This is a genomic window from Streptomyces sp. NPDC006687 (assembly GCF_040636215.1).
GTDB lineage: Bacteria > Actinomycetota > Actinomycetes > Streptomycetales > Streptomycetaceae > Streptomyces.
Genome location: NZ_JBEYJJ010000009.1, coordinates 110156 through 163366 on the forward strand (window position 1 = coordinate 110156; position 53211 = coordinate 163366).

The window sequence follows — 53211 nt, forward strand, 5'->3', positions numbered from 1 at the left end:
TCCTCCAGTTCGGCGTTGGAGCGCTGCAACTCCTCCTGCTGTACCTGGAGTTCGGCGGAGCGGGCCTGGAGTTCGGCGGTCAGGCGCTGGGACTCGCCGAGGAGTTCGTCGGTGCGGGCGTTGGCGACGATCGTGCTGACGTTGACCCCGATGGTCTCCATGAGCTGACCGAGGAAGTCACGGTGCACGGGGGTGAAGGCGGAGAACGAGGCGAGTTCGATCACCCCGAGGACCTGGTCGTCGACGACGATCGGCAGGATCATCAGGCTGCCCGGCGTGGTCCGGCCGAGGCCGGAGGAGATGACGTAGTCGGCGGGGACCTCGTCGGTGGCGATGGTGCGGCGGCTGCGGGCCGCCTGCCCGACGAGGGACTCACCGAGGGCGAAGCGCACGGCCACTCCGTCGGCGGCGGAGCGGCCGTAGGAGCCGACGAGGGTGAGCATCGTGCCCTGCGGGGTGTCCTCCGCCAGGTAGAAGGCCCCGTACTGGGCCGCGACCAGCGGGGTGAGCTCGTCCATGACGAGTTCGGCGACGACGGCGAGGTCGCGGTGGCCCTGCATCAGGCCGGAGATCAGCGCCAGGTTGGTCTTGAGCCAGTCCTGCTCCTGGTTGGCGCGGGTGGTCTCCCGCAGGGAGCCGACCATGGAGTTGATGTTGTCCTTGAGGTCGCCCATCTCGCCGGGGGCCTCGACGGTGATGGAGCGGGTGAGGTCTCCCTCGGCGACGGCGCTGGTGACGGCGGCGATGGCGCGTACCTGACGGGTGAGGTTCCCGGCGAGCTCGTTGACGTTCTCGGTGAGCCGCTTCCAGGTGCCGGAGACCCCTTCGACCTCGGCCTGGCCGCCGAGCCGGCCCTCGCTGCCGACCTCACGGGCCACACGGGTGACCTCGTCGGCGAAGGCGGACAGCTGGTCGACCATGGTGTTGATCGTGGTCTTCAGCTCAAGGATCTCACCGCGCGCGGTGACGGTGATCTTCTGGGAGAGGTCGCCCTTGGCGACGGCCGTGGCGACCTGGGCGATGGACCTCACCTGGACGGTGAGGTTACCGGCCATGAAATTGACCGAATCCGTGAGGTCCCGCCAGGCTCCGCCGACCCCGGGAACGTCCGCCTGGCCTCCCAGCGCCCCCTCCGTGCCGACCTCGCGGGCCACTCTCGTCACCTCGGAGGTGAACAGCGACAGCTGGTTGGCCATCCCGTTGAAGACGGTGGCGATCTCCCCGAGGAGACCGTCCTCCCCGTCGGGCAGCCGCGTACGGAAATCCCCGTCGCGGACGGCCGTCAGCCCCGCCAGCAGCAGGCGCAGGTCCGACTCGGTGATGCCGCCCTCGCGCGGTACCGCCGGCGCTCCGCCCGCCGCCACCGCGCCAGTCCGCTCAGCCATTGCCCACCCTCACTCTCGCCGTCCTGACGGGGGGAAGGCTAACCCCCGTCGGAGGAACCGGCGGCCATCACCCGCCAAGCGCCTCCTGGACGCCCGGGTGCAGCGAGAGGATCGTGTCCGCACCCGTCAGGGCGAACAGACGGCGCAGTTGCTGGCCCGGGGCCGCGATCCGCAACGCGGTCGTGCGGTGCACGCGCAGCAGCAGATTGAGGAACGAGGAGTCGCCGAAGGTGATGCCACCGGCGTCCAGGACCACCACGCGATACCGGTCGGCGGCGGTGGTCAGCGCCTGCTCCAGCGGCCCCAGGGTGTCCTGGTCCAGCTCTCCGCGGGCCGTCACGACCCAGCCGCCGCCGGCCTGATACCCGTCCTCGACCACTCCGTCGCCGTGCACGTCCTCTGCTCCCGCCATGTCCGCCTCCCCGGATGTCGCCGTACGGGTTCCGCAATGGAGTATGCACGGTCGCTCCTCCGGGCAGGGCGCACCGCCCGGGCCTTCCGCCGCCCGGCACCCCGCAAACGGAATCCGCTGAAAGTCGGAGGTGTACGACCGGAATGCCTGGGCATGAGCGGCGGCGGCAGCAATCGACCACAGGGAGGGGACGTCCACCATGCCTCGTCCGGCCGCAGTCGCACACCCCGTTCGCACCACCGACCACCGGGCTCCGGCCTGCCCGCCGGCCGTGGGGAGGGAGCCGTCCGCGGAAGCCCTTCCGCCGGTTCCCCACGCGCGGGAGGTCTCTCCCGCCGACGCGCGGGAGCTGTCACGGCTGTTCCTGGCGCGGCTGCGGGCCCTGGAGGAGGGCACGCGGGAGTACCAGTACGTCCGCAACACCCTGATCGAGATGAATCTCTCCCTCGTGCGGTTCGCGGCGCGCCGCTTCCGGTCCCGGGCGGCCGGGGGCGGGGTGGAGATGGACGACATCGTGCAGGTCGGCACCATCGGCCTGATCAAGGCCATCGACCGCTACGACCCCGACCGCGAGGTGGAGTTCTCCACCCTCGCGCTCCCGTACATCACCGGTGAGATCAAGCGGCACTTCCGCGACACCACCTGGGCCGTCCACGTCCCGCGCCGCCTGCAGGAACTGCGCACGGAGCTCGCCAAGGCCCAGGAGGTCCTCACCGACACGCTCCGCCGCGCCCCGACGGTCAAGGAGCTCGCCGGGCACCTGGGCCTGCCCGAGGACGAGGTGGTGGACGGCATGGTCGCCGCGAACGGCTACACCAGCGGCTCCCTGGACCTGGCCTGCGAGGCGGACGAGACCCAGGGCGCGGGCCGCCCCACGCGCGCCCTGGCGGACCGGCTGGGCGACACGGACCCCGCCATGGAACTGTTCGAGGAGTTCCACACCCTCGCTCCCCTGCTGAAGGAGCTCGATCCCCGGGACCGGCAGATCCTGAGCATGCGCTTCGGCCAGGACAAGACCCAGTCGGAAATCGGCGCCGCGCTCGGCATCTCGCAGATGCAGGTCTCCCGGCTGCTCTCGCGCACCCTGAGCCGGCTGCGTGAGGGCATGCTGGCCTCCTAGGTGGCCGGCGTCACACCTGTCGCCGTGCCCGTGAGGGCATCGGCTCGCCGGCCTGGCCGCGGAGTGACAGCGCGGCCCCGTACACTGTCCGGCACTCGAAGCGCCCCGAAACCGGCCTGCCGGGTGTCCCCGGCCGGACCGGGGGCATGTTCGTACGGTCCGGAGAGAGACGGATGACAGCCGGGACCCTTGCGGTCGCCACGAGACGAGAGCCATGCAACGGTGAGGGTGAGGCCACAGTGATGAGCAGCGGATCGCCGACCGGCCATCCTCCGCAGCCGGCGGCGGCGCGTCAGCGCCGCCAGCTGGGCCTGGCCGGTGCCCGGGGTCAGGTCGCCAAGGGCCGCGATTTCACGCGCCGGGCGCTGGCCGACTGGGGGTGGGACGCGACCGAGACCGCGGACGACGCCCTGCTCGTCGTCTCGGAACTGGTGACCAACGCCAACCTGCACGCGGGCGGCTGCCTCCAGCTCGTCCTGACCAGCGGCGACGTCCTGCGGATCGAGGTGTTCGACGGTTCCACGGCCCTGCCGCGCCGCGACCCCTCGCCTCGGCGGGGCATCCCGGGCGGTCATGGGCTCAACATCATCGACCGGCTGTGCGACCGCTGGGGCTCCGAGGCGGACGGGCACGGCAAGGTGGTGTGGGCGGAGATCGACTCGTCCCGCCTGATCGCGGGCACGGCCACCGGCCACTGAGCCGGCCTCGGGCGGCTCCGACGCCGGGCCGGCCCGGCGTCGTTCAGGAGCGCAGGCAGGGAGCGGTGGTTCAGGGGCGCGGGTCCAGGGAACGGTGGCGGCCGGCGGGCGGGCGGAGCCTGGCCCCTACGGGGACCGGAGCGCCTCGGCGGCGGGCCCGTCGGCGGCCCCGGCCCGGGGACCGGTGCCGGTCGTCCGCCCGCTGCGGCTCCGGGGCCGGCCGGCTCCCGCCCGCGGGGCCCAGCATGTACTCCTCGTAGCGGGCGAGTCCGATGAGGGCGCCCATCAGCAGGGGCGGTACGAGCAGCGCCAGGAAGAACACGGGGCTACCGCCTGTCCCGCGTCAGCGTGGTCACCAGGACGAGCAGGGCGAAGGCGATCACCAGCAGGTGCAGCCAGGCCGGGGCGGACTGAACGGCCCAGGCGGACACGTCGGTCGTATGCGCAGTCATGTGGACGCGCTTGCCCCCGAACGGCAAGCTGACACGCCGTCGGTGGGGACGGGGTCACCACTCGGGATGCACCTCGTGGCTGTCGTAGCGCACGCCAGCCTCCGTCACCCAGGGGCGGAAGCGCCCCGGGCCGCCGGGCTCGGCGGCGTAGCGGACCGCTTCGCCGGTCTCGTCCGTGACGACGACCGCCCCGGCCTTCTGGGCGCTGCGCAGGGCATGGGTCCAGTGCCGGCCGCGGTGGCCGCTGCGGTAGTCGGGGATCTTGCACTGTGACATCGCTCTCGCCGCCCTCCTGGCCGGGCCCCGCGACCACGGGCGCACGGCTCGGTGCCGGGACAGACCGTCCTACCCGGAATACGCCTGTTCGAACGTCCTGACGGGGCCGGTCCGCCAGCCGGATGACCTGGGGATTGACGGAGGGCGGACGGGGCACACGCGCGGTCGCGGCGTCGTGACGGTGGGGTCACGGCGGGCCGTACGAACTGCGGGGAGGTTGCCATGACGGCGCATCCGGTGGGCACGCTACGAGGGACCGGATCCGTCCGGAGCACCGTGCCGCAGCGGCTGGACCGGCTGCCCTGGAGCGGTTTCCACTGGCGGGTGGTGATCGCGCTGGGCATCACCTGGGTGCTGGACGGGATCGAGATCACCATCGCCGGCTCGATCGCCGACCGGCTGCGGGACCAGCACACGCTGGGCCTGACCTCGTCCCAGGTGGGGATGACCGCCAGCATCTACCTGCTCGGCGAAGTGGTCGGCGCCCTGGTCTTCGGCCGGCTGGCCGACCGGCTGGGACGCCGCAAGCTGTTCATCGTCACCCTCGGCGTCTACCTGCTGGGCAACGCGCTCACCGCCGTGGCACCGGGGTTCGCCTTCTTCGCCGTCACCCGCTTCATCGCCGGAACCGGGATCGGCGGTGAGTACGCGGCGCTGAACTCGGCCATCGACGAGCTGATCCCCAGCCGCCACCGCGGCCACGCCGACCTCGCCGTCAACTCCACGTACTGGCTGGGCGCGATGATCGGGGCGGCCTCGAACCTGCTCTTCCTCAACCCGCACCTGTTCGGCCTCGACATCGGCTGGCGCCTCGGCCTGCTCGTCGGGCCCGCGATCGGCGCGGCCATCTGGGGGCTGCGGCGCAACCTTCCGGAGAGCCCCCGCTGGCTGCTCACGCACGGCAGGCCCGAGGAGGCCGAACGGATCGTCACCGAGATCGAGGAGAAGGTGGAACGCGGCGGCGCCCGGCTGGAGCCGGTGCCGGAGAGCCGGGCGATGGAGTACCGGCGGCGTCCGCCCGTCGGCTACCGGGAGCTCGCCCGGATCCTGTTCCGCGACTACCGCAAGCGCTCGGTCCTCGGGTTCATGCTCATGGTGACGCAGTCGTTCCTCTTCAACGCGATCTTCTTCACCTACTCGCTGATCCTCGCCGAGTTCTACGACATCCGCGACGGGGCGGTCGCCTACTTCATCTTCCCCTTCGCCGTGGGCAACCTGGTGGGCCCGCTGGTGCTCGGCCGGTACTTCGACTCCCTGGGCCGGCGCCGGATGATCGGGACGACCTACTGCGTCTCCGGGGTGCTGCTGCTGGTCACCGGCTGGCTGTTCGCCGAAGGGCTGCTGAGCGCCGTCACGCAGACGCTGCTGTGGTGTGTGATCTTCTTCATCGCCTCGGCCGCCGCCTCCTCGGCGTACCTGACGGTGAGCGAGGTCTTCCCGGTGGAGATGCGGGCGCAGGCCATCTCGTTCTTCTTCGCCCTCTCCATGCTCTTCGGCGGTGTCGTCGCCCCCTGGCTGTTCGCCACCCTCATCGGCGGCGGCTCCGACCCCTGGCGGGTGTTCGCCGGGTACGCCGTCGGCGGCGTGCTCATGGTCCTGGGCGGGCTGACCGCCTTCCGCTGGGGGGTCGACGCCGAGCGGCGGTCCCTGGAGGAGGTCGCCGTCCCGCTGTCCGCGAACGGCCTGACGGAGCAGGGTCCCCCGGCGGCCGGCCCGGCCCGAGCCTGAGGACGCCGGGGGGCATGAACGGGCCGGAAGCGGTCAGAGGCAGGGGATGAAGACGCGCGGCATGGTCGTCGTGATCACCGGAGCCTCCAGCGGGATCGGCCGGGCCACCGCCGTGGCCTGCGCCCGGCGCGGGGCTCGCGTGGTACTGGCGGCCCGCAGCGGGCTCCCGCTGGAGGCCGTGGCCGCGCAGTGCCGGCGGCGTGGCGGTCAGGCCCTGGTCCAGCGGGTGGACGTCACCGACGAGCAGGCGGTGCGGGCGCTGGCGCAGGCGGCCGTCGCCCGCTTCGGGCGCATCGACGTCTGGGTCAACGGGGCGGGCGTGGGGATCCTGGGGCGGTTCGACCAGGTACCCGTACGCGACCTCCGGCGGCTGCTCGACGTCAACCTGCTCGGCGCCGTCAACGGGGCCCGGGCCGCCCTCGCGGTCATGCGGCGGCAGGGGCACGGGGTGCTCATCGACATCGGCTCGCTGCTCGGCGGCCGGATCACCGCCCCCTATATGGCCGGCTACGTCATGTCCAAGGCCGCGCTGGCCGCCTTCGACGAGGTGCTGCGGGAGGAGCTCGCCCTGCTGGGCGAGCGGGGGATCAAGGTCTGCACGGTGCTGCCCGCCGGGGTGGACACGCCGTTCTTCCGGAACGCGGCCGACCACAGCGGCCGCGGGCTGCGTTCCCTGCCCCCGGTGGCGACGCCCGAGCGGGTCGCACGGGCCGTCGTACGCACCGCGCGCCGGCCCCGGGAGCGGGTCCTGGTGGGCCCGTACGCCCGGCTGCTCACCGGTGCGCGGATCCTGGCGCCCCGGCCGGTGCGACGGGCGGTGGCGTGGCGGACGGACCGGGCGTACCTCGGCCCCGGCGGCGGGACGCCGGACACCTCCGGGACGCTCTACGCCCCCTCCGGCCAGGGGGCCGCCGTGCACGGGGGGCGGCACGGCGGACCTCGGACGGCGGCCCGCCGGGCGGCGGCGGCCGCGTCGCTCCTGGCCGTGCTGCGCGCCGTCCTCCCCCGGCGCTCCCACACCCCCCGCGGGCCGGCGTGGAGCGCGGGCGGCGGGGGTAGACGCGGGCGGAACCGCTGACGACGAGGGAGGCAGCCATGGCGTTGCAGCACCGGCTGGTCCGGGCGACCCCGGAGCGGGTGTGGGAGGTCCTGGAGGACGGCGACCGGTACGCGAAGTGGGTGGTCGGCGCACATCGGTCGCAGGAGGCCGACGGCCGCTGGCCGGAGGAGGGCTCCAAGCTGAACTACCAGGTCAAGCTGGGCCCGCTCGTGTACCGGGGCGAGACGGTCGTCCGCGTGAACGAGGCGCCGGACCGGCTGGAACTGGAGGCCGTCGCCGGCCGCGCCAGCGCGCGGATCGCCTTCGAGGTACGGCCCTGGGGCGAGGACACCCTGGTCGTCGTGGACGAGCACCCGCTGCGCGGCCGGGGCTGGTCCTTCCACCACGCGGCCGTCGACGCCGTGGCGCAGGTACGCCACCGGCTGCTGCTGGCGCGCCTGGCGCGCCAGTGCGAGGACGGTGACCACGGCCGTGACGGTGACGGCCGTGGCCGGTCCTGACGCGGTCGTCATCGGCGCCGGCCCCAACGGCCTGGTCGCCGCGAACCTGCTGGCCGACGCCGGATGGCAGGTCGTCGTACTGGAGGCCGGGCCGTCCCCCGGCGGGGCCGTACGCAGCGATGAGGGCCTGGCATCGGGCTTCGTCCACGACATGTTCAGCGCGTTCTACCCGCTGGCGGCGGCCTCACCGGTGATCAGGGGCCTGCGGCTGGAGGAGCACGGGCTGCGCTGGAGCCGCGCCCCGGCCGTCCTCGCCCATCCGCTGACGGACGGCCGCTGCGCCGTCCTGGGCTCGGGCCCGCAGGAGACGGCCCAGTCCCTGGAGCGGTTCGCGCCCGGGGACGGGGACGCCTGGCTGCGGCTGTACGGGCTGTGGCGGCGGATCGGCGCGGACCTGACGGACTGTCTGTTCACCCCGTTCCCGCCGGTCCGTGCGGGCGGGAGGCTGGCGCTGCGGCTGGGGTACGCCGAGGCGGTGCGGGTGGCGCGCAGGATGCTCCTGCCGGCGCGGCGGTTCGGCGAGGAGGAGTTCGCGGGCGCCGGCGGCCGGCTGCTGATCGCGGGCAACGCCCTGCACGCCGACCTGACGCCCGAGTCCGCCCTCGGCGGCGGCTTCGGCTGGCTGATGTGCATGCTCGGGCAGGCCCACGGCTTCCCCGTGCCCCGGGGCGGCGCGCAGACGCTGACCGACGCCCTCGTACGGCGGCTCCAGGCCCACGGCGGGGTGGTGCGCTGCGGTCAGGCCGCCGCCGAGGTGCTGGTGCGCCGGGGGCGGGCGGTGGGGGTCCGTACGGCCGACGGTACCGAGGTCGCGGCGCGGCGGGCCGTACTGGCGGCCGTGCCGGCGCCGCTGCTGTACGGGCGGTTGCTGCGCCCCGAGCACCTGCCCGGCCGGCTGCGCGAGGACCTGCGGCGCTTCCAGTGGGACTTCTCCACCGTGAAGGTCGACTGGGCCCTGTCCCGGCCGGTGCCCTGGGCCGCCGAGGGGCCGGCCGGCGCCGGGACGGTGCACCTCGCCGAGGGGGTGGACGAGCTGACGCTCTTCGCCGCCCAGATCGCCATGCGCCAGGTCCCCGCCGTCCCGTTCGTGATCCTCGGGCAGATGACCACAGCGGACGCGAGCCGCTCCCCCACGGGCACCGAATCCGCCTGGGCGTACACGCACGTCCCCCAGCACATCACCGGCGACGCGGGCGGCGCCGGGATCACGGGCCGGTGGGACGAGCGGGAGAAGGAGGCGATCGCCGACCGGATCGAGGCGCAGATCGAGCGGTACGCCCCCGGGTTCGCCGGTACGGTCCGCGCCCGCCGGGTGCTGGCCCCGCCCGACCTCGAACGCCTCAATCCGGCCCTGGTCGGCGGGGCCGTCAACCAGGGCACGACCAGCCTGCACCAGCAGCTGTTCTTCCGGCCCACTCCGGGCACCGGCCGGCCGGCCACGCCGGTGGCCGGCCTCTACCTCGCCTCCGCCACGGCGCATCCGGGCGGCGGGGTCCACGGGGCGCCCGGGGCCAACGCCGCCCGCATCGCCCTGCGTACGTTCCGGCTGCCGGGCCGCCCGCGCCTGCGCCGGACGGACTGACCGGACCCCCGGCGGCGGTGCGTCAGTCCCGGAGGCCGGTGGTCAGGCGGGCGCATTCGGCCACCACCGCGCGCAGGTCGCCGGTGGTGTGCAGGATGCGCCGCTGGATGCGGGCGCCGTTGCCCCGTTCGAGGTGACGGGTGAGGCCCGCGCGGACGAGGTCGAGGTCGCCGTAGTCCTCGAGGGCCTCCCGTACGTGCTCCAGCAGTACGTCCAGGACCTCCGGCGCCGGGGCGGGGCTCATGCTGCGCGGGTCCAGGAGGGGGCCGTCCAGGCCCGACTTGGCCGCCTGCCAGGCGGCCAGGCGCAGCAGGCCGAGACCGATGCGGGCCGGCGGCCGGCCGGCGCGCCAGTCGCGGGCGGCGGTCTCCACCAGGGCGCGGGTGAGGGCGGCGAGCAGGACGGGGGTGTCCGGTTCGAGGCAGACGTCGGCGACGCGGATCTCGACCGTCGGGTAGCTGGCGGAGAGCCGGGCGTCGAAGTAGATCATGCCGTGGTCGCGCAGGACGCCGGTGGCGAGCATGTCGCCCACCTGCTGGTGGTAGCGCTCGGCGCTGCCGAAGACCTCGGTGGGGCCGGCGGAGGGCAGCCGGTTCCACACGCGGCTGCGGTAGCTGGCGTACGCGCTGTCCTGGCCCTGCCAGAACGGCGAGTTGGCGCTGAGGGCGGTCAGGACCGGCAGCCAGGGACGGACCCGGTCCAGGACGGCGACGCCCTCCTCGTCCGAGTCGACGGAGACGTGGACGTGGCAGCCGCAGGTGAGCTGCTCCTGGGCGGTCAGCCCGAACTGGCTGGTCACCCAGTGGTAGCGCTCGCCCGGCATCGTCGACGGCCGGACGGGCAGCGGGGAGGTGGCCAGCGCGGCGATGGCGCCGCCCGCGTCGGCGGCGTGCCGTGCCGCCTCGCCGCGCCAGCGGACGATCTCCTCGGCGAGCTCCCCCATCCGCAGGACGGGACGGGTGGAGAACTCCAACTGCTCGCACTTGAGCTCGGACTCCAGGGCGCCCCCGGCCTCGCCGTTCTCCGTGCTGCCCTCACGGGAGGCGGCCGACATCACCGCGGCCGAGAGTGCGAGCGGCTCCCCCGTGCCGGGATCGACCAGCAGCAGCTCCTCCTCCACGCCTACGCTGCGCATGCCCGTCACGTTCCTTTCTTCGCCGTCCTACCTGCGGTGCGCGCCCGTGGCGGGCGGACCGCGGCCGGGCTGGTGCGCCCCGCGCGTCTCACGTGCCCCGGCAACGACGGTTGTATCCCGCGGGCGCCGGATTCCACGTGCCGGACGCGGCCCGACGCCGGACGGTCACCCCGCCGGCGCGCGGAGGCATTCGATGAGGTAGTCGCCCGTCTCCGGGTCGACGGTGACCCCGTGGGCCTCGCTGCCGAAGCCGGGGAAGGCGCGGTCGAACGCCTCCAGGGCGCCGAGGTAGCGCAGCAGCGGGCCGTCCGGGGCGCCCAGGGACTCGCCGGGCATCAGGACCGGGATGCCGGGCGGGGTGACGGCCACCATGGCGGCCGCGACCCGGTGGGCGGCGTCGGCGAGCCGCAGGCGTTCGGTGCCGCCGCGGATGAGCCGCTGGTAGCAGTGGCGGGGCGGGTGGACGGGTTCGGGAAGGTCCTGGAAGGCTTCGTCGAGGGCCTCGATGAAGGCGCCCTCGGTGAGGTGGGCGTGCATCCGGGCGCACAGGTCGCGCAGGGTGGTGTCGCGGTAGCGGCCGGGGTGCCGCGCGGTGAGGGCCGGCAGGACCCGGTCGAGCGGGGCGTCGGTGTCGTAGAGGGCCTTGAAGTCCATCAGGGCGTCCATGAGGGTGCCCCACTTGCCCTTGGTGATGCCCATGGAGAACAGGATGAGCGTGCTGTAGCTGTCGGTCTTCTCGACCACGATGCCCCGGGTGGCGAGGTACTCGGTGAGGATCCGGGCGGGGATGCCCCACGGCCGGGTCTGACCGGTGGCGGTCACACCGGGGCAGGTGAGGGTGACCTTGACGGGGTCCAGGAGGGCGTAGCCGTCGGTCAGGTCCGGGAACCCGTGCCAGGCGGCGCCGGGTTCGAGCTGCCAGCAGGCGGGCTCGGCGGCCAGCAGGGCGGTGGGTGCGTCGGCGAAGGCGAGGCGGGTGCCGGTGGCGGGGTCGGTGACCTCGTCGGGCTGCCAGACGCCGAAGAACCAGTCGGGCCGGTCGCCGGCGGCGGCGATCCGGCGGCCGGTGCGGACGACGGCCTGCCGGAACCGGACCGCCTCGGTGACGGCCTCGTCGATCAGCCACCGGCCCTGCGGACCGTCCATCATGGCCGTCGCCACGTCGAGGGAGGCGATGGCGGGGTAGAAGGCGGAGGTGGTGCCGTGCATCATGAACGCCTCGTTGAACCGGTCGTGTTCGACGGGCGCGCGGGGCGCGGGCCGGACGTGGACCATGGCGCACTGGGAGAGCGCGGCGAGCAGCTTGTGCGTGGAGTGCGTGGCGAACACCGTCGGCCGGCCGGCGCCCTCGAAGGTCTCCGGGCCCACCGCCATCCCGTACCGGCCCTGGTACAGGGGGTGGAAGCGGGCGTAGGCGAACCACGCCTCGTCGAAGTGCAGCCGGGGTGTGCTCGGCGCGAGGGCCCGGGCGGCGGCGACGGTGTCGTAACACAGGCCGTCGTAGGTGGAGTTGGTGAGGACGGCGTACTGGGCGTCCGCCGAGACGGCCCCGGCGGCGAGGGGGTTGGCGGCGATCCGGGCGGCGACCGCGTCCGGGGCGGTGGCGGTGGGCGGCACCGGTCCGGCCAGGCCGTACCCGTTGCGGGTGGGTACGAGGTAGACCGGGCGGGCACCGGAGACGACCAGGCTGTGCAGCACGGACTTGTGGCAGTTGCGGTCGACGAGTGCGATCTCGTCGGAGGTGACGCTGAAGTGGCCCACCATACGGTTGCAGGTGGAGTCCCCGTGCAGGACGAAGTAGGTGCGCTCGGCGCCGAAGACGCGGGCGGCGTTGCGTTCGGCCTCGCCGATGGGCCCGGTGTGCTCGTAGAGGGATCCGAGTTCGCCCACCGAGATGGACAGGTCGGTGCGGAACAGCCGCTCACCGTAGTAGTCGAAGAAGGCGCGGCCCGCCGGGGACTTCAGGAACGCGACGCCGCCGGAGTGGGCCGGGGTGTGCCAGGAGTACTCGTGGGCGTCGTCGAAGCGGCGCAGGGCGCGGAAGAACGGCGGGAGGAGTTCCTTCGTGTAGGTGCGGGCGGCGGCCGCGACCCGGCCGGCGATGAAGGCGGGGGTGTCCTCCAGCGGCCAGATGTAGCCGACGACGGTCTCCGAGACCCACAGCGGCAGGTGCTCCAGGTCGTGGTCGGAGCTGTCGGTCATCAGGAGGAAGACGGGGAGGTCCTTGAAGCGGTGCCGGATCCGGTCCAGGACCTCGGCCCCTCCGGTGGGCAGCTCCACGGCTCCCGGGGACGTGCCGTCGGTGCGGGCGCGAGGCAGGTCCCAGGCCACCACCGCGGCGGCGATCCCCGCCTCGGTCTGGAGCATCGCCCGGGCGTCCCGGGCGTCGGCCGCCCGGCGCAGCTCCAGTCCGCGCTCCTGGAGTTCCTTGCCGATGCGGCGCAGTTGTTCGGCGCTCACCCCGCCGCCGAGGGGGTCTTCGCGCAGTGCCAGCAGGACCGTGCCGTTCGCCATGGTTGCGTCGCCTTCTCTACCCGGTGGAGCCCCGGCCGGCCGGGGCTCGGCGGGGCCAGTCTGGGGCCGGGGGCGGCGCCGGGGGGCGATCTTGGCGGCGGTTCACCCACGGGTGGGCGCGGCGCGCCCGGCCCTTGACCGGGCGGTACCGGATCAGGCGGGTGCACCGGGCGCCGGTTCACCGGAGGCGACGAGTTCCACCTCGAAGCCGTCCGTGTTCTCCAGGTAGGCGGCGTAGGTCCGCCGGCCGCCCGCGTGCGGGTGGCGGTCGGGGAACATCAGGGTCCAGCCGTGCCGCACCGCTCGGCGGGCCAGGTCGTCCACGGTGGGGCGGTCCGCGACGTGGAAGGCCAGATGGTTCAGCCCGGGCCGGCACCGGTCGTGTTCCCCGGCGGTGAGGGCGGGGGACCGCTCGAAGACCAGGTACGTGTCGCCGAGCCGCCAGCTCCGGCCGTCGCCCCAGCTCTGGAACGGTGTGTAGCCCAGCGCTTCCAGCAGCCAGCCGAAGGATCCGGCGGCCCGCTCCAGGTCGGGCACCCAGATCTCGACGTGGTGCAGCGCCCCGCCCACCGGCCCGCTCACCCGGCCACCGCCGTGTTCTGGCAGGCCGTCAGCAGCCAGCGGCCGTCGGCCTGCTTCGAGAGCACGTACAGGGGAGCGCCCTCGCTCTCCTGCCCCGGGGACAGGTACCGCTGACGGACCTTGACCGCGGCGACGTCGGGGCGGATGAAGAGCACGTGCTCCACCGTGTAGGTGACCTTGCCGTCCCAGCTCGCGGCGGGCAGGACGGCGCGGGTGAACTCCGCGATGGCGTCGAGGCCGATGAGGACGTGGCCGTGGGCCGTGGTCCAGATCGCGTCGGGGTGGAAGAGGGCGAGGAACTCCTCGGGGTCCTTGTTCTGCTGGGAGCGCTCGACGGTGGCGACGAGCCGGCCGATCGCTTCGGTGTCCGCCGCGCGGGAGGGGGATTGCGTGGTCATGGGGAGCAGCCTCACACCTCAAGCGCGGTGGAGGTCAAGGGGGTAACCGACGGGGCGGCCCGCGCGTTGGGCACCGTGTGACACTTGACGATCTCTACACCGACATCGTGGCCGAGGAGTTCGACGCGGACGCCGACTCCGGGCCCGAGCGGCTGCCGATGCTCACCTACCGGGAGGCCGTGCTGGCCCTGGCCGTCCTCGGCGCCGTCGCCGACGGCGAGACGGGTGAGGAAGTGCGCACCACCGCCCGCGCCCTGGGCGCCCGGCTCGGTATGCGCCTGCCCGCCGGCTGAGCGGGCGAGAAGGGCGGGCCTCAGGGGGCGAAGAGCACCTTCACCGCTCCGTCCTGCTTCTTCTGGAACATCTCGTACGCCGCCGGGGCCTCGTCCAGGGGGAGCCGGTGGGTGGCGAAGTCGTCGACGCCCAGCGGGTCCCCGTCGGTGACCAGCGGCAGGAGGTCCGGGATCCAGCGCCGCACGTTGGCCTGTCCCATGCGCAGCTGGACCTGCTTGTCGAACAGGGTCAGCATCGGGAGCGGGTCGGCCATGCCTCCGTAGACCCCCGAGAGGGAGATGGTCCCGCCGCGGCGGACCAGTTCGATGGCCAGGTAGAGGGCCGACAGCCGGTCCACTCCGGCGCGCTTCATCAGGCGGGCCGCGAGGGCGTCCGGCAGCAGCCCGGTCAGCGTCTGGGCTCCGGCGGCCACGGGCGCGCCGTGCGCCTCCAGGCCCACGGCGTCGATGACCGCGTCCGGTCCCCGGCCGTCGGTGAGGTCCCGGACGGCGGCCACGACGTCCTCGTTCTTGCCGAGGGCGAGGGTGTGGACGCCGTGCCGGCGTGCGCGGTCCAGGCGTTCGGGGACGAGGTCGACGCCGATCACCGTCTCGATCCCGAGGTGGGCGGCCACGCGGGTGCACATGTCGCCGATGGGGCCCAGGCCCAGCACGGCGAGGCTGCCTCCCGGGGGGACGTCGGCGTACTGGACGGCCTGCCAGGCCGTGGGGAGCACGTCGGAGAGGTAGACGAAGCGGTCGTCCGGGGGTCCCTCGGGGACCTTGACGGGCAGGGTGTTGCCGAAGGGCACCCGCAGGTACTCGGCCTGTCCGCCGGGCACCTGCCCGTAGAGCTTGGTGTAGCCGAAGAGCGCGGCGCCCTTGTCGTGTTCGTGGACCTGGGTGGTCTCGCACTGCGAATGCAGGCCCCGGCCGCACATGTAGCAGGTGCCGCAGGACACGTTGAAGGGGACCACGACCCGGTCGCCGGGGCGGACGGCGGTGACCTCCGGTCCGGTCTCCTCGACGATGCCCATCGGCTCGTGGCCGAGGATGTCGCCCGCGTCGAGGAACGGTCCGAACACCTGGTAGAGGTGCAGGTCGGAACCGCACAAGCCGGTGGTCGTCACCTTGACGATCACGTCCGCGGGGTCCTTGATCACCGGGTCCGCGACGGTGTCCACGCGGACGTCGGCCTTGCCGTGCCAGGTCAGCGCCTTCATCGCCGCTCCTCCTCGCCTGCCGTGGCGGGGGTACCCGCCGCACCCGCCTCCACCTGGGCACCACCGGTTACCACCACAAAGGGGTTCATAGTGTTCATGCCCTGCCGTGTGCCCGGTCCGGGGGCCTTTACGCGGCCCCCCTCCGCGGGGGCGCCCTCAGCGGCGGCCCTGGGGGGCGTGGCCGTGCCCGGGCCGCCAGGGGGCCGAGCGGGCGTCGCGGAGCAGGCCGTCGAGGCGTTCGTACAGGTCGCGGGCGTGTTCGGGGGCGGGGACGAAGGCGATGACGGATCCGTCGGTGTGCTGGACGGTGACCACGCTGCCGCCGCCGGGGCCGGGCTGGTGCCACACTCCGGCGAGGGCCGTGGCGGGCACCCAGGCCGGCTCCGCCTCGGCGCCGCCGCTCAGGCCGCGCCGCAGCGCGCGCCGGTAGGCCGGGAACAGCATGGCGGGGAGGGTCGCCACGGCGGCCACGAGGAACAGGATGTCCAGGAGGACACCGCCCGCCCAGTTCACGAAGACGATGAGGAGTCCGTAGCAGAGGGCGACGAGGAACACCGCCACGCAGGCCGTGAGGGCCGCCTCCGGCGCTCCCGTCTTGCGGAGCACGGTGTAGAGGCCCGTCAGGGCGAGCAGCACCAGTGCGGTGACGCAGCCGGCTCCCTCGCCGAGCAGGGCGCCGGCGAGGGAGCCGGCGCGGCGGTCCGGTGTGACGGCGTAGCCGTAGCCCTGGTCGTGGAAGCGGACGGCGGACCGGCCGCCCGGCGTGGCGGTCACGCCCTTGATCGTGTACATGCGGTCACGCTAACGACCTGCGCGGGACGTACGGTAACCGGCGTGAGACGGGGCACATTTTTGTCCCTTTTGACCTAGATGGCTGGATCCTGGTCCGTGGTGTGTACCGGGACGTCCCCGGAGCACCGACGCCCCCATCCCCGCCCCCAGGAGAGACATGCGACGCGCACACCGCCTGACGGACCACCGGCGGATCGGCCTGCCCCTGATGGCAGGGGCCGCCGCGCTCAGCCTCGGCCTCAGCCTGCTGATCCCGGCCGCTCACGCCTCCGGCGCCGAACTGCCGGCGCCCTCGGGACAGGCGGTCGGCGGCGTGGTGGCGGGTCCGCAGGAGGTGTCCTCCTTCACCGTCCACTTCCCCGCCGCGCCCTACCGGACGACGAACATCGGGCGGGCCGTCCAGCTGATCAACGGGTCGGTGGTCGCCCCGGGCCAGACCTGGAGCTTCAACAGGACGGTCGGCGAGCGCACCAAGGAGAACGGTTTCGTCGACGGCATCATGATCAATGACGGCCGCTACGTGAAGTCCCCCGGCGGGGGCGTCTCCAGCGTGGCCACGGCCCTGTACAACGCCGTGTTCTTCTCCGGAGCCCCGTTCGTGGAGCACGGGGCCCACTCCTTCTACATCGAGCGCTACCCCGAGGGCCGCGAGGCCACCGTCGCCTGGGGCACCCTCGACCTGCGCTGGAAGAACGACACCGGCCACCCGCTGACCATCCGTGCCGAGTCCACCGACACCTCGGTGACCATCACCCTGCTCGGGACGAAGAAGTACGACGCGGTACGCGCCACCCTGGGCCCCCGCTCCCACCTCACCCTGCCCGCCAAGCGCACGGCCACTGGCCCGGACTGCGAGGCGCAGACCCCGCTCGAAGGCTTCGACGTGGCGGTGGACCGCGTCTTCGTCCAGCGGGGCCAGGAGGTCGGGCGGCAGACGTTCCGCACCCACTACACCCCGCGCGACGAGGTGGTCTGCACACCGGAGCCGACCCAGAGCCCGTCCCCCGCGGCGAGCCCCTCCACCCCCGCCCCGCAGCCCAGCGGCGGCTGACCGCCGCCCGGGCGATCATGGCGTGGGACGTGTCCCAGGTTGGCCGAAACGCGGACTCCCTCGCGGCCGCCGCCCTGACCTAGCCTGCGGTCCGGGCCAGGACCGGAACCGGGGGGACGCACGTGACGCGGGAGAGACAGGCCCACGGGCAGGGCAGAGCGGAACCGGACCTCGACGCGGTCCTGTGGGGCTGCTGCCGCGCCGGGGCGGGCTGGTTCTGGATGGCCCGCCGCACCGCCTGGGACGGCGCCGTAGGCCCTACGGCGCACGGGTGGCGCGCGACGCGGGAGGACGCGACGCGGGAGGGCGCCGCCGCGGCCCGTGACCTGGCGGCCGGCACCCGCGCCCAGGTGTTCCTGCGGCACCGGGCCGCCGAGTGCGCCCTGCGGGTCCTGCTGGAGGAGAGCGGGGCCACGGCCGCCCGCCGGTGACCCGCCCCGCCCCTCCCCCGCTGCCCGGTCAGGCCCCCGACGGGGCCCCCGCCCGGGCGATGACCACGTCGAGCAGGGCCAGCAGGCAGTCCCGCGCGTCCGTCCGGGAGCGGGCGTCCAGCAGCAGGACCGGGGTGGAGGGGTCCCGCAGGTGCAGGGCGGCGGCGATCTCCTCGGCGGTGTAGGGCTGCTCCCCGTGGAAGCAGTTGGCGCCGACCACGAAGGGCAGGCCCCGGCTCTCGAAGAAGTCGATCGCCGGGAAGCCCCGGTCCAGGCGCCGGGTGTCGACCAGCACGAGCGCCCCGAGGGCCCCGCTCAGCAGGTCGTCCCACATGAACCAGAACCGCTCCTGGCCCGGTGTACCGAACAGGTAGAGCACGACCCCGGCCTCGTCGAGGGTGATCCGGCCGAAGTCCATCGCGACGGTCGTCAGGGTCTTGGACTCGATCCCGTCGAGATCGTCCACCCCGACGCCCGCGCTCGTCAGGCGTTCCTCCGTGCGCAGCGGCTCGATCTCCGAGACCGCCTCGACCAGGGTCGTCTTGCCGACTCCGAACCCCCCGGCGACGAGGATCTTGACCGGGGCCGCCGCCCGGGCGGCGCAGTCGTCGGCGGTGTCATATCCGGGCAAGGTTGTCCCTGATTTTCATGAGCAGGTGGACATTGGTGGTCTCGGCGCCCTCCAGGGGCGGCCGGTGGTCGATCAGCCCGCGGTCCGCGAGTTCGCCCAGCAGCAGCGTCATCGGCGTGAGGCGCATGTGCATCCGGGCGGCGATCTCGGCGACCGCCATCCCGCCCGGCGGCGCGCACAGGGCGAGGACGGCCTGCCATTCGGTGGCCAGGCCGGCGTCGTCCGCGTCACCGGGGGCCGCCGCCACGATGGTGGTGTCCATCGTCAGGACGGTCTGCGCGGCGGCGCTCGTGCGGCCGTCGGTGAGCGCGTACAGCCGGGTCCGGCGTGTGCTCCGGCGCTGCGGCTCGTCGGGCATTACGCGGTGGGCGCGGAGGTGCGCTCGGGGGTGCCCAGCCACTCTCCGAGCGCCTGGGCGGTCCGGACGGCCTCGCCCCCCAGTTCGCCGAGCCTGGCCTTGCGGGAGGTCACCACGATGAGCGTGCTGCCCTCCCCGCATCCGACGACGCAGAGGTACCGGTCGTCCATCTCGACCAGCTGGCGGATGACCCTGCCCCCGTCGATCTCCCGGGATATCGCCTTCATGGTGGCGGCTATGCCGGAGGAGGCGGCCGCGATGCGCTCGGCCTGATCCCGCTCCAGCAGGTAGGCGCTGAGTTTGATCCCGTCGTTGGACAGGAGCACGGCTCCCTGGATGCCGGCGATGCGGCTCAGGTTGTTGTCCAGGATGCCGTAGATCATGTCGCTGGATGTCGTCGTCATGGCTGGTCCGCTCCGAGCTCTGCTTCCACTTTCTTGGTCCCCTCTTCGTAGTCCGCCCAGGCGTCGGCGACCTCTTCGGGTGTCGCCGCGTCCCGGCCGGTGTCCGGCTCCGGGGCGCGGGGGCCGCGCAGTTGCCGGGTGAGGTGGGTCTGCGGGACGCGCTCGGGCAGGGCCGGGCGCGCGCCGGCGCGGGCCGCCGGACGGGTGGGCAGTGCCCGCCCCGATCCCGCCGCCGGTACGGGGGCGGGGGCGTCGGCGGTGTCCGTCGGGGCGGCGGCCCCCGGCGCGGGCCCGCGTACGGGCAGGCTGACGGGGGCGGGGGCGTTGTCCGGCCGGGACGGCCGGGGCGGCCGGGACGCCGGGGACGACGGGGACGGCCGCGCGGGCTCCGGGCTGCCTCCGGTGGACGCCAGCAGCGCGCCGGGCAGGATCACCACGGCCGCCGTGCCCCCGTACACCGAGCGCCGCAGGGTGACGCGGGCCTGGAGTTGTTCGGCGAGGTGGCCGACGACGAAGAGGCCCAGGCGGTGGGCGTTCTCGGCGAGGACGGAGTACGGGGGCGCCGAGTGCAGGCGCTCGTTCATGGCGGCGTAGCCGGCATGCGAGACGCGCGGGCCGCGGTCCTCGATCTCCACGGACAGCCCGTCGGCGACGAGTTCGGCGCGGACGACCACCTTGGAGCGGGGCGGCGAGAACCGGGTCGCGTTGTCCAGGAGTTCGGCCAGCAGGTGGCTGATCTGGCTGATGGCGTGCGGCTGCACGCTCGCCTCGTCCAGGGCCTGCCGTTCGATGCGCCGGAAGTCCTCGACCTCGGCGGCGGCTTCGCGCAGCAGGTCGGCGACGCGCATGGGGTCGGTGTGCGGGTCGGGGATCTCGCCGCCGGCCAGGATGAGGAGGTTCTCGATCTGGCGCCGCATCCCCACGGTCAGCTGGTCGGAGCGCATCAGCTGGGCCAGGAGCGCCTCGTCGTGGCCGAAGGTGTCCTGGAGCTCCTCGGTCAGGCTCAACTGGCGGCTGACGAGGTTTCCGGTGCGGGAGGCGATGCCGGAGGCGAACAGGCCGAAGCCGTGCCGTTCGGCGGCCAGTTGGCGGTGTCCGTCGACGGAGGCGGCGACCACCCGGGCGAAGGCGTCGGCGATCTGGCCGACCTCGTCCTGGCGTCCGCGTACGGCCGGCAGCGCGTCCTCGTCGACGGGCTCGCCGCGCTGGAGCCGGGCCACCACATCGGGCAGCGTCTCCTCGGCGATGGCGACGGTGCGGGTGTGCAGGCGGTCGAGCCGGTGCAGGACGGACCGGGTGATGAGGACGACGACGGCGCTGACGAGCAGCAGGGCGGCGGCGCCGGCCCCGATCAGCCAGAAGACCTCGGTCTCCAGTTCGCCGGCCTTGGCGTCGGCGTCGGCGAACAGACGCCGGGCCCGCTCCGTGTTGAGCGCGGCCAGGTCGGGGGAGAACGTGCGGTAGGCGGCCGGCCATTCGGCGACGTCGGCCGGCAGCTTCACACCGGTGGCGGTGTCCTTGTGGTTGGCGATGACCGCGTTCTCGATGCGGAGTTTGGTCTGCCAGGCGTCCGAGACGGTGAGCTTGTCGTACGAGGCCCGTTCGGCGGGCGGGAGGTACGGCACGATCCAGGTGGTGTAGAGGTAGCGGTGGGTGCCGACGGCGTCGAGGAACTGGGAGAAGCCGGTGGCGGCCAGTTCACGGGAGGGCCCGGCGAGCGCGAGGGCGGTGTCCTCGCGGGCGACCATCTCGGTGGCCGAGAACAGGGAGACGGCGGGCCTGCTCTCCTGGGCGAGTTCGGCGTCCTCGGAGTGGCTGAATTCATCCTGGTAGGCGCGGATGATGTCGTCGATGACACCGCTGTAGTAGTCGACCACCTGCTCGGCGCTGCCGGTGTGGGCGTCCGCGCGTTTGCGGTAGCCGGCCAGGAGGCCGAGCCGTACGCCGACGGCGCCGACGCGCCCTTCGCCGGGGTCCTGCTCCTGCCCGGACGGCTGCGTCCCGTCGCCGCCGCCCGTGCCCGACAGACGCCGGAACTCGGCCGCCGCCCGGTCGGTCGCGGACCGCTGGTCGCGCAGGGCGTCGTCGGACACGGGCGAGCCGGCCCACCGCGCGGCGGTGACGGCCCGCTCGGCCTGGAGCTCGTTCATCAGCCCGACCAGCGGCACTCCCAGTCGCTCGCCGGCCTCCAGGTCGGCGCGCAGGTGCTCGGAGCGGGCCAGCAGCCGCTGGGCGGTGACGGCGGTCTGGGTGCCCATCGCCACGGTGGGGACGACGGCCAGGCAGACCAGCATCGTGCGCAGCCGCACGGTGCGGCGGCGCCGGGCGGTCGGCGGGCTCGGCGGGCCTTCGGGTGCCATGGCAGACATCGGTCCTCGGGAGCGGCGGAGACGGGCCTGGACGAGGGCATGGGGGAACTGCCTGCACGGCCCTGTGGGGTGAGGGTGCCGATCATATCCAGCCAGTCCGAATAAACGGAGACCCTACTTCCACACGGTTGCCACCGAAGGGTTCCGGCCACTCCCGTCCACGGGTCTCCCGGCCGCCGGGAGGCTCAGCGCAGGGACTCCTTCGGCGGCCGCTCGCGCAGGGCGCCGTAGCCGATGAAGTAGGCGGGAACGCGGTTGAGCCAGCGGGACTCCGTCACCAGTTCCGTCATCCGCTGCGCGCGGCGGGGGTCGCCGAAGGCGGAACGGCCCGCCAGCAGGGGGGCGATGACCTGCCGGTGGGCCAGCCGCTGGAGGCCCTGGGTGGCCACCGTCGTGGGCCAGCGGCGCAGTTGGACGCGGCGCACGTCGGGCAGGCCCACCATGCCCTCGCGCAGGGGGCGTACCAGGTGGCGGGCGGCGGCCACCGCGTCCTGGACGGCCAGGTTGATGCCGATGCCGAAGACGGGCGACATGGCGTGGGCGGCGTCACCGATGCACAGCAGCCCCGGGCGGTGCCAGCGGCGCAGGCGGTCGAGGCGTACGTCGAGCAGCTTCACCTCGTCCCAGGAGGTGACGGCTCCCGCCCGTCCGGCCAGCCAGGGAACGGCGTCGGTGAAGCGGGTCATGAACCGCTCCAGCCCCTCGGCGCGACGCTCGGCGTCGGTGCCCTTGGGGATGAGCGCCGCGCACTGCCAGTAGTCGCCCCGGTCGATGAGGGCGGTGAAGAACCGGTCGCCGAGGCCGCCGAGGAGCCCGCTGGGGTCGGCCTCGTCGCGGGGCAGGCGGAACCACCAGGCGTCCATGGGGCAGGCGAAGTCCTCCAGACCGAGTTCGGGCAGCTCCCTGGCCAGCGATCCGCGCCCGTCGCAGGCGACGGTGAGCGTGGCGCGCAGTTCGCCGGTGCGGCCGTCGGCCGTCCGGTAGCGGACGCCGGTGACCCGGCCGCCCTGCCTGAGGAAGGAGGTCGCCTCGGTGTCCATGCGCAGGCGGAAGGAGGGCTCCTTGCCGGCTTCGTCGGCAAGGAGGTCCAGGAGGTCCCACTGGGGCACCATCGCGATGTAGTTGTACGTGCCGTGCAGCGCCGCGATGTCGCCGACGGTGACGAGGGTCCGGCCGGGTCCGATGGGCAGTTGGACGGAGGTCACCCGGCGCTGCGGGAGCGCGGCGAAACGTTCGGCGAGTCCGATGTCCTCCAGGAGCGAGAGCGTCGAGGGGTGGACGGTGTCGCCGCGGAAGTCGCGCAGGAAGTCCCCGTGTTTCTCCAGCACCGTCACCTCCACGCCGGCGCGGGCCAGCAGCAGGCCGAGCACCATGCCGGCCGGCCCGCCTCCCACCACGCAGCAGGTCGTGCGTTCCTGTTCCACAGCGGCACACCCCTTCCCGGGATTTGAGGTGCGGTCGCCGGCCTCCGCTCCGCCCGAGGTGACGACTCACAGGTAGGTGACTAGCATGGTGAGGGAAGGGCCGCCACCGCGGGAACGGGTATTTCACCTGCGGGGATGCAGAAGCGGCCCGTTGCATGAGCGGTCCAGCCCCTGGGTCCGTGGCCTGAACGGCCACGTTGACGGCGGATACGCCCCCACGTTGATCGGGTGAAGTGAGAAAACCATCGTGTTGCTGACCGGAAGGAGGAGCACACCGCTTCGCGCCGTGGAACGGCGCAGTGACGAGAAGGGTTTCGAACCATGCAAGCACTGAGAGTCAAGCAGCTCTTCGCGGCCTCCGCGATCGGCGTCATGGTGGCCGGCGGCGCCGTCGCCGCGGCGGGCACGGCGTCCGCGGCCGCGCCGACGCACGCGGTCTCGTATTCCAGCCACGGCTGGGACGACGACGACGACAACGGCTACGGCTACGGCCACGGCTGGTACGACAACGATGACGACTGGGGCGGAGGGTACGACGACTGCGGCTGACTGATCGGCCGAGCCCCGGAGAATCTGTACGGACCGCCGGAACCGGCGGCCCGTACAGTGGCGCGCCGGGGCAACCGCGCTATGCAATTCTCACCCCCGAGGGGAATTCTCGCCGCCACCGCTTCCACAGGAATTCTGCGGCGCCTCTGAATTCCCCGGAATAGAAATGCAACCACCCCGGGAACAGCCACCGCATTACCTTCTCGGTCCGTCCGGGGACGGGGTGCGGACGTAGGGGTGCACAGTCGTTTACCCTGGGCGGTATGCCCTCCGCGATACCCGCCGCCGGCCGTCCCTCCTCGCCGCACGCCCGCCACTCGCCGCACGGCCGCCTCGTCGTCCCCGTGCTCGCCTTCTGCGGCATGGTCGTCGCCGTGATGCAGACCCTCGTGGTCCCGCTCCTGCCGCACGTCCCCGCGCTGACGGGCGCGAGCCCGGGGGCCGCCGGGTGGCTGGTGACCATCACCCTCCTCACCGGGGCCGTCTTCACCCCCGTGCTGGGGCGCGTCGGCGACATGTACGGGAAGCGGCGGGTCCTGCTGGCTTCGCTCGGTGTCCTCACCCTCGGGTCGGTGCTGTGCGCGGTCAGCTCGGACATCGGTGTGCTGATCACCGGCCGGGGTCTCCAGGGCGCCGCCCTGGCGGTGATTCCGCTGGGCATCAGCATCATCCGCGACGAGCTGCCCGCCGAGCGGGTGCTGCCCTCGATCGCCCTGATGAGCTCCACCCTCGGCATCGGTGCGGCGATCGGCCTGCCGGTGGCCGCGGTGGTCATGGAGAACTTCGACTGGCACACGATGTTCTGGGCCTCGGCCGCGCTCGGGCTGCTCGATCTGGTCCTGGTGCTGAGGATCGTCCCCGAGTCCCCCGTCCGCTCCCCCGGCCGTTTCGACCTCGTGGGCACCCTCGGCCTGACCGGCTGCCTCGTCGGCCTGCTGCTGGCGATCACCCAGGGGGCCGACTGGGGCTGGACCTCCGGGCGTACGCTCGGCCTGTTCGGCGCGTCGGTGGCGGTGGGGCTGCTGTGGGGCCGCTACGAGCTGCGCACCCGCTCCCCCATGGTGGACCTGCGGGTCTCGGCCCGGCCGGCGGTGCTGCTGACGAACGTCGCGGCCCTGCTGATCGGCTTCGCCTTCTACGCGAACTCCCTCGTCACGGGCCAGATGGTGCAGGAGCCGACCAGCACCGGATACGGGCTCGGCGCGTCCATCGTGGTCAGCGGCCTGTGCCTGCTGCCCGGCGGCCTGGCGATGGTGGCCCTCTCCCCCGTCTCCGCGCGGATCTCCGCCGCGTACGGGCCCCGTACCGCCCTCGGGCTCGCCGCCGTCGTGATGGCGGTCGGCTATGTGGTCCGCTTCTACACCAGCCACAGCCTCTGGATGATCGTGGCCGGCGCCACCGTCGTCTCCTCGGGCACGGCCCTCGCCTACTCGGCGCTGCCGGCGCTCGTCATGCGGGCGGTGCCGGTGGGCGAGACGGCCGCGGCCAACGGCCTGAACACCCTGATGCGCTCCGTCGGGCAGGCATGCTGCAGCGCCGTGGTCGCCGCCGTGCTGGCCCATCTGACGTTCACGGCGGGCGGCCGGACGGCCCCCACCCTCCACGCCTACCTGCTGATCTTCCTCGTCGCCGCCGGGGCGGCGCTCGCCGCGCTGGTCGCCACGCTGTTCCTGCCGTCCGACCGGCCGCGCGACCGCGCCGCGAAGGGCGGTACGGTCGCGGTGTCAGCGTCCGTGACCGCCGCCCGGGAGAGCGCATGAGCACCACCGACGGGCCCGCGCGGGCCGCCACCGCCGACGGCGAGGCGGCCCCCGGTACCGGGCGCGACGCCATCGTGCGCGCCGCGCGCCGGGCGTTCACGCTGCGGCCGTACGCGGAGGTCACCATGCGCGGCATCGCCGCCGCCGCCGGAGTGAGCCCCTCGCTGATCGTGAAACGGTTCGGCAGCAAAGAGGCCCTGTTCAACACGGTCGCCGATTTCGGGTCGGCCGCCGACGCCCTGTTCGACGCGCCGCCTGCGGGGCTCGGCCGGCACTTGGTGCTGACGATGCTCGACCTGCGCGACCGCTTCGGCGGGGACCCGCTGCTGCGGGTGGTGTTCTCCCTCGGCATCGAGGACGAGCGCACCCTGCTGCGGGCCCGGTTCCGCGAGCAGGTCACCGACCGGCTGGCCGCCGCCTTGACGGGTCCGGACGCGCGGCTGCGGGCCGAGCTGATCGCCGGCCAGCTGCTGGGTCTGGGCGCCACCTTGAGCCTGCACCGCCCGGACGGCGCGGGCGCACACACGAGCCGCGAGCGGCTGGCCGACCTGTACGCGCCGGGCCTCCAGCGCCTCGTCGACGGCGCCTGAGGGCAGCGGGCCGGACCCGCTCAGGCAGGGGCCCGCCCGGGCCGGGGCAGCGGCGGGAGGGCCGGTTCGTCCAGCCAGGCCGCGCACAGCCCGTCCGTCGGCCGGCCGGCGTACCGGGCCACATGGGCGGTGAAGGCGGCCGTGGTCACCACCCCGTGACGGTGCCGGGTGGCCCAGTCGCGCAGCATCCGGAAGAAGGCGTCCTCGCCCAGGGCGCAGCGCAGCGCGTGGAGGGTGAGGCCGCCGCGCTGGTAGAGCCGGTCGTCGAACATCAGCTTGCGGCCCGGGTCGGACAGCCTCAGGTCCTGCGGCCGGGAGGCCAGCAGCCGGTGCGCGGCGGCCGCGAGCTCCTGCGCGGTCCGGCCCCCGGAGCGCTCCGACCAGAGCCATTCGGCGTACTTGGCGAAGCCCTCGTTGAGCCAGATGTGCCGCCAGTCGGCGACGGTCACGCTGTTGCCGAACCACTGGTGCGCGAGTTCGTGGGCGATGAGCCGCTCCGCGCCCCGTACGCCGTCCACGTGGTTGGCGCCGAACGTGGACAGGGCCTGGGCCTCGACGGGCACGTCCAGTTCCTCGTCGGCGACGACCACCGTGTACTCGCCGAAGGGGTAGGGCCCGAACAGTTCCTCGAACAGGCGCATCATGGCGGGCTGGCGGGCGAAGTCGTGGGAGAACCGCGGCAGCAGGTGTGCGGGCACGTGGGCGTTCTGGGGGACGCCGCCGGGTGCGGCGCCGTCGAGCGGCACCGTGCGGTACGCGCCCACCGACAGGCCGACGAGGTAGCTGGAGGTGGGGGCGGGCTGCTCGTACACCCAGGTGGTGGTGCTGGCCCCGGTGGTCCGCGTGAGGAGCCGGCCGCCGGCCGCCACGGTGTAGGCGGAGGGGGTGGTGAGGGAGATCTGGTAGGCGGCCTTGTCGGCGGGCCGGTCGTTGCACGGGTACCAGGAGGGCGCGCCGACCGGCTGGCTGGCGACCAGCGCGCCGTCGGTCAGCTCCTCCCAGCCGAGACCGCCCCACGGGCTGCGCACCGGCCGGGGGTTGCCCGCCCAGTGCACCTCCACGGTGAACGCGGCGCCCGGGGGCAGGGGCCTGGCAGGGCGGATGCGGAGCAGGCCGGCGCGGTGGGTGTAGTGCGGGGCCCTGCCGTCGAGCAGGACCCGTCCCAGCCGGTACTCCGCCAGGTTGAGGTGGAACCCGTCCAGGGGTTCCGGTCCGGCGATGGCGCTGATGCGCGCCCGTCCGGTGAGCCGGTTGGGCGCGGGCCGGTAGTCGAGGGCGAGTTCGTAGCGGTGCGCGTGGTAGCGCGGGTCGCCGTTCTGCGGGAAGTACGGGTCGGGTGCCGCTGTCTGCTGGCCGCTCACTGCCGTGTCCGCTCCCTGCGCCTTGCTCGTCCGGGGTACCGGTGGGCCGGCCTGCGACCGGCCGGGGGAACGCGGGTTCAGGAGCGCCACGCCTCGATCGGGTTGCCCAGCCAGCGGGTGCCGTCGGGGACGGACTCCCCGGCCATCACGAGGGAGGCGGGGCCCACCGTGCTGCGGGCTCCGACCGTGCTCCCGGGCAGGACGATCCCGCCCGGGCCCAGGGTGGCGCCCTCGCGCAGCACCACAGTATCGGTCCGCAGGATCCGGTCGTGGAAGAGATGCGTCTGGAGCACGCAGCCCCGGTTGACGCTGACGCCGTCGCCCAGGGTCACCAGATCGGTCTCGGGCAGCCAGTGGCTCTCGCACCAGACCCCGCGCCCGATCCGGGCGCCGAGCCCGCGCAGCCACAGCGTCAGCAGGGGGGTGCCCGGCACCGATCCGGCCAGCCAGGGCACGGCCAGCACCTCCACGAAGGTGTCGGCCAGCTCGCCCCGCCACACGAAGGCGCTCCACAGCGGGTGCTCCCCGACCCGGTGCCGGCCCATCAGCAGCCATTTGGCGGCCACGGTGACCCCGCAGGCGAGAGCTCCGGCGGCGAGCAGCACCACACCGGACAGCAGGGCGGCTCCGGCGGGTCCCGGCCCGCCGGGCGCGGTGGCCAGGGCGCAGAGCGCGGCCGCCGTCAGGACGGCCAGGGCGGCCGAGCAGAACACGGGGACCAGCCGCAGCAGTTCGACCAGGCCGCGCGCCCACAGCAGACGCGCGGGCGGATCGTAGGTCCGGCTGTGGTCGGCGACCGCGGCGGACCGGGGCAGCCGGACGGGAGGCAGGCCCAGGTAGGAGCGGCCCTTCTTGGCCTTCTTGGGCGTCGCGGACAGCACCCCGACCAGCCCGTCCTCGGGGACGGTTCGGCCCGGGGCGGTCATGCCGGAGTTGCCGAGGAAGGCCCGGCGGCCGATCTGCGCGCGCCCGATCCGCACCCAGCCGCCGCCGCGTTCGCAGGGGGCGGTCAGGGTGTCGTCGGCGAGGAAGGCGCCGTCGCCGACGGTGGTCAGGCTGGGCAGTCCGAGGACGGTGGAGACCTCGGCGCGGCGGCCGACGCGCATACCGAGCAGCCGGAGCCAGACGGGGGTGGCGAGCGCGGCGTACAGGGGAAAGAGGGTGTCCCGGGCCAGGTCCATCAGCTGGGTGACCGCCCATGCCTGCCAGCCGGTCCGGCTGTGCGTGGGGTGGCATCCCGGCCGCAGTCCGAGGCTGAGGACGCGTACGCCGGCCAGCACCAGCAGCGCGTACGCGAGCCCGTACGCGAGGGCCCCGGGTGCCACCGCGAGCAGGGCGCCCCGCAGCGCGCGGGCGGGTCCCGCGCCCGCGGGGACGAACCGGCCGGCCACCCACAGGGCGGGCAGGGCCGCGAGCAGGGGCAGGGCGGTGAGGGCCACGCCGGTCGCCCCGTACATCGCCCGCCACAGCAGGGGGCGCGGCGGGCGCTGCGGGGGCCAGTCGTGGCGGGCCCGGCCGAGTCGGACGGCGGGGGCGCCGGCCCAGCGCTGGCCGGTCGGGACGTGCCCGACGACGGCGGATCCGGGGGCGACCTCGGCCCGCTTGCCGATCCGCGCGCCGGGGAAGAGCAGGCTGCGGGTGCCGACGACCGCGCCGGCGCCGACCCGGACGGGCCCGATCACGAGCTGGTCCCCGTCCAGCCAGTGCCCGCAGAGGTCCACCTCGGCCTCGACGGCGCAGCCGCGGCCGAGCCGGAGCATCCCGATGACCGGGGGCAGGGAGTGCAGATCGACCTCGGGGCCGACGCGGGCGCCGAGGGCCCGCGCGTAGCGTTCGAGCCAGGCCCCGGTGAGGGAGGTGGCACCGGCGCATTCGGCGAGCCGCTCGGCGGTCCACAGCCGCAGGTGCACGCCGCCGCCCCGCGGATGGCGTCCCGCCGCCACCCCGCGCAGCAGCAGGCGGGCGCCGCCCGCCGCGATCGCCAGGCGGCCGGGCGGGCTCAGCAGCAGCACCGCCCCGGCGGCGACGAGCCACCAGGACACGGCCGGCGCCCACGGGTAGGGCCCGAACCGGTGCAGTGCGTTGCCGAGGGCGAACAGGACGACGGTGCGGCGCAGGCCCGCCAGGGTGAACAGCGGGAGCAGCAGCAGGCACTGGAGGATCCGGGAGCGGGCGGGGACCGGAGTGACGGTGCGGGGCGCCTCGTCCTGCGTCACCGTCTTCTCCAGCCGCCGGGCCAGCTTGCGCAGGACGGGCTGCTGGTAGACGTCGAGGACGGCCGCGGCCGGGTAGCGGGTGCGCAGCAGGGAGGCGAGCCGGGCGGCGGCGAGGCTGCCGCCGCCGATGGCGAAGAAGTCGTCGTCGGCGCCGGTGACGGGTACCCCCAGGGCCTGGCTCCACTGTGCGGCGAGCCATGCCTCGGTGCCGTGCAGCTCCTCGGCGGGTGCGGGGGCCTCGGTTCCGGGGAGGGGCCAGGGCAGGGCGTCGCGGTCGACCTTGCCGGAGGTGCGGGTGGGCAGGGTGTCGACGGGGGCGAGGAGGGGGACGAGCGCGGCGGGCAGGGCGGCGCGCAGCCGGGCGAGGGACTCCGCGGGGTCCCAGCCGTCCTGGGTGACGAGGTATCCGACGAGGAGCTGGTTGCCGCCGCGTGCGGTGCGGACGGCGGCGGCCGCGCCGCTGACGCCGGGCAGGGCCTGGAGCGCGGCGTCGACCTCGCCGAGTTCGATGCGCCGGCCGCCGAGCTTGACCTGTTCGTCGGCGCGGCCGAGGAAGACCAGCCCTTCCGGTTCGGCGCGGACGAGGTCGCCGCTGCGGTAGGCGCGCGGCCAGCCGAGGGCGGGCAGGGGGGCGTACTTCTCGGCGTCCTTGGCGGGGTCGAGGTAGCGGGCCAGTCCGACGCCGCCGATGACGAGTTCTCCGCTGCCGCCCATGGGCACCGGCTCGCCGGCGCCGTCGACCACGGCCAGCTCCCAGCCGGCCAGCGGGAGGCCGATCCTCACCGGTTCCTCTCCGGTCAGGAGGGCCGCGCAGGCCACGACGGTGGCTTCGGTGGGGCCGTAGGTGTTCCACACCTCGCGGCCCTCGGTGACCAGACGCCGGCTCAGCTCGGGCGGGCACGCCTCACCGCCGAAGACCAGCAGCCGGACCTCGTCGAGGCTTTCGGGCTCCCACAGCGCGGCCAGGGTGGGCACGGTGGAGACGACGGTGATCTCCTGGTCCACCAGCCAGGGGCCGAGTTCGGCGCCGCCCCGCACCTGGGAGCGGGGGACGGGCACGAGGCAGGCGCCGTGGCGCCAGGCCAGCCACATCTCCTCGCAGGAGGCGTCGAAGGCGACGGACAGCCCGGCCATGACCCGGTCGCCGGGGCCGAGCGGTTCGTCACCGAGGAAGAGCGCGGCCTCGGCGTCGACGAAGGCGGCGGCGCTGCGGTGGGTGACGGCGACGCCCTTGGGCCTGCCGGTGGAGCCGGAGGTGAAGATGATCCACGCGTCGTGCCCGGGTGAGGGTGGTGCGGAGCGGACCCGCTCGCGGGCGCGGGGGCCGGTGAGTTCGATGCCGGGGCCGGCGCCCAGGACGGCCCGAACCCCGGCCTCGGCGAAGACGAGGGCGGCGCGCTCGTCGGGGTCCTCGGCGTCGACCGGTACGTAGGCGGCCCCGGCGGCGAGCACGGCCAGGACGCAGACGTACAGGTCGTTGGTCCCGGACGGCACCCGTACGCCGACCCGGTCGCCGAGCCCGATCCCGCAGGCGGCGAGGACCCGCCGGCGGCGCTCGACCTCGGCGGCCAGGGCCCGGTAGGTCAGGCTGGTGGTGCCGTCGTCGAGGGCGGGCTCGTCGGGGTGGGCGCGGGCGGTGGCGGTGAAGACGTCGACCAGGGTGCGGGGCGGGGCGGGCGGGCCGGCGCGGAAGCGGGCGGACTTGCCGGAGGTCTCGTAGCCTCCGTGGCCGCCGCCGTCGCCGTCTTTGCCGCCGTCGCCGTCGCCGTCGCCGTCGAGCAGGTCGGGTTCACCGCGTCCTGGTGTGATCGTCATCGGCCCTGCCCTCTCGTTGACGACCCATCAGGGTAGTGCGGTGGCGGGGCGATGCACGGGAAAGCGCCGGGCGTGGCCGGATCGCACCGCTCTTCGGGTGGTGGCCTGACGTGTCGGCCGGCGGCGCCGGTGCGGGTTCGCGATGCTGGGCCGGGGCACGGCAGCGCCGGTGACGGCCGGCCCTCCCGCACGGCGACAAGGAGAGCGGTATGCCGACGGACTCGGTCGGACGGTTCCTGACGGCTCTGGACCCGGAGCGCCGCGCATCCGTCGGGGCCAGACCGCGCGAGGAGCAGGAGCGGCTCGCGGCGGCCTGGGAGGAGGAGCTGGGGGCGGACGACGAGCTCGACACCCTGGACGAGCTCTCCCCGGCCGCGGCCGAGGCGGAGGCGGCCCGCCGGGTCATGGACCGCGAGTCCTGACCCGGCGCGTCCTGACCCGGCGCGTCCTGACCCGGCGCGTCCTCACCCGCCGGGTCCGGTACCGGTGCGGTGCGGGGGCCGGGGCGGCAGGCGGTGGAGGACGAGGTCGCCGACCGTGCCGTCGGCGGCGGTGAGGGTCAGGAAGGTGTGGTCGGGCTGGCGCCGGCGGTCCGTGGGAGAGCCGGGGTTGAGCAGGCGCAGTCCGCCGGGGGCCGTGGAGTTCCAGGGGATGTGGCTGTGGCCGAACACCAGCACGTCGGTGTCGGGGAAGCGTGCCGCGCAGCGCCGCTCGCGCCCGGCCGCCGGGCCGGTCTCGTGGACGACCGCGAAGCGCACGCCGCCGAGTTCCGCGCGGGCGCTCTCGGGGAGCCGGGCGCGCAGGGCGGGGCCGTCGTTGTTGCCGTGGACGGCGATCAGGCGGCGCGCCCTGGACTCCAGCAGGTCGAGGGTGGCTTCGTCGGTCCAGTCACCGGCATGGATGACCACGTCGGCTTCGTCGACGGCCGCCAGCAGGGCGTCGGGCAGGCGCCGGGCCCGCGCCGGTACGTGCGTGTCCGAGGTCAGCAGGATCCTCACCCGTTCACGGTACGGGGCGCGCGCAAGGCCCCGCACGCGCCGCGTGCGGGGCCCTGTGTCCGGGCGGCTCAGCAGGTCAGGGTCACCTCGTGGACCACGGGCCGGCCCGACCAGGGGTACGAGGCCACGCCGAAGGTGGCGCGGATGGTCGAGCCGCAGGGGGCGGAGGCGGCCTGGCCGCGCACCTCGACGGCCGAGGAGGTGAAGACGACCGGCACGGCGCGGGTCACGGGAGAGCCGGCACCGACGACCTCGACGGAGAGGGTCGTGTACAGCTCCTTCGGCTGGGGGGCCGGGCTGCCCGGGGAGGGCGGGCCGGCCAGGCCGACCGTGCCGTAGAACTCGGCGGTGGTACCGGTGACGTCGGCGCACACCCGGGTGGAGAGGCCGGCCTGGAGGCCGGAGCCACCGCAGGTGGTGACGGTCTGGGCCACGTCCGCCGGGGTGGCGGCAACGGCGGGGGCGGCCGTGAGGACGGTCATGCCTACGGCGCCGACGGCCAGAAGGGTCAAGCGGTTCATCGCGGTTCTTCCCTCGTCACTCGTCATGGGACCGCCCCGCGAGCCGGGGCGGCCTTATGTCATGTGATATTTCACATGACACACGACGGGAAGGTGAGCGGGGGCCGAACCGTTCGCGACGGGGCGATGACGTCTGCGGGAGGGTCAGGGCGTCCAGCCCGGATCCCGGCCGCTCAGCCCTACGGTCCGGTCCAGCAAGGGGGCGTCGTCCGGTACCGCGACGACGGGCCCGAACGGTCCCTGGCCGCCGCCCGCCTCCTTTGAGGCGGCCAGCAGGAAGGCGTGCGAGGCCCGGAGCGCGGCGGGGTCGGGGGTGTAGTCCTGGCCAGTGGCCCGGGCCAGATCCCAGCCGTGGACGACGAGTTCGTCCGCCGCCACGGCGGCCGTGACGGCGCCCGGCATGTCCACGCCTCCCGCGCGGGTCATCCCGGTCCAGGCGGCCGGCTCCCGCCAGGCCCCGGCCAGCTCGCCGAGGGCGTGCGGGATCCTCTCCCGCCAGTCGGCGGGCAGCGGGGGCGGCGCCGCGCCCGGGGGCGTGGCGGTGGTGGGGCCGAGGTCCTTGCGGGCGGCGTCGCGGAAGGCGACGGCCAGGCCCGCGAGGTGGCCCAGCAGGTCGCCGACCGTGTACGCGGGGCAGGGCGTGGGCCCGGCGAGCGCGGCGTCGGGGACACCGGCGAGGAGGCGGGCCACGACGTCCGCCTGCGGTCCGAGGTCGAACAGGGTCGTGCCGGTCATCGGGGGGCTCCCTCCGGGAAGGAACGGGTCTGCAGGGTAGACCGGCCACGCGGCCGGAACTCATCGGACATGCCCACGGGCACCTGAGCGCTCGCGGACGGCCCGCATAGGATGCGGACGGTCCGGGCGGGGCCCGTAGCGCAGAGGTCGACGCGCGCGGTCTCCACAACCGCGAGGACGCCGGTTCGTATCCGGCCGGCCCCGCCCGGACCGCCCGTACGGCCCCGCCCGGGCGTGGGGCCGCCGCCTCAGGCCGGCGGAGCGGGCAGGGGCGCCTCCAGGCGGCCGAGTTCCGCATCGGTCAGGCGGAGCCCGGCCGCCTGGGCCGACTCGGTGACGGAGGCCGGGCGGCTGGCTCCCGGGAGGGGGATGACGGCCGGGGAGCGGCTGAGGAGCCAGGCCAGGGTGATCCGCTGCGGGCTGACGCCGCGTTCGGCCGCCACCTCGTGGAAGGCGGTGCCGGCGGAGACCGGGCCGGAGGGCCCGTCCAGGGAGCTGCGGGAGATGCCCCCGAGGGGGCTCCACGGCAGGAAGGCCAGGCCCAGTTCCGTGCTCAGCCGCAGCTGCGGTTCGCTGTCCCGGACGGCGGGCGAGTACCGGTTCTGCACCGAGGCCAGGCCGTCGCCGAGGATCTCGTACGCCTGGCGGATCTGGCCGGTGGTGACGTTGGAGATGCCGGCGGCGCGGATCGTCCCGGCGTCGAGGAGCTCGCGCAGGGCGCCGACGGACTCCTCCCAGGGGACGGCCGGGTCCGGCTTGTGGAGCTGGTACAGGCCGAGGGCCTCGACGCCGAGCCGGGCGGCGGATGCCTGGGCGGCGCGCTTGAGGTGGCCGGGGGTGGCGTTGACGGTCCAGCTGCCGTCGCCCGGGCGGCCCCGGCCCCCCTTGGTGGCGACGAGCACGCCGGAGGTGTCCCCGGCGTAGCTGGCCAGGGCGCGGGCGATCAGCCGTTCGTTGTGGCCCTCCTCGCCGGCGTGCCAGTGGTAGCTGTCGGCGGTGTCGATGAGCGTGACGCCGGCGTCGAGGGCGGCGTGGACCGTGGCGACGGCCCGGGACTCGTCCGGGCGGTGCTCGATCGACAGCGGCATGGCGCCCAGGCCGATGGCGCCGACGGTGGTGTGTGCGAGGGTGCGGTGCTGCATGGCGGGTGCTGGTCCTCAGGGGGTGGGGGCGGCGAGGGCTTCGGTGACGGCGGCCGGGAGCCAGTCGGCGGTACGGGAGAAGGTGAAGCCGAGTTCCTTCGCGCGGGCGTTGCTCATGGCGTAGTGGCGGTCGAAGGAGAAGGGGGACGCGGCCCCGGGCGCGGCGGCCACCTGGAAGCGGGGTGCGCGGCCGGTCCGCGCGGCGACGGCCCCGGCGAGGGCGTGTGCGTCGAGCGGGCCGTCGGAGCAGGCGTTGAGGGGGCCGTTGAAGTCCGTCTCGGTGGCCGCCCACAGGAGCAGGGCGGCGAGTTCCCGGTAGTGGATGAAGACCGTGGGCCGTTCGGTGGCGTACACGGTGACCGGTTCGCCCCGGGAGACGCGGCGGGTGTAGTGGGCCAGGCGGCCGGTGAACTCCTCGGCGCCGCCGCCGAGGACGTGGGCACTGCGCACGGAGGCGAAGGTGAAGCCGCCGGCGCGGGTGAGGACGGCCTCCGCCTGGCGCTTGCCCTCGGCGTAGTGGGCCTCCAGGTACGCGGCGTCGTGCCAGGGCAGGTCCAGGTCCACCGGCCAGGCGGCGGGGTCCACGGCCTGCTCGGACACCGGGGTACCGTCCGGGGCGGCCGTCAGGGCGGCGGCCGTCTGCGGGTCGTATACCTCGATCGTGGAGGTCATCACGTACCGGCGGGTGCGGCCGGCGAAGACGCGGGCGGCGATCGCGGCCTGCACGGGGGTGTAGCAGACCTGGTCGACGACCGTGTCGAAGGTGCGGGGGCCGAGGGCGGCGAGGAGGGCCGCCTCGTCGTCGCGGTCGGCGACGAGGTGCTCGACACCGGCGGGCGGGCGGCTGGAGCCCCGGTTGATCACCGTCACCCGGTGGCCGGCCGCCCGCAGCCGCTGGACCAGGAGTTTTCCGAAGTACCGGCTTCCGCCGATCACGCAGATCCTTTGCATGAGCCCACTCTGGGGCGCCGCCACCCTCAGCAGAAGTGGTGCGTTGGTGAACGGGTGTTAAGCAGAACTGGTGACGGTCAGGCGCAGGTGTCCGTATAGCCGCTGTCGGGTGGGAAGGAGCCGAGGTCCGCCCGGATCCTGACGGTCACCTCGTCCTCTCCCCGCCTGCGCTCGGGCAGGACGGGGCCGGCCTGCGGAAAGAGGGCGGCGATCTGCTCCGCCGCCTTCAGAGCCGCGGACTCCAGGCCGCGGATCTCGATCGTGATCACATGCGCGTTCATGCCGAAGGGGAGCGGCGGACGGGCCGTGCGGTTCCCGGTCGCGGCCGCGCGTCACCCGAAGAGCGCACAGGCGGCGTCCGCGGCGGTCCTCCCCCGGACGGGTCAGCCGGGGGCGGCCGGCTCCCGCGAATGGCCCAGGATCCGGGCACCGGGCAGGCCGGGTGGCGGGGGGATGTCTAGCGTCGCTGTGAAGCACACGGATTCCCGAGGCTCCTGGAGAGGACCATGTCGCGTAGAGGGCGATGGATGGCCGGCGTCTGCGTCAGCGCGGTCGCCGTGGGCCTGCTCGCGACCGGCGGCGGCCCCGCTCGGGCACCGCGGGAGGCCCCTCGCGGCGGCGGCGGTTCCGGGGTCGCGGTGGGCGCCTACCTCCACTACGACTCCCCCGGCGTGGACCGGATGCGCGCGTTCTCGCGCTGGCTCGGGGGCGCGGAGGTGCGCGCCGGGCACACGTACCTGCCCGGGGACACCTGGGCGAACATCGAGGGGGAGCCGACGTCCCTGGGCAGCTGGGCGCGGTGGCGCAAGGAGCGGCGCGACCGGCTGTTCGTGCTGAACGTGCCCATGTTCGAGGGCAACGAGGCCGGCGTCCCCGACGAGGGGGTCGCCGAGCTGCTCCGCTCGGGTGCGGAGGGCGCGTACGACGAGCACTTCCGGCGGCTGGGCAAGCGGCTGGTCACACTCGGGCTGCCGGACACCGTGGTCGTGCTGGGCTGGGAGATGAACGGCTTCAACTACACCCACCGGTGCCGGCCCGACCCCGACGCCTGGAAGCAGTACTGGCGCAACATCGTGGCCGCCATGCGCTCCGCCAAGGGGCAACGGTTCCGCTTCGACTTCGCCCCGAACCGGGGGCCGGACGCGATCGGCTGGACGGAGTGCTATCCCGGGGACGACGTGGTCGACATCATCGGCATGGACTCCTACGACCAGCCTCCCGGCGACTCCTTCAACGAGATGATCAACCAGCCGTACGGTCTGCGGCAGCAGGTGGAGTTCGCGAAGGCGCACCACAAGCGGATCTCCTACCCGGAGTGGGGGCTCTTCCGCAACGGCGACAACCCCGAGTACATGCGGCGGATGCTGGCGTGGATCTCCCAGCACAAGCCGCTGTACCACAGCATCACGGACTACTGCCCGCACGGCGTGTGGCAGTGCGCCCAGAACCCGCGTGCCGCGCGGGTGTTCCGGGAATCCCTGTCGCCGCCGCGCCGCAAGGGCCGTCCGGGTTCCCGCCCCCGGCCGTGAGGACGGCGGCCGGGAGCCGCGGGACCTCAGAGGGCGGGGTGCGGGGCCGGGACGGTCTCCCAGGGGAAGCCGTCGGGGTCGGTGAAGGGGGCGGTGGCCGCGCCGATCGTCAGCCGGGGTGAACCGGTGCCCTCCGGGGCGACGCCGGCGTCCTTGGCGAGGGCCCGCCGCTTGTAGAGGGCGAGCTTGACGGGGCCTTCCGCGGCCTCGAACTCCACGTACACGCCCGGGATGTTCTTCGCCACGGCCAGGCCCTGCCCGGTGTAGAAGCGCTTGCTCGCGCCGAGGTCGGCGACGCCGAGGAGGAGCACGAGGGCGTCCGCCTCCCGGGTGACGGGGCCGGTGTCCTTCTTCGCCGAGGTGGCGACCTTCCAGATCGCGCCGTCGGGGGCCCGGACGACCCCTCCGTAGCCCCACATCGACTTCGCGGCGGGCTTCACCGGCGTGGCGCCGGCCTCCAGTGCGGAGCCGAGGAGGCTGTCGACGTCGCCCGGCTGGGCGACGGTGAGGGAGAGCGTGAAGCCGCGGAAGCCCGTGGTGGGCGGCTGGGCCTCGCGCAGCCGCAGGGCGCGCCCCAGGCCGAAGGCGGCGGTGTAGAAGCGGTCGGCGGCCGTCAGGTCGGCCACGTCGAGGGTGACGCATGCGAGGGAAGTCATGAGAAGCACGCTAGGCCCGGCCCCGCGCCGGCCGCTTCTCGATTCCTGACCGGTTCAGCGGCCCGCCGGCGGACTCCGCGGAGCAATCGGAAAACACATATCCACCTGCCGCTTTACCCGGCCCGGATATTTCCTGCCGTGTCCCGCCCCTTCCGCGAGACGCTCTCGTGCACAATGGGCGGTCGTCGGGAGCCCGTAACGCAGTCATCGAGAACAGCACCCTCTTGGTTGTTCCCAGTATCTGAATGCGGAGGAATCACGATTGAGGAAATCGAAGAAACGCTGGGAGAGCCGCCGCTCTCCGGTCCTGTTCCTCGCGGTCTCCGTGACCGCCGCACTCTTCGCCCCTTCGACACCCGCCCAGGCCGCCTCCCTCTACGGTATAAAGGCCGTCGCCGTCGCCGCCTCGAAGAAGGGCGCCCCTTATGTCTACGGCGCCACCGGGCCCAGTGAATTCGACTGTTCGGGTCTGACGCTCTACGCCTTCCGCAAGGCCGGCCGGGCACTCCCCCGCACCGCGGAAGCCCAGTACGAGAGCACCGACCACATCTCGCGCACCGAGCGCGCCCCGGGAGACCTGGTCTTCTTCCCCGCCGGGGGAACCATGCGCCATGTCGGCATCTACGCGGGCCACGACCAGATCTGGCACGCTCCCAAACCCGGTACACGCGTTCGGCTCGAACGCATCTGGACGGGTACCGCCCGCTACAGCCGGGCCAATTGAGCCCGCGCGCCGCGGGCTCCGCCGTGACACGCCGGTGGACAGGTGAATGCCCGGGAATCGGCACCTGGAAGCGGTGTGATCCTGTCTCGACGTCCGTCATCGACTTTGGAGTGACATGCGTATTCGCACTGCCTTCGCCGCCACCGTGCTCGCCGCCGTGGGCATCCTCGGCGCCACGGGTTCCGCCGTCGCCGACGCCAACGCCAGCGGTGCCGCCATCGGCTCCCCGGGCGTGCTGTCCGGCAACGTCGTCCAGGTGCCGGTCCACGTCCCGATCAACCTGTGCGGCAACAGCATCAACATCATCGGTCTGGTGAACCCGGCGGCCGGCAACACCTGCGTCAACTCCTGACCCCGCACGCGGCCCCTGGGCCGCACCGACGGCCCCGTCCGGTGGACACGACCACCGGCCGGGGCCGTCGGCCGTGCTGGATAGGGTGGGCGGATGAACGCGATAGAGATCGTCGCCCAACAGGGCGCGTGGCGGAGCGGCTTCGAGGAGCGGCTGCTGGCCGCCTACCGGGGTGCCGGGTGCTCGGAGCCCCTGGCCCGGGCCCTGATGGAGCGGGCCACGCAGGGGATCGACGGCTGGACGCTGGCGACGGACGGCGCGGGGTGGATCGCGGTCGAGGTGACCGAGGAACACGGCAGGACCCTGGGCCGGATCCACGACATGACGGTGCCGCACGGCCGCGCCTGGGCCGAGCGGTGGTGTGCCGAGCGGGGTGCCACGAGGGTGGGCGTCCGGCTCGTCGGCGGAGCGGAGCCGGGAGCCTTCGCCGACTACCCGGTACGCGGCCAGAACCGCATCCGGGCCGTCGCGGAAGCACCCGTGCTGCCCGCGGAGCTGACGGTCCGCCGCCTGCGCGAGGAGGAGTACGGGGACTGGTACGCCCGTGAGGCGGAGTCGTACGTCGCGGACATCGTCCGGTCGGGGACCCTGACGCCGCAGCAGGCGCGGGAGAAGTCCGACCGGGACTTCGCCGAGCAGCTCCCGCAGGGCTACCGGACGCCCGGGCACGCCTTCTACGCCATGGAGGCCGAAGGCATGGTGATCGGCACGGGCTGGGTCAACCACGGATTCCTGCCCGGCGTCACCTTCGGCTTCTCGCTGGAGGTGCACGAGGAGCACCGCGGCAAGGGTTACGGCCGGGCCGCGATGGCCGTCGGCGCGTGGGCCACCCGGCAGGGCGGCGACGAGGCGCTGATGTTCAACGTCTTCGGCGGCAACGAGGTCGCGATGGGCCTGTACGACAGCGCGGGCTTCGCGGTGCTGGAGGAGCACCGCTCGATCGGCCTCTGAGGCCCCGGCCCGGGGGCGGGGGCCCGGCCGGCTACTCGGGCAGGCCCCCGCTGCCGGGTGTGCCCTGGGGCCGGGCCAGCCGGGAGTTGCGGTAGGAGTAGCCGAAGTAGACGACCAGACCGACGAGGAACCAGACGACGAAGCGGATCCAGGTCTCCACGCGCAGGTAGGTGATCAGCCAGATGGAGGCGATGACGCCGACCGCGGGCAGGACGGGCATGAAGGGGGTGCGGAAGGTCCGGGGCAGCTCGGGGCGGCGGTAGCGGAGCACGATGACCGAGGTGCACACGACCGCGAAGGCGAGCAGGATGCCGATGTTGGTGAGTTCCGCCGCTTCGCCGATCGGCACGAACCCCGCGATGACCGCCGACGCGGCGCCGACGATCCAGGTGACGCGGGTGGGGACGTGCCGGGTCGGGTGCGTCTTGGCGAACCAGCGGGGCAGCAGTCCGTCACGGCTCATGGAGAACCAGACGCGGGTCACGCCGAGCATGAAGGTGAACATGACGGTGAGGATGCCGATGATCGCGCCGACGGCGATGATGTCGGCGAGGGCCGGCAGCCCGGCCGACTTGAAGGCGGTGGAGAAGCCGCTCACGGGGTCGATCTCGGTGTAGTTCTGCATACCCGTCAGGACCAGGCAGGCGAGGACGTACAGCACCATGGCGATGGCGAGGGAGTAGATGATCGCCCTGGGCATGTGCCGCTGTGCGTCCTTCGATTCCTCCGCCGCCGTGCTCATCGCGTCGTAGCCGAAGACCGCGAAGAAGACGGTGGCCGCTCCGGTGAAGGCACCGCCCACCCCGAAGGGGAAGAAGGGCGTGTAGTTGTCGGAGTTGATGTGGAAGAAGCCGACGACGATGACGAGCAGCACCACCAGCACCTTGAGGCCGACGACGACCGTCTCGAAGCGGGCCGCGTTCTTGATGCCCAGGGTGAGCAGGTAGGCGGTGAACAGGCACAGGAGGGCCGCGATGAGGTCGAACCGGTGGCCCGCGCCGGTGCCGGGGGCCCCGAGCATCCAGGTGGGCAGGGAGGCGCCCGTCTCCCCCAGGAGGAAGTTGAAGTACCCGGAGATGCCGATGGCGACCACGGCCACGATGGCCGTGTACTCCAGCAGCAGGTCCCAGCCGATGAGCCAGCCCGGCAGTTCGCCGAGGACGGCGTACCCGTAGGTGTAGGCGGAGCCGGCCTTGGGGATCAGGCCGGCGAACTCCGCGTAGGAGAAGGCGGCCGCCGCGCTGGCCACGCCGGCGATGAGGAAGGAGAGGAGTACCGCCGGTCCCGCGACGCTGTGGGCGACCGTTCCGGCGAGCGTGAAGATGCCCGCGCCGATGATGCCGCCGACACCGATGGCGGTGAGCTGCAACAGCCCGAGCGAGCGGGTGAGGCGCTCGCTGGGTGCACCTTCCGGGTCCTCGATGTGTTCGATCGGCTTACGACGGAATACGCCCCGCTTCGACCACACGGTGGCCATGCTCCGTTCCTTTCCGCCGGGGATGAGGAGGCCACATCATCCCGGATGCACCGGCGTCGCGGAACTAGGCGCTCCGGGGGAGCGCACCCGTGGGTGCGCTCCCCCGGGGCCGGTCAGGCGTGGAGCACGCCCGTGCCCAGGAGCCCGAACAACAGCACGCCGACGACGATCCGGTAGGCGACGAAGGCGTTGAAGGAGTGCTTGGCGACGTACTTCAGCAGCCAGGCGATCGAGGCGTAGGCGACGACGAAGGACACGACGGTGCCGACGGCCAGCGGAAGGGTGTCCACGCCGGCCCCGAGGGCGTCCTTCAGTTCGTACAGGCCCGCGCCGGTGAGCGCGGGGATGCCGAGGAAGAAGGACAGGCGGGTGGCCGCGACGCGCTCCAGGTCGAGGATGAGACCGGTGGACATGGTGGCGCCTGAGCGGGAGAAGCCGGGGAAGAGCAGGGCGAGGATCTGTGAGGAGCCGACGAGCATGGCGTCCTTGAGCGAGGTGTCGTCCTCGCCGCGCTTGTGGCGGCCCATCTGGTCGGCCGCCCACATCAGGCCGCTGCCGACGATGAGGGAGCCGGCGACCACCCACAGGGAGGCCAGCGGTCCTTCGATCAGGGGCTTGGCCGCCAGGCCCACGACGACGATCGGGATCGTGGCGTAGATGACCCACCAGGCGAACTTGTAGTCGTGGTGGTAGCGCTCCTCGCGGTTGGCCAGGCCACGGCCCCAGGCGGTGACGATCCGCGTGATGTCCTTGAAGAAGTACGTCAGGACCGCCGCGATGGCCCCGACCTGGATCACGGCGGTGAAGGCGACGACGGACTTGTCGTCGACGGGGATGCCCATCAGCCCTTCGGTGATCTTGAGGTGGCCGGTGGAGGAGACCGGTAGGAACTCCGTCACCCCCTCGACGACGCCCAGGACCACGGCCTGTCCCACACTGATCGCGCTCACGTGCCTTCACCTTCGGTTGCGTTGAACGGGCGTCGGGCGTCCGACCGGACGCACGCGACGGACAGAGTAACTTCTATTCGCGAATAGAAGTTACTCTGGACCCCGGACGACGCACGAGGAGGAGGCGAGGGTGGGCACGAGCGAGGAACCGCCGGGCCGCGGAAGCGCCGGACGGCGGGCGAACGGGGCCCTGGAGAACGAGGTCCTCGCGCTCCTGCACGGCGCCGGCCGGGCCCTTACCCCCGGCGAGGTGGCCGAGCGCCTCACCGCCTCCCCCGCCCACACCACGGTGGCCACCACCCTGGCCCGGCTGCACACGCGCGGTGTCCTGGCCCGCACCCCGCACGGCCGCAGCTACACCTACGCTCCGGTCACCGACGAGCCCGGGCTCACCGCCCGTCAGATGCGCGAGGTGATGGAGGGCGGCCGGGACCGGGCGTCGGTCCTCACCCGTTTCGTGGACGAGCTGTCCGACGACGACGAGGACCTGCTGCGGCGCCTGCTGGGCACCGAGGGATAGGGAGCCGTCCCCCGCCATGCACCTGGCCGTCTACCTGCCCCTGCTCTTCCCCGCCCTGGCGGGGCTCAGCGCCGAACCGCTGGCCCGCCGACTGGAGCCCCGTCTGGCCACCTGGCTGCTGACCGCGTCCGGACTGCTGCTGGCCGCGTCCAGCACCCTGGTGCTGGGGCTGCTCGCGCTGGCCGGGCTGGTGCGGATCCCGCTCGTCGACACCCTCAAGGGGTACGCGCCCGAGGTGGTGGCCCGGCAGGATCCGGCCGCGTGGCCCGCCGCGCTCGCGGGCGCGGCGCTGCTCGCCCTCGCGGTGCTCGCCGCCGTCCGGCTGGCGGCGCGGCGGGCCGGCGCGCTGTGGTCGGCGGCCTTGGAGGCCGCCTGCCTGCCCGGGCCCGGGCCCGTCGTGGTCACCGACGACCCCGGCGCGCAGGCGTACGCGGTGCCGGGCCTGCCCGGGCGGATCGTCATCTCGCACGGGATGCTCGACGCCCTGGACCCGGCGGGGCACGAGATCCTGCTCAGCCATGAGCGGGCCCACCTGCGCCACCACCACTACGCGTTCGTCTGCCTCGCGCAGCTGGCCGCCGCCGCCAGCCCCCTGCTGCGGCCGATAGCCCGCGCCGTCGCCTACACCGTCGAGCGCTGGGCCGACGAACACGCCGCCCGGCACACCGGGGACCGCCGGGCCGTCGCCGAGACCGTGGCCCGCGCCGCGATCGCCGCCAAGCGCGGCCGGGGGCCGGGCCGTATCCCGGCCGCCGCCCTCGGCATGCTGGGCCGACGGCACCGGCCCGGCATGGTCCCCCGCCGGGTCGCCGCCCTGCTGGATCCCCCGCCGCGGCGCCGGCCCCTGCTGCTCCTCGCGGCGGCGGCGCTCCTGGCGGCTACGAGCCTGTGCGCGCTGGAAGCGGCGTACGACCTCCACCGCTTCCTGGAACTCGCGCACGCCCGCTGAGGGGCCCCGAGCGGGTCAGAACGAGAACACGGCGTTGCCGTTGAGGGTCGCGTCCATGGTGCAGGGGTTGGAGAAGGTGTGCTTCCAGGAGACCCGGCTGCCCTGCCAGACACCGTCCGCCGTCACGGTCACCGGGGCGTAGTGCATGGGGCAGGCCCGGCCGGTGTCCGGAGCGGCGAGGAGGCGGTCGAAGGAACCGCCGGTGGAGCTCAGGGCCGTACAGGCGGCCTTGGGGTCCGGGTGCGTGCCCTGCGCGGTGGGCGCACAGCTGAGGGTGACGGCCCGCTGGACGGCGGTGCCGGCGGCTTCGTCGCCCTGGGAGACGGAGAACACCAGTGCGGACGGGGCGTACAGGCTGGTGGGCTTCGCCTCCGCCATGCCGGAGGCGCCGGCCAGGCACAGGAGAGCGGCGGCGGAGACAGCAGCGAAGCGGTAGCGCACGACAAGACTCACTTTCGATACGAAGGTTTAGCGCGGCATTTTGTTGCGTTGTCGCGCTCCGATACGGCCGAGTCTGTCTGAAGTGAAGGTGACCCGCATATCGATGACCTGTTTACGGACACTCTGTTCGACTATCGGATAACGCAGGGGTGTTCGAGCAGCTCAGCCGGGGTGCGCTCGCTGCGTGTGCGGGTGGAAACGGCGTGTGATCATCGTCCGGGGCCGCCGGGCCGCTGCTCTGACCTGCCGCTGCGCACCTGGCGTACACCTGAAGGCCACTCACCTTGTCCGGATCGCTACGGTCGCGGCCGCGTCGAGGGTGTCCACGTCCTGCCGACGGACCTGGACGGTCTGGGACGCGCCCCCGCCGAGGACGCCCAGCACGAGGATCAGGACGACCCACGCCCTGGCCGGCGTACCGAGCAGCAGGGGACGGGTACCGGAGGCTCCGCCGGGGAGGGGAGCGGGGGCCGCGGCCGGGTCCGCGGGCCGGCCGTCGCCGAAGAGGCGCTTGGGGTAGGCGGAGGTCAGCATCATCGCGTACGCCTGGTAGCGCATCCGGTACCGCAGCACCGCCGCGACGGCGCCGAACACGGGCCCGGGCATCCGTCCCAGCACCAGCGTGATCAGCCAGAAGACCCAGCAGACGGCGCCCAGACCGTACTGCAGGACGACGGTCACGATCGCCGCGGGGATCATCAGGACGAACCGGAACAGCACGGCGAGCCGGTTCAGCACGCCGGGGCGCAGCTCGATCCGTACGGGATGGCCCTGCGGGTCGAAGGAGAACGGCGGGTACCGGTCCACCAGCAGCATCGCGCTGGCGGCGACCCGGGTGTCGTACGCCAGGTAGCCGCCGAGGAAGTCCGCCAGGCCGGCCGGGAGGCGGCCGGTGAACAGGGCGGCGAACCAGGCGACGACCGTCACGAAGAAGGCGGCGAGGCCGAGCAGGGCCGTGACGACGAACTGGGGCAGGAGCAGCAGGAACCGCAGGAGCACCGTCCAGCGCCGCTGGCGTCCGGGCGGCGGGACGTCGAGCTCCGGCGGATGCTCGGCCTGCGGCAGGCCGGGGTTCCAGCCTGTGGTCATGGGGCGCTCCTGCCGTCGGGGGAGGCGCGGCGCGCCCCCGCCGGGCCGGGCCGGGGTGCGCGCCTCACGCCGTGCCAGGGATACCGCGCGGAAGGCGCCATTCCAAGGATCCCGGCTGTACGGGACCGCCCATTGCCCCGAAGGGCCCCCGCCCGGTACGCCGGAGCGCCGGCCCGCCGTCTCCTCGACGGTGGACCGGCGCTCCGGACCGGGTGCCCCGGGCGGCTCAGGCCGTGGCCGCCTCCGCGGCCGCGGGGGTCTCGGCCTCCGCCTCGGGACGGGGGATGCGGTGCAGGCCACGGCGGTCGTAGAAGGCGGTGACAGCGAAGCCGAAGGCCAGGGCCGCGACCAGGGCGATGCCGATCGAGGCCCAGGCGCGGGTCAGGCCCGCGTCGGCCTGGGCGCCGTAGTAGAGCAGGGCGCGCATGCCCTCGGTGATCTGCCGCAGCGGCTCGAAGGCGGAGAGGCCGTGGAAGAACCCGGGCAGGGCCTGGAGCGGGACGGTGGCGCCGGAGGAGGGAACGGCCATCGCGACGAAGACGACGGTGGCCAGGAGCATGCCCGGGGTGCCGAAGGCGGCGAAGAGGGCGAGGCTGCCGATGCCGACGACGGCGATGACACAGACCGAGTAGAGCCACAGGTGGCCCAGGTGCGAGGCGTCCATGTCGAGGATGCCGACCGTGGCGAGCTCGACCAGGGAGCCCATCAGTACGGACAGGCCGGTCATGAGCGCCATGCCGATGGCCAGGGTGCGGACGCGGCTGGTGTGCTGGACGGGCTCGCGCTTGCGGAACGGCCCGAAGTCGGTGTGCAGGTAGCCGAGCGCGGTGTCCACCTGGGAGTTGACCAGGTTGGCGCCGAGCATCCCGCAGACGACGAGGACGAGGGCGTAGTAGAAGGCGCTGAGCCCCATGGCGCTGCGCTGGCCGAGCGGGTGGCCGTCGGCGACGGTCACGGTGACCGGGTCGGCGAGCTTGAGCTGGGCGGCCGTCGGCAGCTGGGCCTTCTGGGCCGCGGCCTGCTTCAGCAGCTCCTGGCCGATCTGGGCGGAGGCCGCGTGGGCGGCCTTCTGGGCGGCCTGGGAGGACATGGAGGAGCCGATGCTGCCGGCGGACTGGTTGGTCAGCACGGTCAGGGTCGGCGGGGCGGGCTGCTTGCCCTGCGCCGGAGGCTGCGGCGCGCCGAGGGCGGTCACCGTGGCGCTGAAGTCCCGCGGGATGACCAAGGCGCCGAAGACCTTGCCCCGGCCCAGGCGCTTGTCGGCCTCCTCACGGCTGACCAGCTGCCAGTCGATGCTCCGGTCCTTCTCGGCGGCCTTGCGTATGCCGGAGACGACCTGCTCGCCCAGGGCGACGTGGCGGCCGCCCGCGTCGGCGCCGGCGTCGGAGTTGACCAGGGCCACGGGCAGGTCGCGGAGGTTGCCTCTGGGGTTGACGTTGCCGCCGACGTAGAGCAGGGCGAACAACATCGAGACCACTGCGGCGATGAGTCCCGTTCCGATCCACAGCTGGGGTCGGCGGAGCACGGAGCGGGGCATGGGGTGGGGCATCGATTCTCCGGGATCTTCCGGTGCGGCTGCGGCGGGCTGCTTCGCCGCGTTCGTCAGCTGGATACTTCTGGTATCCAGCTACTGGATACTGGCAGTATCTTGTGATGGTGTCCAATCGCCGCGACCGCCGGCGGCGGGAGACGGGCCGGACGCGGGGACGACCGGCAGGCCGGAGGACCGGCAGGGAGGCCGCATGAAGATCTCGGAGCTCAGCCGGCGGACCGGTGTGCCGGTCGCCAGCATCAAGTACTTCCGGCGGCAGGGCCTGCTGCCGGCGGGCCGGGCGACCGCCGCGACCCTGGCCGAGTACGGCGAGGAGCACGCGGAACGGCTGCGGCTGATCAAGGCGCTGACCACGCTCGGCGGACTGTCCATCGCCGCCACCCGCGAGGTGCTCGGAGCGGTCGACCAGGCCCACACCACCGAGGGCGCCCTCGGGGCGATCAGCTACGCCCTCCCGGTGCCGGTGGCCTCCTCCCAGAGCGGCGCGGACGAGGAGGAGGACGCCGAGGCGCAGGAGGCGGCCGGGACGGAGGTGGCGGAGCTGCTGGCCGCCCTCGACTGGCGGGCCCCCGAGACCTCGCCGCACGTACGGGGGCTCACGGCGGCGCTGAAGGAGCTGCGCCGGCTGGACGCCCAGTACGCCCCGGGCGAGCTGGCAGCGTACGCCCGGCTCGCGCAGTCGGTGGCCCGGCTCGACCTGGAGCGGGCGGAGTGCCTCGACGATCCGGTGGCGCTCGCGGAGCGGGCCGTCATCGTCTTCGCGATCTGCGCCCCGGTGTTCGAGCTGCTGCGGCGCCTCGCCCAGGAGGACCAGGTCCGGCGCCGGCTCCCCGACGGGGACGGCGACGGGGAGGGGAACGGAGAAGGCGACGGTCGCTGACCAGGTCGGGGATATGTGTGCACCGCAGGTAAGACTCCCGTACGGGTGCAGGTCACGAACTACTCCCCCACATGAGGACGTGGCGCTCCACCACCACGAGGAGTTCACCGCCGGCCTGGCCCGCGCCGTGGCCGGCCGGGAGCCGCACGAGGATCCGCCGGCCGCCCTGCGGCGCGCGTTCCTCGCGGAGCTGGAGGAGCACAGCCCGGTGGCCGGCTTCATGGGGCCCGCCTTCGCGCGGATGGTGGCCGAAAGCCCGACACTGAGCGCACGGGTGCGGGAGGTGCACGAACAGCGCGAGCAGGCGCTGGCCGAAGCGCTGGCGCAGGCCGCCGAGGCCGCGGGCGCACCCAGTGCGCGGGCGGCGGGCGGGGTACCGGGGATCGCGGCGCAGGCGGCGGCCGTGGTCGCGGCGGCGCACCGGCTGATGTTCCGGCGGATCCAGGAGCTGACGCCGGCGGGGCGCACGAACGAGGAGGTCGGAACCCTGCTGCGACCGGACGCCGAGCACGTCTACGGGCTGCCGGCCCTGGCCCTCGCCGGTTTCCCCGGCGGCCAGGACGGGACGGCGGACCGCTCCGGCTCCGGCCGCTGAGGCGCCGGCCGGCCCGGGCCGCCCGCATGGGCGGCGGGGTGCCGGGGCAGACGTAGGGGCCACCGCGAGGAGGACGCCATGACGAACCTGCTCCTGAGGACCCACCAGCGGGCCCGCCTGCTCGGACCGGGCGAGCGGCACGAGAGCTGCGACGAGCGGGCGGACCGGCTGTGGGGGGAGCTGCTGCACGAGGTGCGCGTGGCCCTGACGGCCGTCCAGCTGCTCCTCGCGTTCCTGCTCGCGGCCCCTTTCACCCAGGTCTTCGCCCATCTGCCGACGGCGGACCGCCTGCTGTACGTGGCGTGCGTGGTCCTGGGCGGCGCCGCCACCGGGGCTCTGACCGCGCCGGTGTGCCTGCACCGCCTCGTCACCGGACTCGGGGTCAAACCCGAGACCGTGTTCTGGGCCGCCCGGCTGACCCTCACCGGGCTCGTCCTGCTGCTGGGGATGGTGGCCCTGGCCCTGCTGCTCGTGCTGCGCACGGTCCTCGGCGCGTCGACCGCGCTGGCGGTGGATCTGACGGTGGTGGTGTGGTGCGCGGGCTGCTGGCTCGTCCCCACCGTTCTCGTGCGGCGCACCGCGGTGCTCCGCCGCGGTGGCGCGCCCTGACAGACAGAATGAAAACGGGGCAATTCCTGCATATCACCCACCCCTGCCGGGAAGAGGGCGGAGGAGGAAAGGTCTCCCACAGGAGGTGAGCACGCATGGCAGCGGGCAAGAAGGCCAAGAACATCGGCAAGGACGCCAAGGGCAAGCTCAAGGAAACCACGGGCAAGGCCGTCGGCAACGAGAGCCTGGAAGCGAAGGGTCGGGCCGAGCAGTCGGTCGCCGACGCGAAGCAGGCGGGGCAGAAGGCCAAGGACGCCCTGAAGCACTGACGGACACGCGGTTCGCGAGGAGGCCGCCACCCTCAAGGGGTGGCGGCCTCCTCGCGAGAGCCGACGGGTCCGGCCGTCACCGGCGGCGCCTGCGCCGCGGCCGCTCCTGCGGTTCCTCTTCGGGTTCCGGCTCCTCCTCGTACTCGTCCGTCTCCTCCGAGTCCTCCGTGTCCTCGTCCTCGTCCTCGCCCTCTTCCTCGTCCCCTTCCTCGTCCTCCGGCTGCTCCTCGTCCTCGTACTCGTCCGCGTACTCCTCGTCGCCCTCCTCGGCTTCCGGTTCCTCGTCCTGCGCGTCCTCCTCGTCGTACTCCTGCTCCCCTTCCTCGTCACCCTCGGCCTCGTCCCGCTCCTCCTGTTCGAGGGCCTCCTCGTGGGTGGTCACCACCTCGCCGTCGCGGATCTCGCCGCGCCAGCCGTCGGGCTCTTCGTCACCGGAGAGGGTCACGTGGCGCACGAAGTGCTTGAGGTCCAGGCGCATACGGCGACCCTGGGCCCGCCACAGGTTGCCGGTCTTCTCGAACAGTCCGGAGGGGTAGTACTCGACGATCAGCAGGATGCGGGTGAGGGAGGGGCCCAGCTCGTGGAAGCTGACGCATCCGCGGGTGGTTCCCTTGGGTCCGTCGGAGCTCCAGATGATCCGGTCATCGGGGATCTGTTCCTGGACGGTGGCCTTCCAGCTCCGCGTGGAGGGGCCGACCTTGACGTTCCAGGCGGAGGTGGTGTCGTCGTCCTGCGAGACGCTGCGCACGCCCTTGGCGAAACCGCTGAAGTCCTCGAACCGGGTCCAGTGGTCGTAGGCGGTGCGCAGGGGCACGCCGATGTCGATCGACTCCGCGATGTGGGTCGGCTTGGAGCCTCCCTTGCGGCCCTTGCCCTTGCCGCCGCCCAGGAGCCCGCTGCCCACGTCCTTGGCCTTGTCCACGAGGCCGCCCAGGGTGCCGCCCACGGCGGCCTTGACGGGCGAGTCGCCCTGGAGCAGCCGTCCGCCGATGTCGGCCAGGGTGCCCCCGCCCTCCGCCACGTCGGAGAGCTGGTCGGTGAGGTCGTCGATCTTGTCGGCGGCCTTGTCGGCCAGGTCTCCGGCCCGCGCCGCGAGGTAGTCGCCGAGCTCGCCGAGCAGCTGGTCCATGGGGGACGCCGAGCCGCCCGGGCTTCCGGTGTCCCGGCGGGAACGTTCGGTGGTGGCCATGGCACTACCTCCGGGCCGAGGACTTGCGGGCCGGCGTCTTCTTCGCCGGTGCGGCGGTCTTCTTCGCGGCCCCGGTCTTCCTGGCTGCCGCGGTCTTCTTGGCCGTGCCGCCCCGGGCCGGCCGGCCGGAAGGGGCCTTCTTCGCCGGAGCCGGAGCCCGCTTGGCGGCGGCCTTCTTCGCGGGCGGCTTGGCTGCCGCCTTCGCGGGGGCGGCCTTCTTCGCCGGGGCCCGGCGCGCGGGAGGCGACTTCTTCGCCGGGGCGGGGGCCTCCTTGGCCGGGGCCTTCTTCGCAGGGGCCTTCTTCGCTGGGGCCTTCTTCGCCGGAGCCGGAGCCCGTTTGGCGGCGGCCTTCTTCGCCGGCTCGGCCGGCTTGCGGGAGGCCGACGTGCGGGAGGGGGCCCGGCGCGAGGGCGGGGCGGCCCGTGTGCGGCGCGGCCGCGCGTGCGTCCCGCCGCCCCTGCGGTCGTCGTCCTCTTCCTCTTCCTCTTCCTCGTCGCCCCCGGCCTCGTCCTCGGCTTCCTCCTCGTCCTCTTCGGGTTCCTCCTCCTCCGTCTCGTCCGGTTCCTCGTCCTCCTGCTCGTACCGGTCCTCCTCGGGCTCCTCGTCCTCGTCCGCGTAGCCCCGGACGTCGTCCTCGTCCTCGTAGTCGGCCTCGTCCTCGTCCTCACCCCTGCCGTCGGCCTTGGGCCCCAGGGTGAGTTCCCGCGTGCGTTCGTGCAGCGTGTCGGCCAGGCCGGCCAGCTGGCGGTTGGCGGCTGCGGCGAGGGCCTTGCGGCCCGCGTCGAAGGCTTCGCCGCGCACCTGTTCGCCGAGTTCCGCGACCTGCGGCAGCTCGCCGAGCTTCTTCAGGCCCTGGGTCATGAGCTGGCCCGGCTCCAGGCCGAACCTGCGCCCCGCGAGGTAGGTGGCCACGGACAGGGCCAAGCGCCCCTTCTTCGCCCTGCCCAGGAGGTAGCCCCCCGCGATGGCGGCTGCCAGGGCGATCTTGTTCGAGTCGTCCATCAGCCTGGTCCCTTCCGAAGGTGGATAGAGGGGTCGGCCGTGCCGGCGGGCATCCGACGGCCCCGCTCGATTACTTAGGGCCTGCTCGCACCGGCAGCAAATATGCGGCATTTGTCCAGAAAGTTCTGACGGTGAGGTGTGGAGGGCGCACCCCTGGGGAGGGGCCCTAGGTCCAGGGAGATTCGTTCGCGAGGGGAGCACATGGCCACGCGACCACCCCGCAAGCGCGGTGTGCCCGGCACGGCGGCGGTACTGCGGGCCGCCGTCGAGCAACTCGCCGAGCTGCTGGGACGCCCGCCCGACTCGGTCTCCTCCGTGAAGCCCACGGAGGACGGCTGGGAGGCGGTCGTCGAGGTGGTCGAGCTGGAGCGCATTCCCGACACCACCAGCGTCATGGGCAGCTACACCGTCACGCTGGACGAGGAAGGCGAACTGATCTCCTACGAGAGGACCCGGCGCTACAGCCGGGGCACGGTCGACCGGCCCGGCCACTGACCCAGCGGCCGCCGGTGAAGGGAAGCGACGCCATGACGATCATGCCGCAGGGAGCGGGATCGGCCGTCAGGGGTAACGGCGGGGGCGGTGGCACCAGCAGTCTCTACGACGTCCTGGAGCTCATCCTCGACCGGGGACTGGTCATCGACGTGTTCGTCCGCGTGTCGCTGGTCGGCATCGAACTGCTGAAGATCGACGTGCGCATCGTGGTCGCCAGCGTGGACACCTACCTGCGCTTCGCCGAGGCGTGCAACCGGCTCGACCTCGAAGCCGGCCGCAAGGCCCCCGCACAGCTGCCCGAGGTCGTCGGCGACATGCTGGAGGGCGGCAGCCGGGGCAAGACCAAGGGAGCTCTCGGCGGCGCGGTCGAGGCCGTCAAGCAGTCGCTCACCGGCGCCGACGACGGGGACGAGGAGGACCGGGAGCAGGAGGAACCCGAGGAGGAGGAGCGTCCCGTACGCCGCCGCAGGGCCGCTCGCCGGCCGGTCCGCCGGGAGAGGGAGTGACCCATGGCCGTCTACGTCTACGCGGTCACCCTGCGTGAGCATCCCTGCCACCTGACCGGGCTCACCGGCGTGGGCTCCGGCGACCCGCCCGTGCGCGTGGTGGACAGCGCGAAGCTGCGGGCGGTGGTGAGCGACGCGGCCGATGAGGTCCGCCCCCGGCGGCGGGACCTCGCCGCCCACCAGGCGGTCCTCGACCGGCTGCTCGCCGACGGGACGCCGCTGCCGCTGCAGTTCGGCTACACCGCCCCCGACGACGACACCGTCCGCCAGGTCCTCGACGAGCGTGCCGACGCCTACCTCGACGCCCTGGCCGGGGTGCAGGGGTGCGCCGAGTTCAACGTCAAGGCCGCCCAGGAGGAGGCGGAGCTGCTGCGCGGCATCCTGGAGGAGTCGCCGCACGCGAGCAGCCTCAACCAGCGGATCCTCGCCGGGGACGGCGACCCGCGGCTGCCCCTGGAGCTCGGGCAGCTGGTGGCCGGCGAGGTCGAGGCGCGGCGCTCGAACGCCTCGGCGGAACTCATCCGGGCGCTGTCCCCGCTGGCCCGCGCGTACGTCGTCCACCCGCCGACCGGCGAGGACTTCCTCAACCTCTCGCTGCTCATCCCCCATGACGGCGAGAGCGCCTTCCTGGAGGCGCACGCGGCACTGGCCCGGGACGCCGGCCCCGGCGTGCGCACCCGGCTGTCGGGGCCGCTCCCCCCGTACAGCTTCGTTCCGTAGAACGGCGGCAGGGCGACACGGCGGAAGGAGCCGCGCCATGGGACTGCTCGGCAAACTGATCACCGCACCCCTGCTGCCGGTGCGCGCCACGGTGTGGGTGGCGGAGCGCGTGGCGCAGGAGGCGGAAGCGCGGTACTACGACCCGGCCCCGGTCTGGGCGGCCCTCGCCGACCTGGAGCGTCTCCTCGTCGCGGGGGAGATCGACGAGGAGACGTTCGAGCGCGAGGAGGAGGTGCTGCTCGACCGCCTGCGGGGGATAGAGGAGTTCCGCGGCGGCGCCGGCCGGTGACCGGGCCGACGCGGCCGGACGAGTAGCGACG

58 protein-coding genes, 1 tRNA gene and 1 pseudogene (1 of these 60 running past the window's edge) are annotated in these 53211 nt (G+C 73.6%); 28 read left to right on the forward strand and 32 right to left on the reverse strand.

Features of this window, described 5'->3' with window-relative positions; all coding sequences use genetic code 11:
• Both ABZ716_RS14075 and ABZ716_RS14080 read right to left on the reverse strand, forming a co-directional pair.
• Positions 1-1385, reverse strand: partial view of an ATP-binding protein gene (locus ABZ716_RS14075; RefSeq protein WP_358958922.1) — the start only. The gene continues 1852 nt to the left of window position 1, outside the view; the window shows 1385 of its 3237 coding nt (coding positions 1-1385); its start codon is at positions 1383-1385; its stop codon lies off the left edge, out of view.
• 67 nt (positions 1386-1452) lie between these two features.
• The gene (locus tag ABZ716_RS14080; protein WP_358810837.1) at positions 1453-1797 is read right to left on the reverse strand and encodes an STAS domain-containing protein; all 345 of its coding nucleotides are present in this window, start codon (positions 1795-1797) and stop codon (positions 1453-1455) included.
• Between the two features lie 271 nt (positions 1798-2068).
• Between ABZ716_RS14080 and ABZ716_RS14085 the strand changes: the two genes are divergently transcribed.
• Together ABZ716_RS14085 and ABZ716_RS14090 are read left to right on the forward strand one after the other, a co-directional pair.
• A complete protein-coding gene (locus ABZ716_RS14085) occupies positions 2069-2917 on the forward strand; it encodes a SigB/SigF/SigG family RNA polymerase sigma factor (protein WP_355969243.1) in 849 nt (282 codons plus the stop codon).
• A 242-nt stretch (positions 2918-3159) separates the two neighbouring features.
• Positions 3160-3615 carry an ATP-binding protein gene (locus ABZ716_RS14090; protein ID WP_358810836.1) on the forward strand — a complete coding sequence of 152 codons (456 nt, stop codon included), beginning with the start codon at positions 3160-3162 and terminating at the stop codon, positions 3613-3615.
• A 70-nt stretch (positions 3616-3685) separates the two neighbouring features.
• On the opposite strand, the gene ABZ716_RS14095 is transcribed toward ABZ716_RS14090, so the two are convergent.
• From ABZ716_RS14095 to ABZ716_RS14105, 3 genes are read right to left on the reverse strand one after another with little or no spacing between them, the layout of a single operon-like run.
• Entirely contained in the window at positions 3686-3937 is a 252-nt protein-coding gene (locus ABZ716_RS14095) for a hypothetical protein (RefSeq protein ID WP_358958925.1), read from the reverse strand.
• 4 nt (positions 3938-3941) lie between these two features.
• Positions 3942-4067: a hypothetical protein gene (locus tag ABZ716_RS14100; protein WP_358810834.1), complete on the reverse strand. Its 126-nt coding sequence runs from the start codon at positions 4065-4067 to the stop codon at positions 3942-3944.
• A gap of 54 nt (positions 4068-4121) precedes the next feature.
• Positions 4122-4343, reverse strand: coding sequence for a hypothetical protein (locus ABZ716_RS14105; RefSeq protein WP_358810833.1), 222 nt, complete (start codon positions 4341-4343; stop codon positions 4122-4124).
• Positions 4344-4565: 222 nt separating this feature from the next.
• On the opposite strand from ABZ716_RS14105, the gene ABZ716_RS14110 reads away from it, so the two are divergent.
• The 4 genes from ABZ716_RS14110 to ABZ716_RS14125 are packed head-to-tail and all read left to right on the forward strand — an operon-like array spanning position 4566 to position 9213.
• The gene (locus ABZ716_RS14110; protein WP_358958927.1) at positions 4566-6071 is read left to right on the forward strand and encodes an MFS transporter; all 1506 of its coding nucleotides are present in this window, start codon (positions 4566-4568) and stop codon (positions 6069-6071) included.
• Positions 6072-6117: 46 nt separating this feature from the next.
• On the forward strand, positions 6118-7149 hold the full coding sequence (locus tag ABZ716_RS14115; protein WP_358958930.1) for an SDR family NAD(P)-dependent oxidoreductase: 1032 nt from the start codon (positions 6118-6120) through the stop codon (positions 7147-7149).
• Between the two features lie 17 nt (positions 7150-7166).
• A complete protein-coding gene (locus ABZ716_RS14120; protein ID WP_358810830.1) occupies positions 7167-7631 on the forward strand; it encodes an SRPBCC family protein in 465 nt (154 codons plus the stop codon).
• Positions 7618-9213, forward strand: coding sequence for an NAD(P)/FAD-dependent oxidoreductase (locus ABZ716_RS14125; RefSeq protein ID WP_358958932.1), 1596 nt, complete (start codon positions 7618-7620; stop codon positions 9211-9213). The genes ABZ716_RS14120 and ABZ716_RS14125 overlap by 14 nt, the downstream gene beginning before the upstream one ends.
• 22 nt (positions 9214-9235) lie before the next feature.
• Here ABZ716_RS14125 and ABZ716_RS14130 read toward each other — a convergent pair whose 3' ends face one another.
• The 4 genes from ABZ716_RS14130 to ABZ716_RS14145 form a co-directional block, all read right to left on the reverse strand.
• Positions 9236-10348, reverse strand: a complete 1113-nt coding sequence (locus tag ABZ716_RS14130) for a glutamate--cysteine ligase (protein WP_358810828.1) — start codon at positions 10346-10348, stop codon at positions 9236-9238.
• A 165-nt stretch (positions 10349-10513) separates the two neighbouring features.
• Positions 10514-12862 (reverse strand): Orn/Lys/Arg decarboxylase N-terminal domain-containing protein, encoded by a 2349-nt coding sequence (locus ABZ716_RS14135; protein ID WP_358958934.1) that lies wholly within the window; start codon positions 12860-12862, stop codon positions 10514-10516.
• 153 nt (positions 12863-13015) lie between these two features.
• Complete coding sequence (locus ABZ716_RS14140; RefSeq protein ID WP_358958937.1) at positions 13016-13444, reverse strand: VOC family protein; 429 nt, start codon at positions 13442-13444, stop codon at positions 13016-13018.
• Positions 13441-13842 (reverse strand): SgcJ/EcaC family oxidoreductase, encoded by a 402-nt coding sequence (locus ABZ716_RS14145; protein WP_358810825.1) that lies wholly within the window; start codon positions 13840-13842, stop codon positions 13441-13443. Before ABZ716_RS14145 ends, ABZ716_RS14140 begins: the two co-directional genes overlap by 4 nt.
• Positions 13843-13919: 77 nt before the next feature.
• Here ABZ716_RS14145 and ABZ716_RS14150 point away from each other — a divergent pair, with 77 nt between their 5' ends.
• Positions 13920-14135, forward strand: a complete 216-nt coding sequence (locus tag ABZ716_RS14150; protein ID WP_358958939.1) for a hypothetical protein — start codon at positions 13920-13922, stop codon at positions 14133-14135.
• Positions 14136-14155: 20 nt separating this feature from the next.
• On the opposite strand, the gene ABZ716_RS14155 is transcribed toward ABZ716_RS14150, so the two are convergent.
• Positions 14156-15337 (reverse strand): zinc-dependent alcohol dehydrogenase, encoded by a 1182-nt coding sequence (locus ABZ716_RS14155; RefSeq protein WP_358958941.1) that lies wholly within the window; start codon positions 15335-15337, stop codon positions 14156-14158.
• Positions 15338-15493: 156 nt separating this feature from the next.
• Positions 15494-16129 (reverse strand): hypothetical protein, encoded by a 636-nt coding sequence (locus ABZ716_RS14160; protein ID WP_358958943.1) that lies wholly within the window; start codon positions 16127-16129, stop codon positions 15494-15496.
• 328 nt (positions 16130-16457) lie between these two features.
• Between ABZ716_RS14160 and ABZ716_RS14165 the strand changes: the two are divergent.
• Together ABZ716_RS14165 and ABZ716_RS14170 are read left to right on the forward strand one after the other, a co-directional pair.
• Positions 16458-17180, forward strand: a pseudogene (locus ABZ716_RS14165) (VanW family protein); the annotation flags it as partial.
• A 122-nt stretch (positions 17181-17302) separates the two neighbouring features.
• A complete protein-coding gene (locus ABZ716_RS14170) occupies positions 17303-17611 on the forward strand; it encodes a hypothetical protein (protein WP_358810821.1) in 309 nt (102 codons plus the stop codon).
• A gap of 28 nt (positions 17612-17639) precedes the next feature.
• On the opposite strand, the gene ABZ716_RS14175 is transcribed toward ABZ716_RS14170, so the two are convergent.
• From ABZ716_RS14175 to ABZ716_RS14195, 5 genes are all read right to left on the reverse strand, one after another.
• Positions 17640-18242 (reverse strand): ATP/GTP-binding protein, encoded by a 603-nt coding sequence (locus ABZ716_RS14175; RefSeq protein ID WP_351891559.1) that lies wholly within the window; start codon positions 18240-18242, stop codon positions 17640-17642.
• Complete coding sequence (locus tag ABZ716_RS14180; protein ID WP_351891562.1) at positions 18229-18600, reverse strand: DUF742 domain-containing protein; 372 nt, start codon at positions 18598-18600, stop codon at positions 18229-18231. Before ABZ716_RS14180 ends, ABZ716_RS14175 begins: the two co-directional genes overlap by 14 nt.
• Positions 18600-19004 (reverse strand): roadblock/LC7 domain-containing protein, encoded by a 405-nt coding sequence (locus tag ABZ716_RS14185; RefSeq protein WP_079423415.1) that lies wholly within the window; start codon positions 19002-19004, stop codon positions 18600-18602. The genes ABZ716_RS14180 and ABZ716_RS14185 overlap by 1 nt, the downstream gene beginning before the upstream one ends.
• Positions 19001-21364 (reverse strand): sensor histidine kinase, encoded by a 2364-nt coding sequence (locus tag ABZ716_RS14190; RefSeq protein ID WP_358958946.1) that lies wholly within the window; start codon positions 21362-21364, stop codon positions 19001-19003. The genes ABZ716_RS14185 and ABZ716_RS14190 overlap by 4 nt, the downstream gene beginning before the upstream one ends.
• Before the next feature lie 194 nt (positions 21365-21558).
• Positions 21559-22797 (reverse strand): FAD-dependent oxidoreductase, encoded by a 1239-nt coding sequence (locus ABZ716_RS14195; RefSeq protein WP_358810819.1) that lies wholly within the window; start codon positions 22795-22797, stop codon positions 21559-21561.
• Positions 22798-23118: 321 nt separating this feature from the next.
• On the opposite strand from ABZ716_RS14195, the gene ABZ716_RS14200 reads away from it, so the two are divergent.
• The 3 genes from ABZ716_RS14200 (at position 23119) to ABZ716_RS14210 (ending at position 25696) form a co-directional block, all read left to right on the forward strand.
• Positions 23119-23346, forward strand: coding sequence for a hypothetical protein (locus ABZ716_RS14200; RefSeq protein ID WP_358958948.1), 228 nt, complete (start codon positions 23119-23121; stop codon positions 23344-23346).
• A gap of 263 nt (positions 23347-23609) precedes the next feature.
• The gene (locus ABZ716_RS14205; protein ID WP_358958951.1) at positions 23610-25106 is read left to right on the forward strand and encodes an MFS transporter; all 1497 of its coding nucleotides are present in this window, start codon (positions 23610-23612) and stop codon (positions 25104-25106) included.
• Positions 25103-25696, forward strand: a complete 594-nt coding sequence (locus tag ABZ716_RS14210; RefSeq protein WP_358958954.1) for a TetR family transcriptional regulator — start codon at positions 25103-25105, stop codon at positions 25694-25696. Before ABZ716_RS14205 ends, ABZ716_RS14210 begins: the two co-directional genes overlap by 4 nt.
• Before the next feature lie 20 nt (positions 25697-25716).
• On the opposite strand, the gene ABZ716_RS14215 is transcribed toward ABZ716_RS14210, so the two are convergent.
• Positions 25717-27057 (reverse strand): M1 family metallopeptidase, encoded by a 1341-nt coding sequence (locus tag ABZ716_RS14215; RefSeq protein ID WP_358958957.1) that lies wholly within the window; start codon positions 27055-27057, stop codon positions 25717-25719.
• A gap of 77 nt (positions 27058-27134) precedes the next feature.
• Positions 27135-31088, reverse strand: a complete 3954-nt coding sequence (locus tag ABZ716_RS14220) for a Pls/PosA family non-ribosomal peptide synthetase (RefSeq protein ID WP_358958959.1) — start codon at positions 31086-31088, stop codon at positions 27135-27137.
• A 209-nt stretch (positions 31089-31297) separates the two neighbouring features.
• Between ABZ716_RS14220 and ABZ716_RS14225 the strand changes: the two genes are divergently transcribed.
• Positions 31298-31510: a hypothetical protein gene (locus tag ABZ716_RS14225; protein WP_358810813.1), complete on the forward strand. Its 213-nt coding sequence runs from the start codon at positions 31298-31300 to the stop codon at positions 31508-31510.
• A 42-nt stretch (positions 31511-31552) separates the two neighbouring features.
• Here ABZ716_RS14225 and ABZ716_RS14230 read toward each other — a convergent pair whose 3' ends face one another.
• The 3 genes from ABZ716_RS14230 to ABZ716_RS14240 form a co-directional block, all read right to left on the reverse strand.
• Positions 31553-32086: a metallophosphoesterase gene (locus ABZ716_RS14230; protein WP_358958961.1), complete on the reverse strand. Its 534-nt coding sequence runs from the start codon at positions 32084-32086 to the stop codon at positions 31553-31555.
• Between the two features lie 68 nt (positions 32087-32154).
• On the reverse strand, positions 32155-32607 hold the full coding sequence (locus ABZ716_RS14235; RefSeq protein WP_358958964.1) for a hypothetical protein: 453 nt from the start codon (positions 32605-32607) through the stop codon (positions 32155-32157).
• A gap of 144 nt (positions 32608-32751) precedes the next feature.
• Complete coding sequence (locus ABZ716_RS14240) at positions 32752-33342, reverse strand: TIGR03086 family metal-binding protein (RefSeq protein ID WP_358958968.1); 591 nt, start codon at positions 33340-33342, stop codon at positions 32752-32754.
• A gap of 128 nt (positions 33343-33470) precedes the next feature.
• Here ABZ716_RS14240 and ABZ716_RS14245 point away from each other — a divergent pair.
• Positions 33471-33546 (forward strand) — tRNA-Trp (locus ABZ716_RS14245).
• 44 nt (positions 33547-33590) lie between these two features.
• Here ABZ716_RS14245 and ABZ716_RS14250 read toward each other — a convergent pair.
• The 3 genes from ABZ716_RS14250 to ABZ716_RS14260 all read right to left on the reverse strand — a co-directional run bounded on the left by ABZ716_RS14250 (position 33591) and on the right by ABZ716_RS14260 (position 35716).
• Complete coding sequence (locus ABZ716_RS14250; protein WP_358958970.1) at positions 33591-34484, reverse strand: aldo/keto reductase; 894 nt, start codon at positions 34482-34484, stop codon at positions 33591-33593.
• A 15-nt stretch (positions 34485-34499) separates the two neighbouring features.
• Positions 34500-35435, reverse strand: coding sequence for an NAD-dependent epimerase/dehydratase family protein (locus tag ABZ716_RS14255; RefSeq protein WP_358958972.1), 936 nt, complete (start codon positions 35433-35435; stop codon positions 34500-34502).
• Positions 35436-35512: 77 nt separating this feature from the next.
• Positions 35513-35716: a hypothetical protein gene (locus ABZ716_RS14260; RefSeq protein ID WP_358958975.1), complete on the reverse strand. Its 204-nt coding sequence runs from the start codon at positions 35714-35716 to the stop codon at positions 35513-35515.
• A gap of 225 nt (positions 35717-35941) precedes the next feature.
• Between ABZ716_RS14260 and ABZ716_RS14265 the strand changes: the two genes are divergently transcribed.
• Complete coding sequence (locus ABZ716_RS14265) at positions 35942-36964, forward strand: glycosyl hydrolase (protein WP_355969186.1); 1023 nt, start codon at positions 35942-35944, stop codon at positions 36962-36964.
• 26 nt (positions 36965-36990) lie between these two features.
• Here ABZ716_RS14265 and ABZ716_RS14270 read toward each other — a convergent pair whose 3' ends face one another.
• Entirely contained in the window at positions 36991-37620 is a 630-nt protein-coding gene (locus ABZ716_RS14270; protein WP_358958978.1) for a glyoxalase, read from the reverse strand.
• A gap of 307 nt (positions 37621-37927) precedes the next feature.
• Between ABZ716_RS14270 and ABZ716_RS14275 the strand changes: the two genes are divergently transcribed.
• The 3 genes from ABZ716_RS14275 to ABZ716_RS14285 all read left to right on the forward strand — a co-directional run bounded on the left by ABZ716_RS14275 (position 37928) and on the right by ABZ716_RS14285 (position 39647).
• Complete coding sequence (locus ABZ716_RS14275; protein ID WP_358959152.1) at positions 37928-38344, forward strand: C40 family peptidase; 417 nt, start codon at positions 37928-37930, stop codon at positions 38342-38344.
• Between the two features lie 115 nt (positions 38345-38459).
• The gene (locus ABZ716_RS14280) at positions 38460-38696 is read left to right on the forward strand and encodes a chaplin (RefSeq protein WP_351891602.1); all 237 of its coding nucleotides are present in this window, start codon (positions 38460-38462) and stop codon (positions 38694-38696) included.
• A gap of 93 nt (positions 38697-38789) precedes the next feature.
• Positions 38790-39647, forward strand: coding sequence for a GNAT family N-acetyltransferase (locus tag ABZ716_RS14285; protein WP_358958980.1), 858 nt, complete (start codon positions 38790-38792; stop codon positions 39645-39647).
• Between the two features lie 31 nt (positions 39648-39678).
• Here the strand turns inward: ABZ716_RS14285 and ABZ716_RS14290 are convergent, their stop codons facing one another.
• Together ABZ716_RS14290 and ABZ716_RS14295 are read right to left on the reverse strand one after the other, a co-directional pair.
• Positions 39679-41124 (reverse strand): amino acid permease, encoded by a 1446-nt coding sequence (locus ABZ716_RS14290; protein WP_358810804.1) that lies wholly within the window; start codon positions 41122-41124, stop codon positions 39679-39681.
• A gap of 113 nt (positions 41125-41237) precedes the next feature.
• Positions 41238-42074 carry an undecaprenyl-diphosphate phosphatase gene (locus ABZ716_RS14295; RefSeq protein WP_358810803.1) on the reverse strand — a complete coding sequence of 279 codons (837 nt, stop codon included), beginning with the start codon at positions 42072-42074 and terminating at the stop codon, positions 41238-41240.
• Between the two features lie 130 nt (positions 42075-42204).
• On the opposite strand from ABZ716_RS14295, the gene ABZ716_RS14300 reads away from it, so the two are divergent.
• Positions 42205-42594 carry a BlaI/MecI/CopY family transcriptional regulator gene (locus tag ABZ716_RS14300; protein WP_358958983.1) on the forward strand — a complete coding sequence of 130 codons (390 nt, stop codon included), beginning with the start codon at positions 42205-42207 and terminating at the stop codon, positions 42592-42594.
• Positions 42595-42610: 16 nt separating this feature from the next.
• The gene (locus ABZ716_RS14305) at positions 42611-43543 is read left to right on the forward strand and encodes a M56 family metallopeptidase (protein ID WP_358958985.1); all 933 of its coding nucleotides are present in this window, start codon (positions 42611-42613) and stop codon (positions 43541-43543) included.
• A gap of 15 nt (positions 43544-43558) precedes the next feature.
• On the opposite strand, the gene ABZ716_RS14310 is transcribed toward ABZ716_RS14305, so the two are convergent.
• The 3 genes from ABZ716_RS14310 to ABZ716_RS14320 form a co-directional block, all read right to left on the reverse strand.
• The gene (locus ABZ716_RS14310; RefSeq protein ID WP_358810800.1) at positions 43559-43996 is read right to left on the reverse strand and encodes a subtilase-type protease inhibitor; all 438 of its coding nucleotides are present in this window, start codon (positions 43994-43996) and stop codon (positions 43559-43561) included.
• 267 nt (positions 43997-44263) lie between these two features.
• Positions 44264-45073 (reverse strand): DUF4389 domain-containing protein, encoded by an 810-nt coding sequence (locus tag ABZ716_RS14315; RefSeq protein ID WP_358958987.1) that lies wholly within the window; start codon positions 45071-45073, stop codon positions 44264-44266.
• Positions 45074-45299: 226 nt separating this feature from the next.
• Positions 45300-46598 carry a YhgE/Pip family protein gene (locus tag ABZ716_RS14320; protein ID WP_358958990.1) on the reverse strand — a complete coding sequence of 433 codons (1299 nt, stop codon included), beginning with the start codon at positions 46596-46598 and terminating at the stop codon, positions 45300-45302.
• A 217-nt stretch (positions 46599-46815) separates the two neighbouring features.
• Here ABZ716_RS14320 and ABZ716_RS14325 point away from each other — a divergent pair, with 217 nt between their 5' ends.
• The 4 genes from ABZ716_RS14325 to ABZ716_RS14340 all read left to right on the forward strand — a co-directional run bounded on the left by ABZ716_RS14325 (position 46816) and on the right by ABZ716_RS14340 (position 48978).
• The gene (locus ABZ716_RS14325; protein WP_358958992.1) at positions 46816-47505 is read left to right on the forward strand and encodes a MerR family transcriptional regulator; all 690 of its coding nucleotides are present in this window, start codon (positions 46816-46818) and stop codon (positions 47503-47505) included.
• 79 nt (positions 47506-47584) lie between these two features.
• A complete protein-coding gene (locus ABZ716_RS14330) occupies positions 47585-48100 on the forward strand; it encodes a TetR family transcriptional regulator (protein ID WP_358958995.1) in 516 nt (171 codons plus the stop codon).
• A gap of 78 nt (positions 48101-48178) precedes the next feature.
• Positions 48179-48709: a DUF6328 family protein gene (locus ABZ716_RS14335; protein WP_358958997.1), complete on the forward strand. Its 531-nt coding sequence runs from the start codon at positions 48179-48181 to the stop codon at positions 48707-48709.
• Positions 48710-48804: 95 nt separating this feature from the next.
• The gene (locus tag ABZ716_RS14340; protein WP_351893319.1) at positions 48805-48978 is read left to right on the forward strand and encodes a CsbD family protein; all 174 of its coding nucleotides are present in this window, start codon (positions 48805-48807) and stop codon (positions 48976-48978) included.
• Positions 48979-49054: 76 nt separating this feature from the next.
• Here the strand turns inward: ABZ716_RS14340 and ABZ716_RS14345 are convergent, their stop codons facing one another.
• Positions 49055-50167, reverse strand: a complete 1113-nt coding sequence (locus ABZ716_RS14345) for an SRPBCC family protein (RefSeq protein WP_358810795.1) — start codon at positions 50165-50167, stop codon at positions 49055-49057.
• A gap of 4 nt (positions 50168-50171) precedes the next feature.
• The gene (locus ABZ716_RS14350; RefSeq protein ID WP_358959000.1) at positions 50172-51170 is read right to left on the reverse strand and encodes a histone protein; all 999 of its coding nucleotides are present in this window, start codon (positions 51168-51170) and stop codon (positions 50172-50174) included.
• Positions 51171-51371: 201 nt separating this feature from the next.
• Between ABZ716_RS14350 and ABZ716_RS14355 the strand changes: the two genes are divergently transcribed.
• From ABZ716_RS14355 to ABZ716_RS14370, 4 genes are read left to right on the forward strand one after another with little or no spacing between them, the layout of a single operon-like run.
• Positions 51372-51665, forward strand: a complete 294-nt coding sequence (locus tag ABZ716_RS14355; RefSeq protein WP_358810793.1) for a gas vesicle protein — start codon at positions 51372-51374, stop codon at positions 51663-51665.
• Between the two features lie 32 nt (positions 51666-51697).
• Complete coding sequence (gene gvpJ / locus ABZ716_RS14360; RefSeq protein ID WP_358959002.1) at positions 51698-52171, forward strand: gas vesicle protein GvpJ; 474 nt, start codon at positions 51698-51700, stop codon at positions 52169-52171.
• A gap of 3 nt (positions 52172-52174) precedes the next feature.
• Positions 52175-52891, forward strand: coding sequence for a GvpL/GvpF family gas vesicle protein (locus ABZ716_RS14365; protein ID WP_358959004.1), 717 nt, complete (start codon positions 52175-52177; stop codon positions 52889-52891).
• Between the two features lie 37 nt (positions 52892-52928).
• Positions 52929-53180, forward strand: coding sequence for a gas vesicle protein GvpG (locus tag ABZ716_RS14370; RefSeq protein WP_358959007.1), 252 nt, complete (start codon positions 52929-52931; stop codon positions 53178-53180).
• Positions 53181-53211 lie beyond the last annotated feature (31 nt).

Coding starts and splice junctions, on each gene's coding strand:
- ABZ716_RS14305 (WP_358958985.1), top strand. CDS start 42,611: ATGCACCTGGCCGTCTACCTGCCCCTGCTCTTCCCCGCCCTGGCGGGG.
- ABZ716_RS14290 (WP_358810804.1), bottom strand. CDS start 41,124: ATGGCCACCGTGTGGTCGAAGCGGGGCGTATTCCGTCGTAAGCCGATC.
- ABZ716_RS14260 (WP_358958975.1), bottom strand. CDS start 35,716: ATGAACGCGCATGTGATCACGATCGAGATCCGCGGCCTGGAGTCCGCG.
- ABZ716_RS14135 (WP_358958934.1), bottom strand. CDS start 12,862: ATGGCGAACGGCACGGTCCTGCTGGCACTGCGCGAAGACCCCCTCGGC.
- ABZ716_RS14325 (WP_358958992.1), top strand. CDS start 46,816: ATGAAGATCTCGGAGCTCAGCCGGCGGACCGGTGTGCCGGTCGCCAGC.
- ABZ716_RS14255 (WP_358958972.1), bottom strand. CDS start 35,435: ATGCAAAGGATCTGCGTGATCGGCGGAAGCCGGTACTTCGGAAAACTC.
- ABZ716_RS14145 (WP_358810825.1), bottom strand. CDS start 13,842: ATGACCACGCAATCCCCCTCCCGCGCGGCGGACACCGAAGCGATCGGC.
- ABZ716_RS14190 (WP_358958946.1), bottom strand. CDS start 21,364: ATGGCACCCGAAGGCCCGCCGAGCCCGCCGACCGCCCGGCGCCGCCGC.
- ABZ716_RS14205 (WP_358958951.1), top strand. CDS start 23,610: ATGCCCTCCGCGATACCCGCCGCCGGCCGTCCCTCCTCGCCGCACGCC.
- ABZ716_RS14110 (WP_358958927.1), top strand. CDS start 4,566: ATGACGGCGCATCCGGTGGGCACGCTACGAGGGACCGGATCCGTCCGG.
- ABZ716_RS14120 (WP_358810830.1), top strand. CDS start 7,167: ATGGCGTTGCAGCACCGGCTGGTCCGGGCGACCCCGGAGCGGGTGTGG.
- ABZ716_RS14355 (WP_358810793.1), top strand. CDS start 51,372: ATGGCCACGCGACCACCCCGCAAGCGCGGTGTGCCCGGCACGGCGGCG.
- ABZ716_RS14370 (WP_358959007.1), top strand. CDS start 52,929: ATGGGACTGCTCGGCAAACTGATCACCGCACCCCTGCTGCCGGTGCGC.
- ABZ716_RS14225 (WP_358810813.1), top strand. CDS start 31,298: ATGCCGACGGACTCGGTCGGACGGTTCCTGACGGCTCTGGACCCGGAG.
- ABZ716_RS14160 (WP_358958943.1), bottom strand. CDS start 16,129: ATGTACACGATCAAGGGCGTGACCGCCACGCCGGGCGGCCGGTCCGCC.
- ABZ716_RS14180 (WP_351891562.1), bottom strand. CDS start 18,600: ATGCCCGACGAGCCGCAGCGCCGGAGCACACGCCGGACCCGGCTGTAC.
- ABZ716_RS14250 (WP_358958970.1), bottom strand. CDS start 34,484: ATGCAGCACCGCACCCTCGCACACACCACCGTCGGCGCCATCGGCCTG.
- ABZ716_RS14130 (WP_358810828.1), bottom strand. CDS start 10,348: ATGCGCAGCGTAGGCGTGGAGGAGGAGCTGCTGCTGGTCGATCCCGGC.
- ABZ716_RS14265 (WP_355969186.1), top strand. CDS start 35,942: ATGTCGCGTAGAGGGCGATGGATGGCCGGCGTCTGCGTCAGCGCGGTC.
- ABZ716_RS14100 (WP_358810834.1), bottom strand. CDS start 4,067: ATGACTGCGCATACGACCGACGTGTCCGCCTGGGCCGTTCAGTCCGCC.
- ABZ716_RS14285 (WP_358958980.1), top strand. CDS start 38,790: ATGAACGCGATAGAGATCGTCGCCCAACAGGGCGCGTGGCGGAGCGGC.
- ABZ716_RS14335 (WP_358958997.1), top strand. CDS start 48,179: ATGACGAACCTGCTCCTGAGGACCCACCAGCGGGCCCGCCTGCTCGGA.
- ABZ716_RS14210 (WP_358958954.1), top strand. CDS start 25,103: ATGAGCACCACCGACGGGCCCGCGCGGGCCGCCACCGCCGACGGCGAG.
- gvpJ (WP_358959002.1), top strand. CDS start 51,698: ATGACGATCATGCCGCAGGGAGCGGGATCGGCCGTCAGGGGTAACGGC.
- ABZ716_RS14315 (WP_358958987.1), bottom strand. CDS start 45,073: ATGACCACAGGCTGGAACCCCGGCCTGCCGCAGGCCGAGCATCCGCCG.
- ABZ716_RS14155 (WP_358958941.1), bottom strand. CDS start 15,337: ATGAAGGCGCTGACCTGGCACGGCAAGGCCGACGTCCGCGTGGACACC.
- ABZ716_RS14080 (WP_358810837.1), bottom strand. CDS start 1,797: ATGGCGGGAGCAGAGGACGTGCACGGCGACGGAGTGGTCGAGGACGGG.
- ABZ716_RS14235 (WP_358958964.1), bottom strand. CDS start 32,607: ATGAACCGCTTGACCCTTCTGGCCGTCGGCGCCGTAGGCATGACCGTC.
- ABZ716_RS14105 (WP_358810833.1), bottom strand. CDS start 4,343: ATGTCACAGTGCAAGATCCCCGACTACCGCAGCGGCCACCGCGGCCGG.
- ABZ716_RS14280 (WP_351891602.1), top strand. CDS start 38,460: ATGCGTATTCGCACTGCCTTCGCCGCCACCGTGCTCGCCGCCGTGGGC.
- ABZ716_RS14340 (WP_351893319.1), top strand. CDS start 48,805: ATGGCAGCGGGCAAGAAGGCCAAGAACATCGGCAAGGACGCCAAGGGC.
- ABZ716_RS14350 (WP_358959000.1), bottom strand. CDS start 51,170: ATGGACGACTCGAACAAGATCGCCCTGGCAGCCGCCATCGCGGGGGGC.
- ABZ716_RS14365 (WP_358959004.1), top strand. CDS start 52,175: ATGGCCGTCTACGTCTACGCGGTCACCCTGCGTGAGCATCCCTGCCAC.
- ABZ716_RS14200 (WP_358958948.1), top strand. CDS start 23,119: ATGCAAGCACTGAGAGTCAAGCAGCTCTTCGCGGCCTCCGCGATCGGC.
- ABZ716_RS14115 (WP_358958930.1), top strand. CDS start 6,118: ATGAAGACGCGCGGCATGGTCGTCGTGATCACCGGAGCCTCCAGCGGG.
- ABZ716_RS14240 (WP_358958968.1), bottom strand. CDS start 33,342: ATGACCGGCACGACCCTGTTCGACCTCGGACCGCAGGCGGACGTCGTG.
- ABZ716_RS14345 (WP_358810795.1), bottom strand. CDS start 50,167: ATGGCCACCACCGAACGTTCCCGCCGGGACACCGGAAGCCCGGGCGGC.
- ABZ716_RS14220 (WP_358958959.1), bottom strand. CDS start 31,088: ATGACGATCACACCAGGACGCGGTGAACCCGACCTGCTCGACGGCGAC.
- ABZ716_RS14090 (WP_358810836.1), top strand. CDS start 3,160: ATGAGCAGCGGATCGCCGACCGGCCATCCTCCGCAGCCGGCGGCGGCG.
- ABZ716_RS14270 (WP_358958978.1), bottom strand. CDS start 37,620: ATGACTTCCCTCGCATGCGTCACCCTCGACGTGGCCGACCTGACGGCC.
- ABZ716_RS14185 (WP_079423415.1), bottom strand. CDS start 19,004: ATGACGACGACATCCAGCGACATGATCTACGGCATCCTGGACAACAAC.